The 57,671-nt window shown below is 48.0% G+C and carries 57 protein-coding genes and 1 pseudogene (2 of these 58 cut by a window edge); 29 read left to right on the top strand and 29 right to left on the bottom strand.

Annotated elements, in window-relative coordinates; genetic code table 11:
- Positions 1-954, bottom strand: the 5' portion of a protein-coding gene (locus CDA54_RS01610) for a glutamate-cysteine ligase family protein (protein WP_099033245.1). It extends 504 nt beyond the left edge of the window; 954 of the gene's 1,458 nt are visible here — the first part of the coding sequence; its start codon is at positions 952-954; its stop codon lies off the left edge, out of view.
- An 80-nt stretch (positions 955-1,034) separates the two neighbouring features.
- Here CDA54_RS01610 and CDA54_RS01605 point away from each other — a divergent pair, with 80 nt between their 5' ends.
- Entirely contained in the window at positions 1,035-1,373 is a 339-nt protein-coding gene (locus CDA54_RS01605; RefSeq protein WP_099033244.1) for a hypothetical protein, read from the top strand.
- A 268-nt stretch (positions 1,374-1,641) separates the two neighbouring features.
- Here CDA54_RS01605 and CDA54_RS01600 read toward each other — a convergent pair whose 3' ends face one another.
- The 4 genes and pseudogenes from CDA54_RS01600 to CDA54_RS19805 form a co-directional block, all read right to left on the bottom strand.
- The gene (locus CDA54_RS01600; protein WP_180237081.1) at positions 1,642-1,959 is read right to left on the bottom strand and encodes a GGDEF domain-containing protein; all 318 of its coding nucleotides are present in this window, start codon (positions 1,957-1,959) and stop codon (positions 1,642-1,644) included.
- Positions 1,960-2,078: 119 nt separating this feature from the next.
- Positions 2,079-2,708 carry a tetratricopeptide repeat protein gene (locus tag CDA54_RS01595; protein WP_099033242.1) on the bottom strand — a complete coding sequence of 210 codons (630 nt, stop codon included), beginning with the start codon at positions 2,706-2,708 and terminating at the stop codon, positions 2,079-2,081.
- Positions 2,709-2,819: 111 nt separating this feature from the next.
- On the bottom strand, positions 2,820-3,110 hold the full coding sequence (locus tag CDA54_RS01590; RefSeq protein ID WP_099033241.1) for a high-potential iron-sulfur protein: 291 nt from the start codon (positions 3,108-3,110) through the stop codon (positions 2,820-2,822).
- A 253-nt stretch (positions 3,111-3,363) separates the two neighbouring features.
- Positions 3,364-3,516, bottom strand: a pseudogene (locus CDA54_RS19805) (class II glutamine amidotransferase); the annotation flags it as partial.
- Positions 3,517-3,703: 187 nt separating this feature from the next.
- Between CDA54_RS19805 and CDA54_RS01580 the strand changes: the two are divergent.
- Positions 3,704-3,976 (top strand): Tll0287-like domain-containing protein, encoded by a 273-nt coding sequence (locus tag CDA54_RS01580; protein ID WP_099033239.1) that lies wholly within the window; start codon positions 3,704-3,706, stop codon positions 3,974-3,976.
- Here CDA54_RS01580 and CDA54_RS01575 read toward each other — a convergent pair.
- Positions 3,973-4,470 carry a DUF2165 family protein gene (locus tag CDA54_RS01575; RefSeq protein WP_099033238.1) on the bottom strand — a complete coding sequence of 166 codons (498 nt, stop codon included), beginning with the start codon at positions 4,468-4,470 and terminating at the stop codon, positions 3,973-3,975. The two genes, CDA54_RS01580 and CDA54_RS01575, sit on opposite strands and share 4 nt — an antisense overlap.
- 161 nt (positions 4,471-4,631) lie before the next feature.
- Here CDA54_RS01575 and CDA54_RS01570 point away from each other — a divergent pair, with 161 nt between their 5' ends.
- Positions 4,632-6,203: a cation:proton antiporter domain-containing protein gene (locus tag CDA54_RS01570; protein ID WP_099033237.1), complete on the top strand. Its 1,572-nt coding sequence runs from the start codon at positions 4,632-4,634 to the stop codon at positions 6,201-6,203.
- Between the two features lie 4 nt (positions 6,204-6,207).
- On the opposite strand, the gene CDA54_RS01565 is transcribed toward CDA54_RS01570, so the two are convergent.
- On the bottom strand, positions 6,208-6,663 hold the full coding sequence (locus tag CDA54_RS01565) for a hypothetical protein (protein WP_143452243.1): 456 nt from the start codon (positions 6,661-6,663) through the stop codon (positions 6,208-6,210).
- A 240-nt stretch (positions 6,664-6,903) separates the two neighbouring features.
- Between CDA54_RS01565 and ccoN the strand changes: the two genes are divergently transcribed.
- The 12 genes from ccoN to ttcA all read left to right on the top strand — a co-directional run bounded on the left by ccoN (position 6,904) and on the right by ttcA (position 17,117).
- Entirely contained in the window at positions 6,904-8,331 is a 1,428-nt protein-coding gene (ccoN, locus tag CDA54_RS01560; protein WP_099033235.1) for a cytochrome-c oxidase, cbb3-type subunit I, read from the top strand.
- A gap of 14 nt (positions 8,332-8,345) precedes the next feature.
- The gene (ccoO, locus tag CDA54_RS01555; RefSeq protein WP_099033234.1) at positions 8,346-8,951 is read left to right on the top strand and encodes a cytochrome-c oxidase, cbb3-type subunit II; all 606 of its coding nucleotides are present in this window, start codon (positions 8,346-8,348) and stop codon (positions 8,949-8,951) included.
- A 1-nt stretch (position 8,952) separates the two neighbouring features.
- Positions 8,953-9,144, top strand: a complete 192-nt coding sequence (locus CDA54_RS01550) for a cbb3-type cytochrome oxidase subunit 3 (protein WP_099033233.1) — start codon at positions 8,953-8,955, stop codon at positions 9,142-9,144.
- Positions 9,137-10,090, top strand: a complete 954-nt coding sequence (gene ccoP, locus CDA54_RS01545) for a cytochrome-c oxidase, cbb3-type subunit III (RefSeq protein ID WP_099033232.1) — start codon at positions 9,137-9,139, stop codon at positions 10,088-10,090. The genes CDA54_RS01550 and ccoP overlap by 8 nt, the downstream gene beginning before the upstream one ends.
- A 72-nt stretch (positions 10,091-10,162) precedes the next feature.
- Positions 10,163-10,651 (top strand): FixH family protein, encoded by a 489-nt coding sequence (locus tag CDA54_RS01540; RefSeq protein WP_099033231.1) that lies wholly within the window; start codon positions 10,163-10,165, stop codon positions 10,649-10,651.
- 18 nt (positions 10,652-10,669) lie between these two features.
- On the top strand, positions 10,670-13,051 hold the full coding sequence (locus CDA54_RS01535) for a heavy metal translocating P-type ATPase (RefSeq protein WP_229748046.1): 2,382 nt from the start codon (positions 10,670-10,672) through the stop codon (positions 13,049-13,051).
- A complete protein-coding gene (ccoS, locus tag CDA54_RS01530) occupies positions 13,048-13,239 on the top strand; it encodes a cbb3-type cytochrome oxidase assembly protein CcoS (RefSeq protein WP_099033230.1) in 192 nt (63 codons plus the stop codon). Before CDA54_RS01535 ends, ccoS begins: the two co-directional genes overlap by 4 nt.
- On the top strand, positions 13,229-13,888 hold the full coding sequence (locus CDA54_RS01525; RefSeq protein WP_099033229.1) for a sulfite exporter TauE/SafE family protein: 660 nt from the start codon (positions 13,229-13,231) through the stop codon (positions 13,886-13,888). Before ccoS ends, CDA54_RS01525 begins: the two co-directional genes overlap by 11 nt.
- Positions 13,889-14,000: 112 nt before the next feature.
- Positions 14,001-14,756: a fumarate/nitrate reduction transcriptional regulator Fnr gene (fnr, locus tag CDA54_RS01520; RefSeq protein ID WP_099033228.1), complete on the top strand. Its 756-nt coding sequence runs from the start codon at positions 14,001-14,003 to the stop codon at positions 14,754-14,756.
- A 103-nt stretch (positions 14,757-14,859) separates the two neighbouring features.
- Positions 14,860-15,792 carry a universal stress protein UspE gene (gene uspE / locus CDA54_RS01515; protein WP_099033227.1) on the top strand — a complete coding sequence of 311 codons (933 nt, stop codon included), beginning with the start codon at positions 14,860-14,862 and terminating at the stop codon, positions 15,790-15,792.
- Positions 15,793-15,803: 11 nt separating this feature from the next.
- The gene (locus CDA54_RS01510) at positions 15,804-16,148 is read left to right on the top strand and encodes a DUF4112 domain-containing protein (RefSeq protein WP_180237080.1); all 345 of its coding nucleotides are present in this window, start codon (positions 15,804-15,806) and stop codon (positions 16,146-16,148) included.
- Positions 16,149-16,205: 57 nt separating this feature from the next.
- The gene (gene ttcA / locus CDA54_RS01505) at positions 16,206-17,117 is read left to right on the top strand and encodes a tRNA 2-thiocytidine(32) synthetase TtcA (RefSeq protein WP_099033225.1); all 912 of its coding nucleotides are present in this window, start codon (positions 16,206-16,208) and stop codon (positions 17,115-17,117) included.
- An 11-nt stretch (positions 17,118-17,128) separates the two neighbouring features.
- Here ttcA and CDA54_RS01500 read toward each other — a convergent pair whose 3' ends face one another.
- From CDA54_RS01500 to CDA54_RS01480, 6 genes are all read right to left on the bottom strand, one after another.
- Positions 17,129-17,785 carry a DUF2987 domain-containing protein gene (locus tag CDA54_RS01500; protein ID WP_099033224.1) on the bottom strand — a complete coding sequence of 219 codons (657 nt, stop codon included), beginning with the start codon at positions 17,783-17,785 and terminating at the stop codon, positions 17,129-17,131.
- Positions 17,782-18,585: a glucosaminidase domain-containing protein gene (locus tag CDA54_RS01495; RefSeq protein WP_180237079.1), complete on the bottom strand. Its 804-nt coding sequence runs from the start codon at positions 18,583-18,585 to the stop codon at positions 17,782-17,784. Before CDA54_RS01495 ends, CDA54_RS01500 begins: the two co-directional genes overlap by 4 nt.
- Complete coding sequence (locus tag CDA54_RS19435; RefSeq protein ID WP_143452242.1) at positions 18,560-19,303, bottom strand: DUF2189 domain-containing protein; 744 nt, start codon at positions 19,301-19,303, stop codon at positions 18,560-18,562. Before CDA54_RS19435 ends, CDA54_RS01495 begins: the two co-directional genes overlap by 26 nt.
- Before the next feature lie 62 nt (positions 19,304-19,365).
- Positions 19,366-20,019 carry a LysE family translocator gene (locus CDA54_RS01490; RefSeq protein ID WP_099033222.1) on the bottom strand — a complete coding sequence of 218 codons (654 nt, stop codon included), beginning with the start codon at positions 20,017-20,019 and terminating at the stop codon, positions 19,366-19,368.
- Positions 20,009-20,731, bottom strand: coding sequence for an NAD-dependent deacylase (locus CDA54_RS01485; RefSeq protein WP_099033221.1), 723 nt, complete (start codon positions 20,729-20,731; stop codon positions 20,009-20,011). Before CDA54_RS01485 ends, CDA54_RS01490 begins: the two co-directional genes overlap by 11 nt.
- Positions 20,731-21,762, bottom strand: coding sequence for a LacI family DNA-binding transcriptional regulator (locus CDA54_RS01480; RefSeq protein WP_099033220.1), 1,032 nt, complete (start codon positions 21,760-21,762; stop codon positions 20,731-20,733). The genes CDA54_RS01485 and CDA54_RS01480 overlap by 1 nt, the downstream gene beginning before the upstream one ends.
- A 275-nt stretch (positions 21,763-22,037) precedes the next feature.
- On the opposite strand from CDA54_RS01480, the gene CDA54_RS01475 reads away from it, so the two are divergent.
- Positions 22,038-25,007: a TonB-dependent receptor gene (locus CDA54_RS01475; RefSeq protein ID WP_099033219.1), complete on the top strand. Its 2,970-nt coding sequence runs from the start codon at positions 22,038-22,040 to the stop codon at positions 25,005-25,007.
- Between the two features lie 126 nt (positions 25,008-25,133).
- Positions 25,134-26,654 carry a tryptophan halogenase family protein gene (locus CDA54_RS01470; RefSeq protein ID WP_099033218.1) on the top strand — a complete coding sequence of 507 codons (1,521 nt, stop codon included), beginning with the start codon at positions 25,134-25,136 and terminating at the stop codon, positions 26,652-26,654.
- Here CDA54_RS01470 and CDA54_RS01465 read toward each other — a convergent pair.
- Positions 26,646-28,136, bottom strand: coding sequence for a tryptophan halogenase family protein (locus CDA54_RS01465; RefSeq protein ID WP_099033217.1), 1,491 nt, complete (start codon positions 28,134-28,136; stop codon positions 26,646-26,648). The two genes, CDA54_RS01470 and CDA54_RS01465, sit on opposite strands and share 9 nt — an antisense overlap.
- 236 nt (positions 28,137-28,372) lie before the next feature.
- Here CDA54_RS01465 and CDA54_RS01460 point away from each other — a divergent pair, with 236 nt between their 5' ends.
- From CDA54_RS01460 to CDA54_RS01425, 8 genes are all read left to right on the top strand, one after another.
- A complete protein-coding gene (locus CDA54_RS01460; RefSeq protein ID WP_099033216.1) occupies positions 28,373-29,086 on the top strand; it encodes a SapC family protein in 714 nt (237 codons plus the stop codon).
- Between the two features lie 374 nt (positions 29,087-29,460).
- Positions 29,461-30,357: an N-acetylglucosamine kinase gene (gene nagK / locus CDA54_RS01455; protein WP_099033215.1), complete on the top strand. Its 897-nt coding sequence runs from the start codon at positions 29,461-29,463 to the stop codon at positions 30,355-30,357.
- The gene (nagB-II, locus tag CDA54_RS01450; RefSeq protein ID WP_099033214.1) at positions 30,357-31,355 is read left to right on the top strand and encodes a glucosamine-6-phosphate deaminase NagB-II; all 999 of its coding nucleotides are present in this window, start codon (positions 30,357-30,359) and stop codon (positions 31,353-31,355) included. Before nagK ends, nagB-II begins: the two co-directional genes overlap by 1 nt.
- Before the next feature lie 8 nt (positions 31,356-31,363).
- On the top strand, positions 31,364-32,491 hold the full coding sequence (gene nagA / locus CDA54_RS01445; protein ID WP_099033213.1) for an N-acetylglucosamine-6-phosphate deacetylase: 1,128 nt from the start codon (positions 31,364-31,366) through the stop codon (positions 32,489-32,491).
- Between the two features lie 48 nt (positions 32,492-32,539).
- Positions 32,540-33,838 (top strand): N-acetylglucosamine MFS transporter NagP, encoded by a 1,299-nt coding sequence (gene nagP / locus CDA54_RS01440; RefSeq protein WP_229748047.1) that lies wholly within the window; start codon positions 32,540-32,542, stop codon positions 33,836-33,838.
- A 12-nt stretch (positions 33,839-33,850) separates the two neighbouring features.
- Entirely contained in the window at positions 33,851-34,948 is a 1,098-nt protein-coding gene (locus CDA54_RS01435) for an acyltransferase family protein (protein ID WP_099033212.1), read from the top strand.
- Between the two features lie 207 nt (positions 34,949-35,155).
- On the top strand, positions 35,156-35,527 hold the full coding sequence (locus CDA54_RS01430; protein WP_099033211.1) for a VOC family protein: 372 nt from the start codon (positions 35,156-35,158) through the stop codon (positions 35,525-35,527).
- 102 nt (positions 35,528-35,629) lie between these two features.
- Positions 35,630-36,892 carry an MgtC/SapB family protein gene (locus CDA54_RS01425; RefSeq protein ID WP_099033210.1) on the top strand — a complete coding sequence of 421 codons (1,263 nt, stop codon included), beginning with the start codon at positions 35,630-35,632 and terminating at the stop codon, positions 36,890-36,892.
- On the opposite strand, the gene CDA54_RS01420 is transcribed toward CDA54_RS01425, so the two are convergent.
- The 6 genes from CDA54_RS01420 to ppsA all read right to left on the bottom strand — a co-directional run bounded on the left by CDA54_RS01420 (position 36,889) and on the right by ppsA (position 46,159).
- Positions 36,889-39,078, bottom strand: a complete 2,190-nt coding sequence (locus CDA54_RS01420) for a YgiQ family radical SAM protein (RefSeq protein WP_099033209.1) — start codon at positions 39,076-39,078, stop codon at positions 36,889-36,891. The two genes, CDA54_RS01425 and CDA54_RS01420, sit on opposite strands and share 4 nt — an antisense overlap.
- A gap of 93 nt (positions 39,079-39,171) precedes the next feature.
- The gene (locus CDA54_RS01415) at positions 39,172-40,188 is read right to left on the bottom strand and encodes an ABC transporter ATP-binding protein (protein ID WP_099033208.1); all 1,017 of its coding nucleotides are present in this window, start codon (positions 40,186-40,188) and stop codon (positions 39,172-39,174) included.
- Positions 40,189-41,712 (bottom strand): ABC transporter permease, encoded by a 1,524-nt coding sequence (locus CDA54_RS01410; protein ID WP_099033207.1) that lies wholly within the window; start codon positions 41,710-41,712, stop codon positions 40,189-40,191. It abuts the gene before it with no gap.
- On the bottom strand, positions 41,709-42,743 hold the full coding sequence (locus CDA54_RS01405; RefSeq protein WP_099033206.1) for a substrate-binding domain-containing protein: 1,035 nt from the start codon (positions 42,741-42,743) through the stop codon (positions 41,709-41,711). The genes CDA54_RS01410 and CDA54_RS01405 overlap by 4 nt, the downstream gene beginning before the upstream one ends.
- Positions 42,744-43,553, bottom strand: coding sequence for a hypothetical protein (locus tag CDA54_RS01400; protein WP_099033205.1), 810 nt, complete (start codon positions 43,551-43,553; stop codon positions 42,744-42,746).
- Positions 43,554-43,777: 224 nt separating this feature from the next.
- On the bottom strand, positions 43,778-46,159 hold the full coding sequence (gene ppsA, locus CDA54_RS01395; RefSeq protein WP_099033204.1) for a phosphoenolpyruvate synthase: 2,382 nt from the start codon (positions 46,157-46,159) through the stop codon (positions 43,778-43,780).
- A gap of 147 nt (positions 46,160-46,306) precedes the next feature.
- On the opposite strand from ppsA, the gene ppsR reads away from it, so the two are divergent.
- Positions 46,307-47,119: a posphoenolpyruvate synthetase regulatory kinase/phosphorylase PpsR gene (gene ppsR / locus CDA54_RS01390; RefSeq protein ID WP_099033203.1), complete on the top strand. Its 813-nt coding sequence runs from the start codon at positions 46,307-46,309 to the stop codon at positions 47,117-47,119.
- 101 nt (positions 47,120-47,220) lie between these two features.
- Here ppsR and CDA54_RS01385 read toward each other — a convergent pair whose 3' ends face one another.
- The 5 genes from CDA54_RS01385 to htpX all read right to left on the bottom strand — a co-directional run bounded on the left by CDA54_RS01385 (position 47,221) and on the right by htpX (position 51,743).
- Positions 47,221-48,561 (bottom strand): class II 3-deoxy-7-phosphoheptulonate synthase, encoded by a 1,341-nt coding sequence (locus CDA54_RS01385; RefSeq protein WP_099033202.1) that lies wholly within the window; start codon positions 48,559-48,561, stop codon positions 47,221-47,223.
- 84 nt (positions 48,562-48,645) lie between these two features.
- Positions 48,646-49,383 (bottom strand): ATP-binding cassette domain-containing protein, encoded by a 738-nt coding sequence (locus CDA54_RS01380; protein WP_099033201.1) that lies wholly within the window; start codon positions 49,381-49,383, stop codon positions 48,646-48,648.
- A 2-nt stretch (positions 49,384-49,385) separates the two neighbouring features.
- Complete coding sequence (locus CDA54_RS01375; protein ID WP_099033200.1) at positions 49,386-50,342, bottom strand: FecCD family ABC transporter permease; 957 nt, start codon at positions 50,340-50,342, stop codon at positions 49,386-49,388.
- A complete protein-coding gene (locus tag CDA54_RS01370) occupies positions 50,342-50,818 on the bottom strand; it encodes a low molecular weight protein-tyrosine-phosphatase (RefSeq protein ID WP_099033199.1) in 477 nt (158 codons plus the stop codon). Before CDA54_RS01370 ends, CDA54_RS01375 begins: the two co-directional genes overlap by 1 nt.
- 73 nt (positions 50,819-50,891) lie before the next feature.
- Positions 50,892-51,743, bottom strand: a complete 852-nt coding sequence (gene htpX, locus CDA54_RS01365; protein WP_099033334.1) for a protease HtpX — start codon at positions 51,741-51,743, stop codon at positions 50,892-50,894.
- Positions 51,744-51,943: 200 nt separating this feature from the next.
- Between htpX and pepE the strand changes: the two genes are divergently transcribed.
- Complete coding sequence (pepE, locus tag CDA54_RS01360; protein ID WP_099033198.1) at positions 51,944-52,639, top strand: dipeptidase PepE; 696 nt, start codon at positions 51,944-51,946, stop codon at positions 52,637-52,639.
- Between the two features lie 11 nt (positions 52,640-52,650).
- The gene (gene upp / locus CDA54_RS01355) at positions 52,651-53,277 is read left to right on the top strand and encodes a uracil phosphoribosyltransferase (protein WP_099033197.1); all 627 of its coding nucleotides are present in this window, start codon (positions 52,651-52,653) and stop codon (positions 53,275-53,277) included.
- A gap of 68 nt (positions 53,278-53,345) precedes the next feature.
- Here upp and bioD read toward each other — a convergent pair whose 3' ends face one another.
- The 4 genes from bioD to bioB all read right to left on the bottom strand — a co-directional run bounded on the left by bioD (position 53,346) and on the right by bioB (position 57,080).
- A complete protein-coding gene (gene bioD / locus CDA54_RS01350; RefSeq protein ID WP_099033196.1) occupies positions 53,346-54,017 on the bottom strand; it encodes a dethiobiotin synthase in 672 nt (223 codons plus the stop codon).
- A gap of 15 nt (positions 54,018-54,032) precedes the next feature.
- The gene (locus CDA54_RS01345) at positions 54,033-54,809 is read right to left on the bottom strand and encodes a methyltransferase domain-containing protein (protein WP_099033195.1); all 777 of its coding nucleotides are present in this window, start codon (positions 54,807-54,809) and stop codon (positions 54,033-54,035) included.
- On the bottom strand, positions 54,799-55,962 hold the full coding sequence (locus CDA54_RS01340; RefSeq protein WP_099033194.1) for an aminotransferase class I/II-fold pyridoxal phosphate-dependent enzyme: 1,164 nt from the start codon (positions 55,960-55,962) through the stop codon (positions 54,799-54,801). The genes CDA54_RS01345 and CDA54_RS01340 overlap by 11 nt, the downstream gene beginning before the upstream one ends.
- Positions 55,963-56,030: 68 nt before the next feature.
- Positions 56,031-57,080, bottom strand: coding sequence for a biotin synthase BioB (gene bioB / locus CDA54_RS01335; protein ID WP_099033193.1), 1,050 nt, complete (start codon positions 57,078-57,080; stop codon positions 56,031-56,033).
- A gap of 105 nt (positions 57,081-57,185) precedes the next feature.
- Between bioB and bioA the strand changes: the two genes are divergently transcribed.
- Positions 57,186-57,671 carry the 5' portion of an adenosylmethionine--8-amino-7-oxononanoate transaminase gene (gene bioA / locus CDA54_RS01330; protein ID WP_099033192.1) on the top strand. The gene runs 783 nt beyond the window's last position, so only the first 486 of its 1,269 coding nucleotides appear in the window; its start codon is at positions 57,186-57,188; its stop codon lies off the right edge, out of view.

Here is a 57,671-nt window from a genome sequence, read left to right as displayed (position 1 = left end):
GCCATTTTTGTATTCAAATACTGGCCGGTTCCAGGACCACACGGTTCCGTGGTGAAGAGATAACTCGAAGAAAGGGGAGTTGTCTGGTGAAAGATAAGGCATCAGCGGGCGGTAAAGTGCAACATTTTCCGCAAACAGCTCCCAGGCGCCTTTTCTGACCCAGCCACGACCAAAAGTGACCCGAGCGGGCTGGCGCCATTCGGTCAGCTGAGGGTTCCTTGAGTCAATAGACTGTTTAAACAAGGCTATGCGGGTTTCCTGCCACAGTCTCTGGCCGAGAAAAGTAGGAGAGTTACCGGACACCGCCAGTACCAGAGGCGTAACTAACTGGGCGGCATTATAGTAACGGGCGAAGGATTCACCAGGCACCTTCAGATGTACCTGAAATGAGGTATTGGCTCCCTCTAGGGTGACCTCATCACAACGCATTTTCAGTGAATCCTGGCCGTTTATATCTACCAGAAATGGCTCGCCTTTTAATGCCGTAAGCTCTTTGGTCAGTGCACGGTATCTGGGACGATCTGTCATATAGTCCCTCTGCAAATGGGTGCTGTTTAATGTAGGCAGAATGCCTATGCTTATAATATCGCCCTGGTGTGCTTTTGCATGTTGACGCAACTCTTTGATAATAGGCTGCAATTCAGCTTCCATTGCTTTAAATGGTTGCCCCCGTGCAGCGACCGGAGAGAGGTTAATCTCCAGGTTAAATCGATTCAGTTCTTCGGTAAGCAAGGGATGTTGCATGGCCTGCAACAGGGCTTCATTGAGGGGCGCCGGGAAGCCATTATTATCCGTGATATAGAGTTCAAGCTCCGCACCGATACTGGCCGGCCCATCTGAAAAACCGGGTTGTTCAAGGATTGGTTTCAGCTCTGTGAGTTGTTGTTGAATACGCTGACGGTACTCAGTGTGATCGGCCGGAGAAAAATGATCTTTACTGAGAGATTGTCCCATAGGCAAACCTTTGTTTTTGATTTAACTATGACTATAGACAAAGAAATCAGCTCAGGAGCAAGTAACAGGCACAAATTCTGTTGGAAAAGATCAACGCACTTTACCTGGGCGCTCACATATACAGTCCCAAACTACGTCCAGAATGGAGAGCACAGGCTGCAATAACCCAAGCGATGTTTAACGTTGAAGATGACCAACAGCTGGAAGACTACCTTTATGCTCAAGCTAGACGAATGATTTATATCGCCCATAATTATATTCAACCCATTGTTGTGTTTCTTGAACAGAGTCATGCGCAGTATGCTGATAGTAATAAGGATAAACTTTTCAGCAAATGGAAAGATACACTCATAGAGATACAAAATACGCAGCAACAGGGTAAATACACGGACACCAGTTTGTTAGCTCTTGATTGTTAGATGTAGAGCATTATCAGACATGATGCGCTACGCAAAATCTGACAGCGTAACGACAACACAATCACACACAGATTTCACGTAGCAACGTCAAAAACCGCCACATATCAATCAGCATAACTTGCCAGACTTTCATCTGATCATTTACCAGCACAACTTAGCTACTATAAATATACTATCTCTACTAATGTATATTATGTTAAATCAATAATCCATCGTATAAGGGATCTTACTGATTGTGTGTATTTACTGCATACCACCCTCTCCTCGCTTACAAAAGACAAAAATTATGAGTAATACGCCTTAAATCCCCGGCATTGTGCCCATGCTGGTCATTGATATGTTTAAAATGATCCAGGTCAATCATAAAGGTGACTATATCGGCATTCTCTGGCTTGGGTGCCTTACCGTTTTGCCAGTCAGTATATTTGCGGCGGCTTAATTCAAGATCATTGGTGACATGTTGTTCAAGGTAGAGGCGGTTATTAAGCCCGGTTAGTCTGTCTGTAAGACTTAGCGCCTCGACTTTCTGATAGGCCAGCTGCAGCTCCTGATTCTTGACATTAAGTTGCTCAGTTCTGCGCTTCACTAGTATGCTGAGTTTAGTGTTCAGGCGTTTACGCTGATAACCGCGGTAAACAACAAAAAGCAGAAAGAATCCGACGAAAAGACTACCAAAAAGAATATTGCGCTGTTGCTGCTGTTTGTCTAACTGCGCTTGCTGTAACGCTTTTTCTTTTTCGAGATGTCTCCTAAATTGTAGATAGCGCTGGCAACGCCCGGCTTGTCTTCCAACTGATAATTAAGTTCAAGGGCTTTTTGATGGGCTTGTATGGCTTCCTCATATTGCCCCATTTTTTCGGTCACTAAACCAATACTGTTATATGCAGAACTAATTGAGGAGGTATCGTCGAGTTGCCGATAAATTTGCATTGCCAGATAAATGTAGCGGAGTGCGTCGGGGTATTGAGTCTGGTATCGATAGGTTAAACCCAGTTGACGGTAGCTATCCGCAAGCCACTTCTCATTACCAGTACCCTGAAACAGCTCAATGGCTTGGTTCAGGTAGTTTTTTGCTTGTGGGTATTGGTTGCGCTCCATGTGGTTTCTTGCCAGGGCAAAAATTGCTTTGCCCTGTTGTACAGAACTTCCGGACTCTGCGGCTGCCTGCATTAAACGATGGGCCAGCTCGTCGGCTTCGTCGATCAGCCCCTGTTGGCGGGACTGACTGACTTGTTCATACAATTGATCCAGGCTTACTTGCTCTGATAAGGCTAAACAGTAAGCGCTCCAGGTGCTCAGATTGATTACAAGGAGGACCCGGATTATCCACTTCACTACTGCTTCCTGTTCTCAAACCACTAATCTGAGATAACTGTACCCTATTCGGTGTGCATCTCCCAGCCAATATTGCGGGTTACCGTACCCACAATATTGGTTACGCGTTACCTATTTTGCCTTTGCCCATGCAGCACACCAGCCATCATTGGCGACCAGGTTATTGGGAAATAATGCACATGGTCTCCAGTCTTTACTCGCGTCGCCTTGTATATGCATACAATTTGCGCAAGTTTGCCCGTCCTTTTCCGATTTGTGAACATATTGCAGTGCTTTAGCACTGGGGTTGTCCAGGCTTAGTTTTTCTTTAGCGCTGGCACTAAGGGTTATTCCGCCTGTTGTCAACCCAATCAGGGTAGCCCCTGAAATTTTCAGAAAGTTTCGTCTGTTAAGTTCTGACATGTTTTACCTCTGGCCTGTTGAGAAAGAGAATAATTGCTATTTGCCCCCACCTGAAACAACAAAGGCCCGTCTGAAAACGGGCCTAGCGGGGACAACTATTAATACTAGCAGAGCTGAGCTAAGGATCGGTCTTTATTACCATTTCGCCCGATTTAAACAGGATGCTCTCTCCGGGTTGCATCTTTTGTCATTGTTCATTGTTGGTCAGAGGCTCTGTAGCAACGACCGTTACCACATCGTTAATAGTGGTATGTTCTGAAAAATCGATGTTACCCTTTATGCTGTAAAAGGCGACTCCCCATCCGTCCTTATGCGGGCCTGTGCGCCCTCTCCGCTCTCTTAAGCCTTTGAAGCTAAAGCATATATCTGTTGGCACATTGGCGGACATTCCCATTAGTTCGCACATGATATTGTTTATTCTGCCTGTAAAGCCATTGATGGAGGGCGAAAGTGTACGCTTTTTTAATCCAGCACGTAAATGTGTGGTAATTAATAGATCCAAATCAAACGACTCTTCTTCAGAATTGCCATACTAAACAGGTATTTTTTCTAAGATTGCCAGGAGATGAAATCGTGAACTACCTGTTTAAAGTATCTTACAGCAGTTTCAGCACCGTTATGAGGATGGAGAGAACATACAGAGTTTGACTGCATCGGCAACAGTGTCTACTGGGGAAAACAATCATTTCCGCTATATGCAGGCCATTCCTGTTGATGGTGTTTGCCTTGCCTGTCATGGTGCTGATATTGCGTCCTCAACAAAACAAATGTTGGTAAAGTACTATCCACATGATCAGGCAACCGGCTATAAGGCAGGCGAATTAAGAGGCGCATTCAGCCTGATAAAAGAACTGAAGCAGCACTAATCTATCAGGTCTTCAGAGTCCTTTTGCAAAAGAATTAACAGTATTGCCGCCATCTGGATGGAATACCAAAAAGCCCCTTCTAATGCTGTGTTACCGCTTTGGGTTTGCCACATCTGAAAATAAGCACCACCTAGCGCTGAAAATAAGCCAAACCATAGCACTATAGCCAGGCTCAGTCCGATAGCGGCAAAGTGCTTGGCTTTATGAAACTCTGCGGCTGTGTCTCTAAGGGCCTTCAGCATGTCGTAAGCGCCACGCAAAATCAGAAAACCAGCTAGTAATTCAAGGATGATGATGACACTTAATACGACCCACACTAATGTCTCAGAGGTAATAGCAGGGCCGATACTTTGTGGATAAAGTTCATGCCCCTGCATAGATAGTGTCTGCTGAACAAAGCTGAACGATGCACCCAGGTTCATCAGGTTTTGTAAGCCATAGAGCAGGCAAAACATTGAAGCAAAAGCGATTAGCAGAGTTTTCAAAAACCGCATTGTTATATCCTTATTATTTACTATTCCAGCGTTGTACAATTTAGCAGCAAGATCAGTACTTTGCACCTTTGTGAATCAGAACATTTACGGATAAGGCTTTGATTTACCCCACTGGTCTCTATTATTGTATTGAGAATCACGCGCCTAAGAGAAACCTCAACATGGATTTTATCTGGATACTGTTCGCTTTTGTTTGTGGCCTGGGCGTAAAGTTGCTGCACTTCCCACCGCTGATCGGCTTTCTGGCGGCTGGATTTATACTTAACTTTGCCGGTGTACAGCCTGCAGATAGTCTGGAGACCCTGGCAAACCTGGGGATCACACTGTTACTTTTTACCATTGGTCTGAAGCTCAACATTCGTGATTTACTCAAGCGTGAAGTATGGCTTGGTACTGGCGGCCATATGTTGCTCTGGTCTGCACTGGTGAGTTTACTCTGCATCGCTCTGAGCACATCCGGTCTGGCCTACCTGGATATTCTTGACTGGCAATCCGCAGCATTGCTTGGATTTGCGCTGAGTTTTAGCAGCACAGTGTGTATCGTAAAAATGCTCGAAGAAGCGGGTGAAATGAAAACCCGTCATGGCAAGGTTGCCATTGGTGTACTGGTCATGCAGGACATACTGGCGGTGCTTTTTCTGGTTGGGGCAACAGGTAAGATACCCTCCATATATGCATTTGGCTTGTTTGCGCTGTTATTGATTAAACCTTTACTGAACAGGTTGGTTTCAATGGCAGGGCACGGTGAACTGCTTCCTCTTACCGGTTTCTTTCTTGCCCTTGGCGGATACGAATTGTTCAATCTCGTTGGAATCAAAGGGGACCTGGGAGCCCTGCTGATGGGAATATTGTTAAGCAGCCATGTCAAATCAGCCGAGTTAAATAAGGCCCTTTTGAGTTTCAAAGACCTTTTTCTGATTGGATTTTTCCTGTCTATCGGGTTTACCGCATTACCGGATATGCAAATGGTACTGGTTGCGCTGCTCCTGTGCCTGATATTGCCGATCAAATTTATGTTGTTTTTCTTCATGTTCACGGGGCTAAGGTTAAGAGGCAGGACGGCGTATCTCTCTGGGATGGCGTTGTCTAATTTCAGTGAATTTGGCCTGATAGTGGCGGCACTGTGTGTCGATCTATCGTTATTAAGTAAAGAATGGCTGGTCATCCTGGCGCTTGCTGTGTCGTTTTCCTTTGTGATCACCAGTATTATCTATCGTTATGCCCATACCGGTTACTCAAAATATCAGATTCAGATTAAACGTTTCGAGAAAGCACGCCGTTTACCCGAAGATATATACCATCAGCCAGTTAATGCGCAGCTATTGGTAGTTGGTATGGGACGTGTGGGCAAAGGTGCATTTCTTGCCTTAAGCGAGGTACTCGGTAAGCAGGTCTGGGGCATGGATGCAGACAGAGATCGCGTAGAGCGCCAGAAAAACCTGGGCATGCAGGTTATGCTCGGCGATGGTGAGGATGCGGACCTATGGGACAATATGGATATGAGCAATACCAACCTTATCCTGTTGGCACTGCCTTCGACGGAAGATATTCGTCATATTCATGATCAGTTGCGTAAAGCAGGTTACAAGGGGCAATTAGCCGCTATCGCCCGCTATGAAGACGAGCGTATAGAAATGATTCAGCATGGTATTGATCATGTGTTCAACTTTTATACCGAAGCCGGTACCGGCTTTGCCGAAGAAAGTCTGCAACTGCTAAAAAAATCAGCGTAAGCCCCTATTCAGGATAGTGGGTATTGAAGTAGAGCTCCCGGTAAAAGGAGTTATCATCACGACTGAATACCATGGATAATTTCCATTGCATAGCAGGTTCGCTGCAACTACCGAGAAAACTGATACCACTGAGCGGTAGCTGCTGACGATCAATAAACACCAGTGTTTGTCCCATATACATATTGACGCCTTCAATATGGGCTTTCTCGAGGCGATAGCCAGTGGGTATGTCAAAGGTAAACTGAATCTGCTCCTCAATGGGTACGGGTCTCGGAGACAGGCTCACTGAACCCGTTTTTCCACCTAATTCAAACTCACAATCTGAATGATCCAGAATACAGCTCTCTTCGTTGGTATGTTGCGGCACAGAGGAGGATGTTCTTAACCATTGCGCCAGGGACAATATGACCACTAGAATTATCAGACTAAACAACAGTGAAAGCGTTCGGGAAGGTGGCATATTGTTGCATTCGGGTTAACGATTTAGCGCATTAGTGTGAATTATTGACCAGGATCAATCAAGGGCCAGATAGTCTATCTTTTTAGGGGTAAAAACCTTATCATTTGCGCCCGAAGTACCAGTAGATTAAGACGGTTTTTCAAGCGCTTAAAATCGTTTCTGGCTGGCATAATATGTTTTATTCTCTATGGTTATCAGTGAATAAAACAAATCATTATTAGTAGCGGAAGATTCAAAACAATGAATGAAACCACTCAGGCACATCCGGAATATAATTATAAGGTAGTGCGACAGTTCTCCGTCATGACGGTGATATGGGGAATTGTCGGTATGTTGGTCGGCGTACTGCTTGCGGCTCAGTTAATCTGGCCTGAGCTTAACTTTGATACGCCATGGCTTACCTATTCAAGACTCAGACCCTTACATACCAATGCGGTGATATTCGCATTCGGTGGCTGCGCTTTATTTGCCACATCCTATTATATCGTGCAGAGAACTTGCCAGACTGCGCTTTTCAGCGACAAACTGGCGGCCTTCACGTTTTGGGGCTGGCAGGCGGTGATTGTTTTGGCCGCCATTACCTTGCCCTTGGGACTCACGTCTTCAAAGGAATACGCTGAGCTGGAGTGGCCCATTGATATTCTGATTACCCTGGTTTGGGTAGCCTATGCGATTAACTTTTTCGGTACCCTGGTGATTAGAAAAACCTCGCATATTTATGTAGCCAACTGGTTTCTCGGAGCTTTTATACTCACGGTTGCCGTGCTACATATCGCCAATTCTATGGTTGTGCCGGTTTCATTTTTTAAATCTTATTCCATTTATGCCGGCGCAGTAGATGCGATGATGCAGTGGTGGTACGGCCATAATGCTGTTGGCTTTTTCCTTACCGCGGGTTTTCTTGGCATGATGTACTACTTTGTGCCCAAACAGGCTGGCCGTCCGGTCTATTCCTACCGTCTTTCAGTGGTACATTTCTGGGCGCTGATTGCGCTGTATATATGGGCCGGTCCACACCACCTTCACTACACCGCCCTGCCCGACTGGACGCAGTCTTTAGGGATGGTGATGTCAGTGATTTTGTTTGTGCCATCCTGGGGAGGCATGATTAACGGCATCATGACATTATCAGGTGCCTGGCATAAATTACGCACTGACCCCATTCTGCGCTTTTTGATTGTGTCGCTTTCCTTCTATGGTATGTCAACCTTCGAAGGGCCGATGATGGCAATTAAAACCGTTAATGCGCTATCTCACTACACCGACTGGACTATAGGACATGTTCATTCCGGTGCCCTTGGGTGGGTAGCCATGATATCAATTGGCTCCATTTATCATCTTATTCCGGTGCTCTTTGCTCAGCCGCGAATGTACAGCACAAAGCTCATCAACATCCACTTCTGGCTGACCACTATCGGCGTGGTGCTGTATATCGTAGCAATGTGGATCTCTGGTGTGATGCAGGGACTTATGTGGCGAGCTGTCAATACCGACGGTACCCTTACTTACAGCTTTATAGAAAGCATTGAAGCGTCCAAACCTTTCTACTTCGTGCGTTTTATCGGTGGTTGTTTTGTGGTTACTGGCATGTTCCTTATGGCGTACAACTGTTATCGCACGATCCGTGCACCGAAGAACAGCCTACAGGCTGAAGCACAACCGGCATAAGTGAGCAGTCAGATATGAAAAATGTACATGAAATAATTGAAAAGAACACTGGACTGCTGGCAATCCTGATTCTGGTAGTGATCAGTTTCGGTGCCTTGGTGGAAATCGCTCCGTTAATGTTCCAGCGCCAGGTCACAGAGCCGGTTGAAGGGCTCAAGCCCTATACGGCACTGGAGCTGGAAGGAAGAGATATTTATATCCGTGAGGGTTGTGTGGGCTGTCACAGCCAGATGATCCGCCCCTTCCGGTCAGAAACTGAACGGTATGGGCACTATTCTGTTGCGGGTGAATCGGTTTGGGAACGCCCGTTTTTGTGGGGTTCTAAGCGTACCGGTCCCGATCTGGCCCGTGTCGGTGGCCGCTACAGTGATGAATGGCACCGGGTTCATCTGATGGATCCCAGAGCCGTCGTGCCTGAATCGAATATGCCTGGTTTTCCCTGGTTGGCCGAAAACACGCTTGATGGCGAGCTGACGGCTAAGAAAATGCAGGTGTTCAGAGACTTTGGTGTGCCTTACACCGATGAAGATATAGCCGGTGCAACAGAAGCCGTTAAGGGTAAAACTGAAATGCAGGCACTGATTGCTTATCTGCAGTCACTTGGCACGGCGTTAAACTAACATGGATGCAGTTACGATTAACGTCATCTGGACTGTAGCCATCTTTGTCATTTTTGTTGCCATAGTCTTGTGGGCATACAGCAAGCGCAATAAAAAAGGCTTTGAAGAAGCCGCTAACCTGGTTTTTGACGACGACAAGTCCGCCCAGGATAAGGCACAACAAAATAAGCGGGAGTCATCTAGCAATGAGTAGCTTTTGGAGTATTTTCATCTCTGTTATTACCCTGGGGACTATCCTGGGCTGCTTTCTTCTGTTGCGCTGGTGTTTAAAAAACATGACCGGCGTCGAAGAAGGCGACGATATGCATCATGAATTTGATGGTATAGTCGAAATCAATAATCCCCTGCCAAGGTGGTGGACGATCATGTTCTACGTCACCATTGTCTGGGGTATCATCTATCTTGCTCTGTATCCCGGCCTGGGTAACTTCGCGGGATTATTGGGCTGGAAAAGTTCAAATCAGGACGTTCAGAGCCTCGAAGAGTCTCGTGCGGCCACTAAACAAGCGCTGGAAAATGGTGAGCTAGTAGAATATGACCGCCAGATGCAGCAAGCTGAAGAGCGCTTTGGTCCCATTTTTGAAGCATACGCCAAGCGTGATGTGACCGATTTGGCCAATGATCCTGAAGCGCTTAAAGTCGGGCAACGGTTGTTTTTGCAAAACTGTGCCCAATGCCATGGCTCCGATGCTCGTGGTATGCGCGGATTTCCCAACCTGACTGATGACGCCTGGTTATATGGTGGCAACCCGGAGCAGATTCGGACTACGTTGTTGCAGGGGCGTCAGGGCGTTATGCCAGGCTGGATAGATTCCTATGGAGAGAAAGGAATTAAAGAAGTGGTGGCTTATACGCTTAGTCTGAGTGGCCGCAAGGTAGATCCTGAACTTGCTGAAGCCGGGAAATCCCGATTTGCAGCATGCACCGCTTGTCATGGGCAGGACGGTAAAGGCAATTATGCTATGGGTGCACCGAACCTGACCGATAATATCTGGCTTTATGGTGGCAGTGAAAAAGCAGTCACAGAAACACTTACCCACGGCCGTAATGGTGTGATGCCAGCATGGGAAAAAATACTGGGTGAAGACAAAATCCATTTGCTAACCGCTTATGTATATAGTTTGTCTCAGGAGCAGTGAGACATCATCTGAACCAGCAAAAAAGCCTCGTTCTGACGAGGCTTTTTATCATCTATAGCGAGTACAGGTAACATGACCCCAAAGCCCTCCCCCTGGTACAAACAATTCTGGCCCTGGTTTTTAATAGCGATCCCGGTGATATCTATTGCATTGAGTATTAATTTGCTGCGACTGGCTGTCAGTGGTCAGGATAGTATGGTGATTGAAGATTATTATAAAGAAGGCAAAGCCATTAACCGGCGTCTTGAAAAAGTCCATGAAGCACAAAAGCTGGGTATAAGAACCCAGCTAAGCATCAGGCAACAGGCGGTGACCCTTGAGTTTACAAAGTCGGCACCTGAACAAGGTACTGCTCTGAAACTTTATTTTCAGCACCCGACGCTTGAAGATAAGGATTTTCAGCTAATGCTCACCCGTGACAAGTTAGGCCGCTACAGTGCTAAGTTACCCCGCGAAATTTCGGGGAAATGGCATATTACTATGGAGCCTTTTGATAATCAGTGGCGTATATATCAGGTGATTAGTCTTCCGCGGCAAGATCCTATAGTGTTCATTCCTTAAAATTCAGGTTGTTAGTCAGTGTATTGTTATCATTGTCATCAGGACATTACTGAACCAGACAGGTATACCACCGACGTGCTTGGTGAGCCTCGTCAGATGTGCTGCCCGGGTTGTCAGGCGGTGGCAGAGGCTATTGTTGACAATGGGTTGGACGACTATTACAAGTTTCGTACCGAACCTGCGGCCAGGGCCGATGACAGCGCGTTGGAACAAACCTTAGCTAAACTTAAACTCTACGATCAACCCGAATTACAGGAAGAATTCGTTACTACTGACGACAAACTCAGTGTCATTCAGTTGAGCGTTGAGGGAATCAGTTGTGCAGCCTGCGCCTGGCTAATTGAAAAGAAGCTGGCAGGCGTACCCGGTATCGCTCAGGTAGGCGTTAATGTCAGTGCCAGGCGGGCTTTGGTGCGGTGGCAGGCGGATAGAATAAATCTCAGCGAGATTCTGGCGACGATAGAAAAAATTGGTTATCACGCCCTGCCATTTCAACCTCAGCAGCACGAAGAACAATTTAAACAAACCAGCCAGTCATTCCTCAAAAGACTGGGGCTGGCCGGACTGATGACCATGCAGGTGATGATGATCGCCTTTGCCCTCTATTTTGGTTTATTCGGTAATCTGGATGATGGTATCCGCCAGTTTTTGCATTGGGTGAGTTTGCTGCTTACTTTGCCGGTCGTATTGATCTCCGGAACCGGTTTTTATCAGGGGGCTTTCAGAGCTCTCAAAGCCCGCAGTGTGAATATGGATGTGCCTGTAACCATCGCCATATGGGCGCTGTTTATCGCCAGTGCCAAAGCTACCATAGTCGATCAGGGCGAAGTGTTTTTTGAGTCGGTATGCATGTTCATTTTTTTACTCCTGATCAGCCGCTACCTGGAACACCGCTCCCGTCATCAGGCGGCCCTGATTTCCGCCAATATGAATCAGTATGTTCCGGTTACCGCAAGGGTGATCAAAGATGGCAAGGTTAAAGACTGTCTGGCTAAGACGCTCATGGAGGGCCAGTTTGTATTGGTAAGAAGCGGAGAAACCATTCCGGTGGATGGTATTGTGACTGAAGGCAAAAGTTACGTGGATGAGTCCATGTTAACCGGCGAGTTTTCTCCTGTGGTCAAAAACAAGGGCGATACTGTTTTTGGTGGCACACTGAATCAACATAATAGTCTGACACTGGAAGTAATACGCCCACTCAAAGAGTCATTGGTAAATCAGATCCTGCGTCTGCAGGATCAGGCTATGCTAAATAAACCGGCGATCTCGCAATTGGCTGACAAGGTAGCCCGATATTTTGTGCTGGCTGTGCTGGCAATAGCTGTGCTGACCTACCTGTTCTGGAGCTGGGCTGGTAATCCTGATGCGTTCTGGATTACCGCGGCTGTATTGGTTGCTACCTGCCCTTGCGCTCTTGGGCTGGCAACACCTTCAGCCCTCACCTGCGCCATAGCCAGCCTGAATCGCGGCGGGTTATTGTTAAAACGGGCGGATTTACTTGAGGCCATTACCCAGATTAAGGTTTTAGCCTTTGATAAAACCGGCACCCTGACTCAGGGACGCTTTAGCCTTGGAGTTACACACAACCTTTCATCTCAGCCTCTACAACGTATATTGTCTGTGGCTTCTGCTATCGAGTGCTTTTCTGAACACCCTATCGCCAGAGCCTTTGAACATCTCCCGTCAGGTGCTCAGGCTACAGAGGTCCAGATACAACCTGGCTATGGACTCAGCGGTTGGGTTGATGGTGTTCATTACCGCCTGGGCAGTGGTAAATTGATGCGTCATAAGGTGCCGGAAATGCTACGGGGCTGTAATGTATTTATGGAAGATGACCATCAATTATTGGCTGGCTTTTGTGTATCAGATAGTCTGCGTCCGGAAGCGAGTAAGGCCCTAGGGGATCTCGCTGCCTTTGAACAGGTAATTATCAGTGGTGATGCCAAAGAGAACGTCCGGCAGATCGCGTCTGAATTAGGCATTGCAGATTATTTCGCTGAGTGCGACCCGGAACAGAAATTACAGAGACTAAAAGGATTTCAGCGCCAGGGGAAAGCGGTCATGATGGTTGGCGATGGTATCAATGATACCCCTGTAATGGCTGCAGCTGATGTCTCTGTAGCAGTAGGTGGTGCAACAGATTTAGCCAAAAATGCTGCCGATGTTATTCTTATATCGCCAAGTCTGACTCTGCTCCCGGAGCTTTTTTCTATGGCCAGACGCACCCGCCGTAAGATTATTCAGAATATGTGCTGGGCTCTGGGTTACAATCTGGCGGTTTTACCACTTGCCGTCACCGGTTTTCTTACTCCCTGGATGGGGGTAATTGGTATGTCCTTGAGTTCAATATTGGTGGTCGGTAATTCTGTACGGCTATTAAACAGGAGACCTCAGGTTTGAGTATTCTTTACTTTCTGATTCCCATCGCGATTTTTCTGGTGATTATTGCCGTGGTAGTATTTTTCTGGGCGGTAAAGTCAGGGCAGTTTGAAGATCTTGAACGTCATGGCACCAGTATTCTGTTCGAAGAGGACGATTTAAAAAAACACCATCAAAAGGATAAGGATAAGGATAAACATGAGCAGTGATCCGCTCTGGCTTGCAGCATTGCTTATCGGTCTGGCCGGCAGCGTACACTGCGTTGCCATGTGCGGTGGTATCGTCGGGGCACTGACTATGTCCATTCCAAGGAAGACCTCTGCCTTTCCTTATATGGCAAGTTACCATGCAGGAAGAATATTAAGCTACAGTGTTGCCGGTGCGCTGACTGGCAGCCTGGGTGCGATTTTTTCAAATCAGGTAAGTAATGGGATGATGCTTCTGAATTTGTTCAGTGGCTTGTTTCTGATTGCACTGGGTCTGTACATAGGTGATTGGTGGCGGGGCCTGGCTGCACTGGAAAAGCTTGGTGGCCGTATCTGGAAGCCTCTTGTACCGTTTTCGAAAAAGTTCCTGCCTTTCAGACACCCATTAGCGGCTCTTCCGTACGGAATCATCTGGGGGTGGTTGCCCTGCGGACTGGTTTATTCAACCTTGTCATGGAGTCTGGCCAGCGGTAGTGCTTTAAAAGGGGCTATGGTTATGGCGATGTTTGGCCTTGGCACCCTCCCCGCTCTGCTCAGCCTGGGAGCATTCAGCCATCAGCTTAAACCTGTTCTGAGACACCCCATGAGCAAAAAAGTTATTGCATTATGCCTTTTGGGGTTTGGCTTTTATGTTTTACTCGCACAGTACTGAGGCTACGACAATAAAAGGCTGTGCTACGACCTTTGTCTGCTGGAGATTAGCGGTCAATCAATGCTAAGCTGAATTTGGAATTAGTCTACTTACAAAAATAATTGGTCACCCTATGAATCAGCATCGAGAATGTGCAATTAGTTGTCAGAACTGCAGTATCAGTCAGCTCTGTCTGCCCTTTACGCTTAACAGTAATGAACTGGATAAACTGGATAATATTATTCAGCGTAAACGACCCTTTCAGAAAAATGACAAACTGTTTCAGTCCGGTGATTCGTTGGTCAGTCTGTTTGCTGTGCGTTCGGGGTCTTTTAAAAGCTATGCACTGGCCAGCGATGGCGAGGAGCAGATTACCGCCTTTCATTTGCCCGGAGACATCATTGGCTTTGATTCTATCAATAATAAAATCCATAAAACCTCTGCTCAGGCCCTGGAAACCTCAATGGTGTGTGAAATCCCTTTTCATACACTGGAGCAGTTATCAGGCGACTTGCCACGTTTACGCCAACAGGTGATGAGAATGATGAGCAACGAGATCCAGTCCGATCAGGAAATGTTGCTTCTGCTTAACAAACGTACAGCGCACCAACGTCTGGCACACTTCATGACTCAATTGGCTAACAGATATCATCAACGGGGCTTCTCGGCCACCCAGTTCCGGCTCAGTATGACCCGGGCAGAGATTGGGAACTATCTTGGGCTGACGGTGGAAACCATTAGCCGGTTACTCACCCGCTTTCAGAAGTTCGGCATAATCCAGGTAGACGGTAAATTTATCACCCTGTTAGAGCCTGAATTGCTTAAGCAGGCACTTGAGAATCCGGTACTGGCAGTACCACAAAACAAAACCGGTGAGGAGTTGACCTGAATCTTTGATTTGAAACAATAAAGCACCACTTTAGTCGCGATAAATTGGCAAAAAAGTTCTACTGTACATAGAGTTATAACATCTTTATGAAAAAGGAAATAAGATGGTCAATTACAAAAAGCTCCTTGTTGTTATCGATCCTACAGCCGAAAAGCAAAAAGCCCTGAACCGGGCGCTGTTGATTGCCGGGAAAACCGGTGCCAGTATTACGGCGTTTTTATCCATCTATGATTTTTCCTACGAAATGACCACGATGTTATCGGTTGATGAGCGCGAGACTATGCGCCAGGCCGTCGTCGACGACAGAACCGAGTGGCTGACTGAACTGGTCAACAATCAGGTAAAAGACAAACAAATCGCTATTGATGCCAAAGTGGTTTGGCACAATCGCCCCTACGAAAGCATTATCTATGAAGTCATTGACAACCATTACGATCTGATTGTTAAAGGGACACATGAACACAGTGGTCTGAAATCTGTGATTTTTACACCCACTGACTGGCATCTGATGCGCAAAGCCCCTGCCCCGGTGCTGCTGGTCAAAGAACATGACTGGCCAGAGCATGGCAATATTCTTGCTGCAGTAAATGTAGGCACGGAGGATAAAGAGCATCAATCACTGAATCAACAAGTCACCCATACAGCCCTGGCATTTGCCAGGACGCTTAAAGGACAAGTTAATCTGGTCAATTCTTACCCAGGCACACCAGTTAATATTGCCATTGAAATTCCCGAATTTGATCCATCTGATTTTAATGAGTCAGTGAAAAATCACCATATCCAGTCCATGCAAACATTTGCCGGAACACATGGTGTGGCCGATGAACATTGTTTTGTGAAAGAAGGTCTGCCGGAAGATGTGATTCCTTCTATTGCCAGGAAGATTGATGCTGAACTGGTGGTATTGGGTACCGTTGGTCGACATGGTATATCCGCGGCACTGATTGGCAATACCGCAGAGCATGTCATCGATGCACTGGATTGTGATGTACTGACGCTCAAACCTGAAGGCTTTGTCAGTCCAATGCAGAAATAGGCGCCCTGTCGTTGGCACAAGAGGTCTATCCGAGAGAGCTCAAGGCAGCACGCTATTGGGCACAACTGACCGATACCCGATTTTGCGTATTGGGTATCCGGTTTGGACTGGATTCATTAATAGGGTTATTACCGGTGGCGGGAGATATCCTGATGTTGCTGCCGGCCTTACGTATCTTCTGGTTGAGCAGAAAGCTTGGGGTACCGGCAGGGCTGCAGTGGCGTATGTTGTTTAATCTCTTTGTCGATTTCGTTGTGGGGGCGGTACCTGTTATTGGGGATCTGTTCGATCTTCTTTTTAAAGCTAATCAGGCGAACTTCCGGCTGCTCGAAAACTGGTATTACCGCTCTGCATAGCTCCCTGGCTTTTATTTCGCTATAATCCTCGCCTGATTTTTTACGGGCAGGTTTTTCATGCATTTATCCGAGCTGACAGCCAAACAGAAATACAGTTTTAATAAGCTGCAAAAGCGGCTTCGCCGGCATGTTGGAAAAGCGATTGAAGACTTTAATATGGTCGAAGAAGGCGACCGGATTATGGTGTGTCTGTCCGGAGGGAAGGACAGCTATACTTTGCTGGATATCCTTTTATATCTGCAACGTATTGCGCCGGTTAAGTTTGATTTGATTGCGGTGAACCTTGACCAGAAACAACCGGGTTTTCCAGCCCATGTTTTACCTGAATACCTCAGCCAGCTAGGTGTCAACTTTCAGATTGTTACGGAAGACACCTATTCGATTGTTAAACAGAAGATACCCGAAGGAAAAACCACCTGCTCATTATGTTCAAGACTGAGACGAGGAATACTGTATCGCACCGCTACCGAACTGAGTGCCACTAAAATTGCGTTGGGCCATCACCGGGACGATATGCTGGAAACACTGCTTCTGAACATGTTTTATGGTGGTAAGCTCAAATCTATGCCACCCAAACTGGTCAGTGATGATGGTAAACAAATGGTGATCCGACCGCTGGCTTATTGTGCCGAAAAAGACATCAGCCAGTATGCTGAAAAAATGGACTTTCCTATTATTCCCTGCAACCTGTGTGGCTCTCAGGAAAACTTACAGCGTAAAGTGATAAAACAAATGTTACAGCAGTGGGATTCTCAATACCCCGGGCGCATTGAAAATATGGCCAGAGCACTACAAAGCGTAGTGCCTTCACATCTGGCAGACAAAACACTGTTTGATTTTGCCCAGCTGCAAACGCAGGACGGCCCCTTCGCCGAAGGTGATATTGCATTTGACCAACCGGAGCCGACATTGCCGGACGCCGCTGATTCCCATGCAACTGCCACAGTACAGGTAGTTAATCTAAGTTAACTACAGCCTGACTATTCCACCCAGGCGACAATGCGCCTGGGCTTATCCTGCAGATTCAATACGTTCGATTCCTGTTGTTGTGCTAACCAATCCCGACTAATCTGGAGCTGACTGTCCCTTATACCGGGTTCAGGATGTTGCCCATCAGCCATTACTGCCTGTTTCAGTGGCTGTTCAAAGTGCATGATGAGTCCCTGTACAGAGGGCATCAGAAAAGACATAAAGCCGCCCATCTGATCGAAAAAGGCGGTGTATTGTCGCTGCAACATCTTTAACTCATCCAGACTGTAGTCTGCTCTGAGATAATCTTCCCTGGTCTCCAGTTGTACAGACATATCGCAGCGCTGTGCCATCTCATCCAGTTCCACGTTAACCACCGCCTCAGCCAGCTTAAGAGCACGCTCCGAGGGCACGGTAAAACGCTGTTCAGCTGTCACCTTCAAGGGAATATCCTGTTTTTGCGTGCGGATAAAAGCACGCTTAATCCCGCACAAATGGGATTGGTCCTTGTGGGCAAAGCCAAACGCAAATTGCAATGCAGGCATCGTTTCTTTATCCAGTTTACGGGTATGGCTGTATAAGCTGGCGTAATCAAGTTTCAGTGTGTCGGCCTGTAAAGACATAATCGCTAACACAGAGATTACAGCCGCAAAACCTGATCTAATCATGCGTCAATGTACTTCCTGTTAAATCTAATCATCTCAAGTAACTCGTCGATATAATCCTGGCCACGTTCCGAATAACTCATCAATCCCTGAGCAAGAGGCTCTGCGGCAATCTCTTTTTGGTTACTGCGCAATCTGGCACGAATATCCCGCAGATCGCTGTAGGCGTAGTGGGTATTGATGTTTCTCAGATAGGCTCTGACTGCATGAGAAAGGTCCCTGAATTTTGCCACTTCGTGGACGGCATCATCATCCCGTGACTTTGGCACAAAGCCGCACCCTTTACGGAAACACCACATACCAAAAAAATTATACCCTTTTCGTGCAAAGCGTGACGTTCCCCATGCTGATTCGTTGGCTGCCTGAGCCAGCACCAGTTCCAACGGAACAATATCAACCTGACGCAGCAGATTGCTAATGCTATTGACGTCGGACGGCGTCTCTTCAAGTCGATACTTCCCGGAGATTTTGGCCAGCTTGTCCTGCTGAACCTGACTCAGTTTCTGCCCACTTTCCATTTTCTGAGCTATCGCTTGCAGCAATGCCCGCTCAGCAAGAATGATCTGATTATGATATTTCACGGCCGGACGTAAATAGTCAAAAAAAGCTTGTTTTTTTGTCGGTATATCAGTGAACTCTGCAAAGTCAGGAATGGAATCAGACATCTCTTCAGGCACGGGAATACCGTATTCTGGTTCGCTGGGTACAACAAAGTAGATCAGTACAGCGACCAGGCAAGCAACTAAAAAGATCCCCAATCTGAATTGAAGTGGATTTTCACGCATAAAAGACAGTTTCTGCATTTTTTTCTCCCTTGTCAGGTTTAAATCGCACTGCAATACCGAAAATATCCCGGTACAAGACCCCCTTAACATTGTAATACAGTGGGCCAACCCAAATCAGAGCGATGCCAAGGGTGGCAATCACCAACATAAAAAGCATTGCAAACAACAGGTACAGAATGACAAATTGTGGCCACTTGTGGCTCACCGCCCGCACAGAAGTATAAATGGCACGCCAGGGTGTCAGACCTTTTTCCGCCACCAGAGGAAGTGTGAAGCTACAGGCAATCATCAGATACAGTCCCGGAATCACCAGCAACATCAATCCGAGATTGACCAATAAACTGGTCATCAGAGTGGCCAGCACCAATATCAGGGTCCTGGGCACAAAATGAAACAGATGAGCCGGTCTGGAGACACCCCCTACACTATGGTTGATACCCATCATCAGCAGGCCTGTGAGCAATGGTGCGGTTAACAATGTAATGAGTAATTCCAGATAAAATTGTACCTGTGGGTCAAGTATGTCCATTCCCTGACTTTGGATCAGATTGAAGCTGATCACCACAACCAACAGTACCAATGAAAATACCATTAATAACGCTTGCAACAATGACCATTTAGTGACCTGCGTTATACTCCAGGCTTCTTTCAGCACAGCCTGCAAATCAAAGTTATAGTCGCCCGCAAGGGCTTTGCTCATATTACCGCCAAGCTCGAGCTTATTTTTATCCTGCACGTTTAGCTTCCAACGCCTGTAAATGCCTTTGTCAGCATTTTATCAGTTTTATCTCAGACATATCAGCTTTCGCCCGGGAAAACTAAACGCAAGGCCAGTGCAATAAGCAATAGTCCCATCAATCTGTCAAACCAGTAGCCTTGTTGAGTGAGAAACTCCCTTATTCTGGGGGTGCTAAGTAAACATGACAGGCTGACAAACCATAAGGTCGTAGCCAGTGCCAGGTATGCTCCGTAGAAGAGTTTAACTTCAAAGGGGGTTTGCGCAGAGATAGCAACGGCGAACAAAGACAAAAAAAACAGCGTGGCTTTAGGGTTCAGGCCATTTGTTACGAAGCCGATAATGAAGGCTTTTCTATCTGACAACTCCCTTACTGTTTCATTTTTCTGATCCCGGGGTAAATCGGGGGGATTTGGGCGACTTTTCAGTGCCATAATACCCAGGTAACCAAGATAAATAGCCGCCAGATAACTGAGCACATTAAATAACCATGGCGTGGTCTGAATCAGCAGACCTATACCTAACATGGAATAGGCTACATGCAATAGTATTGCGATTCCGATCCCCAGACTGGTAATAATTGCTATTCTTCTGCCGAAGCTCACACTGTGACGCACCACAACAGCAAAATCAGGCCCCGGGCTGGCCACTGCCAGCAGGTGCACACTGGCAATGGTCAAAAATTCCAGCCAGTAGGTGTGAAACTCATTCCACATCTTTGTCTCCCAGTAATCTGGCTACAAATTCAGGCACTATGTCAGAGGCGGGGCCATAAAACCCCTGATGAAAACTGCCAGAGGTCTGTTCCAGGTTCAGTTCTACGGTATGGGCACCCTTTTCACTGGCCAGTGCCGCAAAACCCGCCGCAGGATAAACCTGGCCGGATGTACCAATAGAAACAAAAATATCAGCCTGAGATAATGCTTGCTCTATCCTGCCCATTTGCTGTGGTATCTCACCAAACCAGACGATATCGGGGCGCATGGCAGACTGAGGATTACAACACGAGCAAAGCGTTCTGGCATCAATAACACCCACACCACTGATATCCGAAACGTTGCCGGAATTCAGGCATCTGGCCTGATTCAGCTGGCCGTGCATGGGCACAACATTAACACTACCCGAACGCTGGTGGAGATCATCAACATTCTGCGTTACCAGCAAAAAACTTCCTTTCCAGGCCTTTTCCAGGTCCGCAAGGGCCAGATGAGCGGGGTTTGGTGTTATCGCAGAGTCTTTTAATTGCGCGCGTCTTTGATTATAAAACTGATACACCAGTGTGGGGTTAGCTTCGAAGGCCTCTGGTGTTGCCACCTCCTCTACCCTGTGTTTCTCCCACAGGCCATTGTTGTCACGGAAGGTTTTCAGTCCGGATTCAGCTGATATGCCAGCTCCGGTTAACACCACAATATTCCGGTATTCCCCCATTACTGCTGAATTCTCTGTGTCGATTCTCTGACTACCAAATCGGGTTCAAAGTGCTGATGCAAAACGCCTTTTCCTTTCCCGGTACGCTGTGCAACTATCTGACTGACTAATAACTCCGCCGCTTTTCTGGCAATAATGTTGGTGGGCTGTGCGGCCGTGGTTAGTTTGGGCCAGGTTTGGCGGGAAAAGGGACTGTCCTCAAACCCAGCAATCGACAATTGTTCTGGTACGGCTACATTCATCAATCGGGAAGCGAACAGCGCCCCGGCAGCAATCTCATCGTTACAGGCAAAAATAGCCGTAGGAGGTGAACTCAGATTAAGCAATTGTTTGGCGCCTTTGACTCCGGTCTCAAACGAGTACTGGCCTTCGTAGAGATAATCGCTATTGGCTTCGATGCCTGCGTTTTTCAAGGCTTCCTGGTAACCATTGTACCGTTCATCGGTAGAACGGTGGCCCTTATCACCGCTAATAAAGGCAATTTTTCTATGCCCTAGACCAATCAAATGTTCGGTGATATGTAATGCCGCCTCATGATCATGCACAAAAATGCAGGGCGTGGACTCGGGGCGATGGCCTGAACCGGAAATAATGCGCACAAACTGCAGATCCATAGCCGCCAGAGCCTCCAGTACTTCGGGCATTTCAGACAAAGGGGGCGAGATAACCAAACCGGCTAACTGGGATTTGGCCACCATGCTTTCTAACTCTTCACAAATGCTTGGTGAGTTAGAATTACAGGGGTGAATCACCAGTTCGTACCCGCGCTCTTTGCACTCCGCTAAGATACCGTTTTGCATATCAATCACATAATAGGCATTGGGGTTATCGTATACGTAACCTATGGTGTATGAGCGGGTGCCTGCCAGGTTCCTTGCTGCCAGGTTAGGTTCATAGTTAAGCCTGAGGATAGCCTGATTCACTTTTTCAATAGTATCAGAACGTACCGAGGCTTCCTTGTTTATGACTCTGGAAACGGTCTTAATGGACACGCCGGCCAGTTGCGCAACATCCTTAATTGTTGATTTCATTTAAATTCCCGGCTGAAGCTAAATCTGTGGTAGTAAACATGATGAGTGGTTTAATTGCCAGCCCTTTGTATCGTGCAAGCCCCCAAAAACGTCATCATAACCCGAAGTTGTAAGTTTTTTGTAACCTACAGGTTGCTGTGATGAAAATTATGTTGTAAGTTTAACGGTAATGACAACGCTGTCATCCAAAAGATGAAGCTTGTCATTTTAAATATAAGCGAATGACAACGCTGTCATCACACAACATACAATAAACAGCTTCATGAGAGGGCATCATGACATCAACCAAACTCAATAAAATTACCCAGGGCTTAAGCCTGGCAATGATGGTAACTGCCGGCATAAGCGCACAAAATGCCATTGCGCAGGAGAGCGACGAAAACAGCGCACAGGACAATGGCGTAGAAGTGATTCAGGTACGTGGCTTACGTGCATCAACTAAAGCAGATCTGAACAATAAACGTTTTGCCGATGGCATACTCGATAGTATAACAGCTGAAGACATTGGTAAGTTGCCGGACATTACCATTGCAGATACCTTGCAACGAGTGCCAGGCATCCAGATTAACCGCTCAGCAGGTGAAGGTTCAGGTGTCAACATTCGCGGTGTTGGCTCGGTTGGCACCTTACTCAATGGTGAGCAGTTCCTCAGCGCAGGCTCTATAACAACCGTTCAGCCTAACTTCTCTGATATCCCCTCCTCTTTGGTAAGTGGTATTGATGTCTATAAATCTCCAACGTCTAAAATTCTTGCTGGTGGTATCTCCGGTACGCTGGATTTAAAAACCATCAGACCCTTTAGCCTGGAAGAAGGGTTTACCTATGTGGGGTCAGCAGAGCTGTCTCGGGGTAACTACACCGGTGAAAATGATAAGAAAATTACTTCATTTTTCGGTTACAACACCGACAGATTTGGAATCTCAACCTCGGTGTCCTGGGATAAAATCAATCTTGCCAACTACCGTTTAGGAACACCGAACATTGGTTGGTCCGGAGCGCAAACCGAAGGTAACGCCTGGGACGGTATCGGTGAGGACAGAACCGGTGATGGGGACCAGGATGATGCTCTGGTAACCTTTATCGGTTACGGAAATATGAACCGTAAAACTGAACGTGAGCGTTTAGGGATCTCCACCACGATTCAGGCGCAACTTACCGATTCCTTAGAAATGGTCGGTGATGTGTTCTACACAGAAATGGACGATGCTGACCGCTCTATCGGCCTGGTGGCGGATAACGCCTGGGGTGATTTTGGCTGGGAACAACACGGTGACGACCTGGTTAAGCGTGGTGTAATCAGCGATGGTGGGCTTGCGGGGTCTGACCTGTATACCGCGAATACCGGTGTGCTCAATGCGCCGCGTATTGCATCCACATCAGAGAGCCGCACCAATGACCGGGATTCATTAAACACGAACCTGGAGTTTAATTTTGATAACGGCGGCGCTTTTGTTGGCTCTGTGCGCTACATCCACGGTGAAGGTCAGCGGGATACAACCCATAACATCGCTCAGTCATTTTTAACCGACGGAGCCAGCCAGAGTCTGTTCCGTAACGACGGCACCGGTGAAATACCTGTTCACCCTGAGGGTGTTTCAGGACGTGTGCCTGTTATCCGTGATTTCAGTGGTGAACATCCACAACTGACTTACCCGTCAGATCTGGGTCAGAGTATGGAAGATTATGCGATTATTTCTACCTACTCTGAAGAAAACTACTATGAAGAGGCAACATTAGATGTGTTGCGTGCTGATGGTACCTATCGCTTTGAATCTTCAGACCTGACAACGGTCGAGTTCGGTATTCGTAAAGGTCGTCGTCATGTGAATCGTGAGACCTATGTTCTGCTGGCCCCCATCACTCAGGATGGGCTGACCACAGATGTAATGTGGAAAGATCAGGGTGAAGTGGCGAATGATACTAATGGTGACGGTGAATTCAGCCGTGCAGGCGGTGATAAAACCATCGGTTACGACAACTATCTGAACTTTACTAACCTGCCCTCTTCCTGGATTATTCAATCAGATGACTTTGGTCCTGCAGACATTGGTAATTACTTCTTTATCAACCCTGAGATAATGGACGACCATATCGGCTTCCAGAACGCATTGTATCCGGGCAACTTCAAACATGATGACCCGAATCAGTCGTATAATGTGCTGGAAACCAGTAAGTCGGCTTACGTTAATTTCAAGCTGGACGGCGAGTTAGGCAGTATGCCTTATAAAGCCAATTTAGGTGTGCAGTACATCAAAACGGACCTGAAGGTTACCCAGAACCTGTTGGGAGATGTAGTATGTCGTGCTTGTCCTGCCAGTGTTGTTGAGGATGCAGGAGACGTAGTAACCGAACAGTCCTACACCGACACACTGCCGGCACTGAATTTCAAACTGAACCTGACAGATGAGCTGATTGCCAGGGCCAGTTACGGTAAAACCATGAACCGTCTGGATACCCGCAACCTTGGTGGTGGTATGACTGTAGGTACCGCCATTAACCAGGGCGAAGTCAGTGATGTACCGGTTGGTGAACGCTATGCGGTAGAAGCCACCCGAACCGGTAACCCTAACCTGAAGCCGACCCGTGCAACAAACCACGATCTGACCCTGGAATGGTATTTCTCAGATACCGGTTTGCTGAGCGTAGCCTGGTTTAAAATGGACATTGAGTCTAACCTGACCACCGATGTGACCACTGAGTTTGTGCCTGATGCTGATGGCGTTGAACGACGCCAGGTACAGGTTACCGGACCGGTAAACGGTGATGGCGGTACCATTAAAGGTTATGAGTTCTCCTATCAGCAGGGCTTTGACTTTCTGCCCGGTTTCTGGAGTGGCTTTGGTGCGGGTCTGAACTATACCTATGCACCGAGCACCTCTGATACCAGGGATTTCGAGAGCAACAAACTGCCCCTGAACGACAACTCTGAGAACTCCGGTAATGCGGTACTGTGGTATGAAAAAGGGCCTTTGCAGGTTCGTCTGGCAGCCAACTACCGTTCTGAGCGCTTTGTTGGACAAAGCGGCCGTAATTTCGGTGGTGGTGGTCTGGCCCTGTATGCTGAGGGAACAACTTACGTAGACATGTCGGCCAGCTATGATATCAACGAAAATATCAGTGTCTATTTCTCCGGTAGTAACCTGACCGAAGAATTTGAAAACATGTACTATCAGTGGGAAGACTTCACCATCGCTCAGGACATCTATGAACGTCGCCTGACAATGGGAGTTCGTGGTCGCTGGTAATACAGTGAGCACGGTTATTTAATATAACCAGTTAAATCCCCGCTCATTGTAGCGGGGATTTTTTGTTTTAAAGCCATAGCTGTCTGTGTAGCATAGCGATGTATATGAGGTTTAAGGATACGAAAAATGTCTGACAAAAGTCATAAAATAGTCATTCTGGGCGGTGGTACAGCAGGCTGGATGACAGCCATGATCATGGCCAGACACTGGCAGGACAAAGCCGTGGAAATTACCCTGCTCGAATCCAGCGATATTGGCATTATTGGTGTGGGCGAAGGCTCTACACCAGCGCTACGACAATTTTTTGAACGAATGGGCATCAGCGAGAAAGAATGGATGCCACAGTGTAACGCCACCTACAAAGTCGGTATTACCTTCAGTCAGTGGTCTACCAGAGAAGGTTATAAGGAGTATTTTCACCCCTTTAAGTTCCGGCTCGACGAGCAGTTTGCTCCGGCTTTTTTTCACAGCGCTCACATGCGTCGTCAGGGCGTTGATGTACCGGCACACCCCAATGATTTTTTTCTCTCTCCCCGGCTGGCGGAGAAACACCTTGCACCGGTTCCCCATTACAATTTCCCCTTCGAGCCGAATTATGGTTATCACTTTGACTCATCCCTATTGGGGCGTTTTTTACGTGATAAGGCTAAAAAACTGGGAGTAAGACATAAAGAGGGAAAGGTCAGTGAGGTCGTCCAATCGAAAAGTGGGCATATTACCTGTCTCAAAACAGAACAAGGGGAGCAGATTGACGCTGATTTCTTTGTTGATTGCTCAGGGTTTTCCGGGGTGCTGATGCAAAAAGCGCTGAAGGTACCTTTTACGTCTTTTGATTCAAACCTGTTTAACAATGCAGCGGTCGCGATTCCCAGTAATAGCACCTCTGAGATACCATCACAAACCCTGTCTACCGCCATGAAGTGTGGCTGGCGTTGGCAGATTCCGCTGACTAACCGCCATGGCAATGGCTATGTCTACAGCAGCCAGTATTGCAGTGCTGAAGAGGCAGAGGTCGAACTCAGAACGGCGTTAGGTCTGTTGGATGAAGATGTTCCGGCAAGGCACCTGAAAATGAAAGTGGGCAGACTGGAAAAGCACTGGCATAAGAATTGTCTTGCCATCGGGTTGTCTCAGGGCTTTATCGAACCGTTGGAGGCTACCGCCCTGTTTCTGGTACAACAAGCGGCAGCACTTTTTGTTGATGCCTATGAAAAAGGTCAGTTTTCTGAGCAGAATCAAAGCGCCTATAACGCCACTATCAACGGATACTTCGAAGGTATCAGAGATTACATTGTTGGCCACTATATCACCAGCAGCCGTACAGATACCCAGTACTGGCTTGACTGCCAGAACAATCAAAAGAATATGTCTGATTCGCTGAGTCATATTCTGGATGTCTGGAATCAGGGTGGAAACCTGGAGGAAGAGTTAACACGTCAGCGCATTACAGGGTATTACTCCCCTATCTCCTGGCACTGTTTACTCGCCGGGAGTGGCTATTTTCCAAAATCGCAAAAACTTCGCCGCCCTTCTGCCACTGACAAGCAGGTCAATCTGAAAAAAATAAGTGAGTTTTTGCATAGATGTAGTCTCAATTTTGATCCACAGGCTAAGTACCTGCACCAGCAAGCTGTGGAGTCAGTCTAGACAGCGCCGCAGGAAATCACTATGGGTCGGGCTGCGCTCTACAGCCTGACTTATGCTCTCACGCATCCTGGTTAAACCTTGCCTGATGTGGTGTACAGGGAAACGTTCAATGCTGGGGTCGTACTGCTCTGGATAATAATGACAACCATCAAACAGTGCCAGCCAGCTGTTGGGTTGAAAAATTTCATGACGCTGACGCGGTAGCAAGCCATTTGCCCTGAACAGTTGCATGCGATGGGTCAGCGTATCAGGCAGAGGGATTTTTCGGTAATCCTGCCAGAATGGTTCATCACGCTGATTCAGACAGTAGTGCAATAGTACAAAGTCGCGGACACTTTCATACTCTTTTTCTATTCGGAAATTGAACTCATCCACTAATGATGACGGCATGCTGCAATCAGGAAACAGTAGTTTAATTTTCTCAATAGCCGTTTCAATCAGAGCGATATTGGTGCTCTCTACGGGTTCAAAAAAACCCGCGGCCAGACCCACAGCGATACAGTTCTTGCTCCAGGCTTTATTGCGACGCCCTGGTGTAAAACGCAATACTCTGGGAGGATGTAGCAATTCTGAGTCAATATTTGCCTTTAATTCTGTTTCGGCCTGTTCATCACTTTGGTGTTGTGAACTATATACCAGTCCATTCCCCTGGCGATGTTGTAATGGAATTTTCCATTGCCAGCCAGCGGTTCTGGCATTAGCCTGAGTATAGGGAGCGGGTTCCCCATCATGATGACTCTGAGCGACCACTGCCGAATCACACAGTAACCACTGGCTCCAGTCCTGATATCCTGTTTTCAGAGTCTGTTCAATGAGTACGCCATTAAAGCCGCTGCAGTCAAGGAATAACTCTCCTTCAACCTGTTGCCCATCGGATAATCGAAGGGTACGAATAAAGCCGTTTTCAGGATCGGTATCCACCTGCTGCACTTTAGCATCGATACAATGTATTCCTTGTGTCTGCCCATGTTGTTTTAACATTGTTGCAAACAAGCCTGCATCAAGGTGCAGGGCCCAGTCAAAAACGGATAATGCCGACTGCGGCCGGGTTGGTGGTAAACTGAAACGATTCTGTTTTGCCAGCTGGACTGCAACGCAATACTGTTCAAGATCGCCCGCAGATTCGCAGAGCTGATGTTTTAACCAGTAATGATGAAATGGCACGCCATTTAGCGCTTCCCCGTAACTGCCAAAAGGATGAATAAAGCTACTTTTCGGATCACGCCAACCATTAAACTGAATGCCTAGCTTGCAGGTTCCCTGAGTGGCTTTGATAACCTGCTCATCGGTAAAGCCGAGCTGAGCATAAAAACGACGGATAGTGGGAATAGTCGCTTCCCCTACACCAATAGTACCGATTTCTGAAGATTCAATAACGGTTACGTTTAACTGAGGGAAACAGTTCTTCAGGCTGGTAGCAGCCATCCAACCGGCGGTTCCACCGCCTACTACTACTAAATTCTGAATGGGATTATTTGTCATCGCCGTCTCATCTTATTTGACTTGTAGTCGCGTAACTTTTTTTGTCAAAGTCCAGTTTTAACCATAATGACAGCGTTATCATTTTACAACCAATTTAAACACTGAGACCTGTGATTTGTTGCCTGATGGCGGGATTCGGTGAATAAACGTGCTAAAAGCTACTCGTCATGATCCTGTTTCTGTGTCAAAGTACTGCGCAAAATTTTAACGGCTAATATAGAAGTAGAAGGTAATTTATGAGTGAAAAGATTGTTCCCGTTGACTACAGTGTTCACGGCAAGCTTAAAGTAGATAACAAAGCACTCCACAAAACATATGCCGGTGACCATGTCATTCCGGTACTGGTGCGTGAGTTTGTCGGTGTGGCGGCGGAGTTTCCCATTGTGTTTGTGCGTAATGAAAATACGCAGCAACTTCATGCGGTTGCAATGATGGGACTGACGCGAGGCGAAAACCTGTATTGTCAGAATGACACCTGGAGCGGTCTTTACCTGCCACAATCTATGCGTAATGCGCCCTTCTCTATCGGTCGCAAAGATGAGCAATCTGAGGAGCTGGCCGTATGTATTGACGAAAAGCATCCTTTAGTAGGTAAAGATAAAGAGCATGCATTGTTTGATGAAAAGGGCGAGCAAACCGAATTTTTACAGGCCAGAGCAAAGTCAATAGCCTCTTACATCAACGATACACAGCAAACCATTAAGTTCGTTCAGTTACTGGAACAAAAGTCACTATTTATGCCAAGGGATATGCAGGTCAAAATGAAGAACGGCAAAGAGTTCAATATCAATGGTATTTATGGCATTGATGAAGAGAAACTCAATCAGCTGAGCAATGAGGAATTCAATGAAATGCGCGAGCAGGGACTGCTGGCGCCAATATACGCACAACTTTTTTCGATGCAACAAATACACCGGCTGACAGCCCGATATATGCAGGTGCATGGGTGATACGTAGTGTAAAGTACAGAGACTAAAATGGGGAGCGCTGCTCCCTTTTTTATTTTTCTGTCACAACATTAATATATTGGGCTACAAAACCTTTGCATTCCTGATAACCTTTGTTAACATAAATGACAGCGCTGTCATTTATGTTAATGATATCGACCAGGACCAGACTGATAGTCGCTTTGTAAAGCGCGATCAATCAGCTCTATCTATCGATATGTCAGCGCGCTAACCCAAGTGACAGGACGCAAAGATTATGCAAGGTGATAATGGGATTGCAAAACGAAATGACAACGCTGTCATTGTTCTGCTATTCTCATCCAGAATAATGAGCCTTTGTGACCTATCCTTTCGGCTTCGCATGTAAAAGGTAATGTATGACTAGCCAGCAACAATATTTTCTGGGCGTAGATGGCGGCGGCAGTAAGTGCCGCGTGTTACTGACAAATGAACACGGAGATGCTCTTGGTGAAGGGATATCAGGCCCGGCTAATCCTAATCAGGGGCTTGACCTGGCGATCAACTCCATTCTCAGTGCCACAGAGCTGGCTCTGAAAGAAGCAGGGCTGTCATCACAATGCATTGACCAGATACATGCCGGTGTCGGTCTTGCCGGTGTTAACTTGCCCAAATACCGACGGATGCTGGAGCAATGGGACCACCCTTTTGCACAAATGTATATTACCACGGATCTGGAAATTGCCTGCCTTGGCGCTCATGATGGTGAAGACGGTGGCGTTATTATCTCTGGTACCGGCTCAGTAGGGATGGTTCGGGTCAACGGTGAACAACACTCTTTCGGCGGGTATGGTTTCGGCGTTGGCGATCAGGGCAGCGGCGCCTGGATTGGACATCAGGCTGTAGTTAACAGCCTGTTAGCCCTTGACGGTTTAATTCCCCGGTCCGAGTTGGTAGATAAACTGCTTAATTTCACCCAGTGTACCGACGCACAGCAACTGGCAGAAAAAATGTCTAACCTTCCCCCTTCTGCTTATGCCAGACTTGCACCTCTGGTAATCGAGCAAGCCGAAACACAAAAAGATGCGATTGCGCTGGATATTGTTATGTCAGCTGCTGATTATATTAATAAGTTATTCAGAAAATTGTTAGCTTACCACCCTCCCCGCCTGGCAATGATTGGAGGCCTGTCGGCCCCACTTAATAACTGGCTGGCAGAGGACGTAAGGCCGCACATTCAGACCGCTATTCATAGTCCGGAAGTCGGAGCGGTACTCTTTGTTCAACATAAATATGCCATAAGTGAGACCCTTTAATGTCGACCAGTCTGATGGCTCAGGAAGCCACCCAAACTCCACAACGTATTCAAACTCAGTTAGAACAAAACCGGCAGGCCTGTCTGGAACTCGGAGAGAAGATCAGAGGTTTTAATCCTGCGTTTGTACTGATGGTAGGACGAGGCTCTTCAGATCATGCCGGTGTATTTGCCAAGTATCTGATTGAAGTAGAAACCGGCACAGTTGTTACCGCTTCAGCACCTTCCGTGGCCAGTGTGTATGGTAAGTCACTGAACCTTAGTCAGGCGTTAGTGATTGTTATTTCTCAATCCGGACGCAGTCCTGACATTCTGGCTCAGGCTGAATCTGCCAAGAAAGCCGGAGCGCTGGTCGTCGCACTGGTGAACGATATCAGTTCACCATTAGCAGAAATGGTGGATATGGTTCTGCCTCTCAATGCCGGTGAAGAAAAAGCTGTAGCCGCAACGAAGAGCTACCTGTGTACATTAAGTGCACTACTGCAAATGGTTGCTTACTGGAAGCAGGATGATACGCTGATTGAAGCGCTTGAAAGCCTGCCGCAGAAACTACAACAGAGCATTGATTCGCCGGTTCAGCTGGATGTGAGCTTTGTCAGTGAGTTACGCCATTGTGTGGTCCTTGGACGCGGCTTTGGTTATGCTATAGGGCGCGAAATCGCACTTAAACTCAAAGAAGTGTGCAGTGTTCACGCCGAGGCGTTTTCCAGCGCAGAGTTTTTGCATGGCCCGGTCACGCTGGTGGAGAAAAAACTGGCAGTGATCGATCTGACCATAGAAGATGAATCTTTTAACAGTCATCGTGAACAGATCATCGAAGTGGGCCGTCGTGGTGCCAAACTGTGCCATATGGCCCAACCGGTTAAAGATATTCATCCCAGGCTTGCTCCTCTGACGCTGTTGCAGCGTTTTTATCTGGATGTGGAAAAGGTTGCTCAGGAAATGGGATACAACCCCGATGCCCCGGCAGGCCTGAACAAAGTTACTCAGACGCTGTAGGTCTTTTTATGTCAACAACCTATCAGGCAAAATATTTCTTCGATGGTGAGAAGATGCATGAAAATGCCACGATTACCATCGAAGGAAATCATGTGCTCTCCCTGGCACCGCAACCCGGGGCGCAGGCCATCCAGCTGGATGGCTTGCTCACCCCCGGATTTGTGGATGTTCAGGTCAACGGTGGCGGTGGTGCTTTGTTTAATACTGACACCAGTATAGATGGACTAGGCAGGATCCGGGAGGCGCACAGCCGCTTCGGTACTACTGCGATGACCCCAACCCTGATTACCGACGATATCAGGCGTATCGAAATGGCTGCCGACACCATGGCACAGGCCATCGAAGAACAGCTGCCTGGTATTCTTGGTATTCATTTCGAAGGGCCTCACCTGAGCAAACCTAAAAAAGGTATTCACCGGGAGCACTTTATTCGCCCGATCAGCGATGCCGAACTGATACAGTTTTGTCGTCAGGATCTGGGTAAAGTGATTGTAACGCTGGCCCCGGAAAACGTGCCGGCTGATATTATTCGTGAACTGGTTAGTAAAGGTGTACAGGTCTGTCTGGGCCATTCAAATGCCGATGCTCAGACAGTAACAGAGGCACTGGAAGCCGGTGCCAGCGGTTTTACGCATTTGTTTAACGCCATGTCGCCGCTCACCAGTCGTGCGCCTGGTATGGTAGGTGCTGCAATGGCTGATGAGAACAGTTATGCAGGGCTTATTGTTGATCTTTACCATGTTCACCCGTTGAGTGCTCTGGCGGCGATTCGTGCCAAAGGTTCAGACAAGATAATGTTAGTTACCGACGCCATGGCTCATGTGGGTTCGGACGCCAGCGAGTTGCCCTTTTTTGATACGCGCATCAGGCGTGAGGGAGATAAGTTGACGATTCCTGAAGGCAACCTGGCAGGTTCAGCTCTGGATATGGCCAGCGCTGTGCGTAATTGTCATCAGAATCTGCAATTGCCTTTACAGGATTGTCTGAAGATGGCATCTCTCACCCCCGCAAATTATCTGGGGCTGGCGCAAAATATTGGCAAATTACAGCCCGGTTTTAATGCAGATATGGTGTTACTCAACGATGAACAGAAAGTAGAGCAATGCTGGATTGGCGGACAGCCTGTGTTGAGCTGAAAATAACAAAAGCATGCCACTGAGAAGGCATCAGATAAGGTGTAAAAAATGCAAACAGCAAGTACCAGACAACTTACCCAAAGCAATTTTGTGCCAATGGCCATTGTTGCTGCCATGTTTTTTATTCTTGGCTTTGCGACCTGGCTGAATGGCTCTTTAATGCCGTACCTCAAACAGGTCCTGCAACTAACGCCATTTGAAGCTTCATTGATCCTGTTTTCTTTCTATATTGCCGTCACATTTACCGCTATTCCCTCAGCCTGGGTCATTCGCAAAGTGGGGTACAAAACCGGTATGGCTATGGCAATCGGTTGTATGATGGTGGCCGGACTTTTATATATTCCGGCAGCCAAGACGCAATTGTTTGGCCTGTTTCTGTTTGCTCAGTTAGTCATGGGCATCGGCCAGACACTGTTACAAACAGCGGTGAATCCTTATGTGGTCAGACTTGGTCCAGAGGAATCGGCCGCGGTCAGAGTCAGCATCATGGGGATCCTCAATAAAGGGGCTGGCATCGTTGCTCCTATTGTCTTTACAGCGCTAATTGCCAGTAGTTTTTCAGGGCTGGTAGGCAAAGAACTGACTAAGGAAGAAATTGATCTGATGGCTGATGGGCTTATTCTTCCCTATCTTGGTCTTGCGGCTTTTCTCGGATTATTTGCCGTGGGGGTTAAGTTTTGTCCACTGCCTGAAATCATAGAAAAAGAAGAACAGGACGCCGGCGGAACCGTGAAAGAAGCACTGGCTCATCCCAGCCTGGTATTGGGTGTGATCACTATTTTCTTCTATGTGGCTGCAGAGGTCATCGCCGGAGACACTATTGGTGCTTTTGCCCTCTCACTTGGTGTCGCCAATTACAGTGTGATGACCTCCTATACCATGGGCTTTATGGTGACCGGCTATATACTCGGTATCATTCTTATTCCAAGAGTACTTTCTCAGCAAACAGCACTAACAGGTTCCGCCATACTGGGAATATTGTTGTCGCTGTTAATTGTTTTTGGTAACAGTGAATCCACTGTTCTGGCTGATACATTCCTGGCTCCATTTGGTGGTGTTGTGCTGCCTGACACTTTACTGTTGATAGCCGTCCTCGGCCTGGCCAATGCCATTGTCTGGCCTGCAGTCTGGCCGTTAGCCCTGTCAGGACTTGGAAGACTTACCAGTACTGCTTCTGGATTGCTGGTAATGGGTATTGCTGGCGGTGCAATTGGCCCGGTTTTATGGGGTCTGGCAAGCGGCATAGGAGATGCGAAGAGTCAGCAATTTGGCTATATCGTGTTGCTACCCTGCTATTTATTTATTCTGTATTTTGCTCTCATCGGGCATAAAAAGCGCAGCTGGTAAGGGAGATTCATAATGCAACGTGAACTCAGCCTTGATATTTTTCGTGGACTGACGCTGGCTGCAATGATTCTGGTCAACACACCTGGCTCCTGGAGCTCCGTTTACTGGCCGTTATTACATGCCAAGTGGAGTGGATTGACACCTACCGATCTGGTGTTTCCGTTCTTTTTGTTTATTGTCGGTGCGGCCATGTTTCACTCTATGAGCCGCCTTCAAAAAGGTGAAATCCCCTGGCTGAAGATCATTAAACGCACTGCCCTGCTGTTTTTAATTGGGCTTATGCTAAATATTTATCCCTTTAATGAGTCCGCTGAAAACTGGCGAATCATGGGTGTGCTGCAACGCATCGCGTTGTGTTATTTCCTGGCGGCAATATTGATACTCACCATTGCCAACAAAAAAGGCTTGTGGATATGTTCGGGTCTGATGTTGTTGGGTTATTTTGCACTGATGCTGACAGAAGCTTCTCCCTGGGCACTGGAGTCTAACCTGGCCAGGCAGGTCGATCTCTATTTGCTTGGTGCAAGCCATCTGTATAAAGGCTTTGGTGTTGCCTTTGATCCTGAAGGGCTGCTTTCTACCCTGCCAGCAACCGTAACGGTCATCATTGGCTATCTTACCAGCGCCATGCTGGCGGAATGTCACAGCAGCAGTGATAAAATCAAACGCTTGTTAGGCTATGGCGTATTGGCGTTGCTTGCTGGTGTTATCTGGCACCAATGGATGCCCATTAACAAGCCACTCTGGACATCAAGCTATGTACTGGTCACGGCCGGTTTTGCGTGGTTATTGCTGGCCCTGATTGTGTTTGCCCACGATATGCGGGGCTGGCACAAATCACTGGAATGGGCACAAATCTATGGCAGCAATCCCTTGTTCATCTATGTATTGTCTTCACTGTTTGCGACGACCATGGGACAGGTCTTGATATTTGACGTTGAGGGAGACAATGGTGAAAAAGTTATCAGTGCGCATCGCCTGGGTTATGAGTTTCTTAATCAGTTTCTGTCGGCGCACAACGCTTCGCTGGTCTTTGCCCTGCTGGTTGTAGGCATGTTTTACCTGCTCAGCCTGTGGCTGTTTAAACGTAAAATATTTATTAAGCTCTGATCTCTCGCGCATGCCACTGCTGGCATGCGCTTTACTTACTCCTTCAGAGTGCTATAACAGCCAGGAAAGGGATTTCCCAAACAACACGTCCCTCCACACACCCTTTCGGTCCCCTTACATACCGCTCTCAACACCAGTAACTGGCATTGCTACACCTCCTCTGCTTTACTGATTCTGCACCCCTAAACATATTTCAGGAGAACTGTAATGAATGGTAATCCCGTAGGTTGGTTTGAAATTCCCGTAACCGATATGGACAGAGCCAAAGCGTTCTATACCAAAGCATTTAATGTTGAATTGGAAGTGCTCGAAATGGGCCCCTGTCTGATGGCGATGTTTCCTTTTAATCACGAGAATCCGGGTTGCAGTGGCGCGCTGGTAAAAGGACCGCAATATACACCTGCTCAGGCTGGACTGATGATCTACTTTATGTGTGACGAAGTCACTGCCTGTCTGAATAACATACAAACTGCAGGTGGTAAGTTGCTACAGGAAAAAATGAGTATAGGTGAGCATGGTTTTATTGGGTTGTTTAGCGATAGCGAAGGCAATAAACTGGGTCTGCATTCCAGACAATAAAGTTACTTAGTAAGGTTTCAGGATACAAAACACAATTCTTTTCCTCATGCCGTGTTTTTCCTATATTCTTGATAAATAAACTTCTTTTTAGCCAAAATTATTTTGCCTGAATACATCTACAATTCTTCTTTTGTGTTACTCGGCATTTCACTGGCTATCGGCCTGCTTATAGGTATAGAGCGGGGCTGGAAGCAGCGCAGTGCAGGAGATGGAAAGCGTATTGCCGGTCTGCGAACCTATGGTCTGGCGGGTCTTGCCGGTGGCTGTTCGGCAATCATGTTGCCCTTTATTGGTGAACCGGCTACCGGATTGCTGTTTCTTGGTTTCGCTCTTGCAATCAGCATGGCTTACATAAACCGTAAGCAAGACTCTGAAGATGCCGGTATCACCGGGCTGGTAAGTCTCCTTCTGACCTATATGCTTGGCATGCTGGCCGCACTTGAACAGGTTGAACTGGCGGCCTCTGCGGCCATCGTTACCGCCTTATTACTGCGTTATAAAGAGATGCTGCATAGCTGGCTGCACCAACTTGAAGATCAGGAACTCAAGGCTGGCTTACAGCTATTGTTGATTTCGATTGTATTATTACCGGTCCTGCCTGATCAGGGATATGGCCCCTGGCAGGTTCTTAATCCATATGAAATATGGTGGATGGTTGTCCTGATTGCCGGCATATCTTTCATCGGTTATTTTGCGATGAAATTTGCCGGTACCGATAAAGGTATCATGCTTACAGCTCTGAGCGCCGGACTGGCCTCCTCTACTGCACTGACATTACATTTTTCCAGGTTGGCCAGAGATCAGGCATCGCTGCAACGTCAGCTTAGCGCAGGCATTCTTATCGCCTGTGGTACGATGTTCCCGCGGGTATTATTAGTAGCAACCCTGATAAACCCTGCCATTTTGTCATTGCTGTGGCTACCCATGACAGTGATGACATTGGTGATCTTTATCATTGCAGCTTTACTGTGGCGAACCAGGAAGCTGGATCAGCCTACATCTCTCACCCGCCTGTTGAACCCGCTAGAGCTTAAATCTGCGGTGTTTTTCGGCGCTTTACTGGTTGTGATACTACTGCTGGGGGAGTTGATGCAGGAGTTGTTTGGTGATGCGGGTATTTATGCTCTGGCATTGGTATCGGGGATTGCTGATGTGGATCCCATCAATCTGACCTTGTCACGGATGAGTCTGGGGGAAACGCAAGCCAGTGTGGCTGTAACCGGTATCGTGCTGGCCGCCTGCAGCAACTCATTAGTAAAATCACTGATGGCAGTATCCATTGCCGGTAAAGCTATGCTGATTAATGTTTTAGGACCGCTGGCACTGGCTGTAGTCTGTGGCCTGGCCAGCATATCTGTTATTTAACCTGCATTTCTGGCGGAAGGTTTCTTTGCTTTGGCCCTTTTCTGCCATTTGGGTTGAGGGGGTAAACCAGTATGTTTGGTTAACGCACGTTCTCCGCGCCCCCCTTTTTTCGCCTTCTGCCGCTTTTCATCGGCAGACTCCGGAGGCACGAGATGCTGAGGGCCCCTGCCAATCAGATCTTCACGGCCCATTTTTACCAGTGCATTGCGGATCTGTGCGAAATTTTGGGGGTCGTGATATCTGAGCATCGCTTTATGTAGACGGCGATGGATCTCACCTTTAGCGGATGGAACTTCTTCACTGTCTTTTGTGACTTTCCTGAGCGCATTGACTCCGGTGTGATACATGGTCGTCGCACTGGCCATAGGTGATGGATAAAAATTTTGTACCTGATCCAGCCTGAATCGATTTTCTTTCAGCCAAATCGCCAGTGCCAGCATATCTTCGTCGGTAGTGCCAGGATGCGAGGCAATAAAATAAGGAATCAGATACTGTTTCTTACCGGCTTCTGCTGAGTATTTATCAAAAAGCTCTTTAAAGCGGTAATAGCTTCCCATACCTGGTTTCAACATTTTTGACAGCGGACCGTCCTCTGTATGTTCAGGAGCGATTTTCAGGTAGCCGCCGACATGATGTCGCGCCAGCTCCTCAATGTAACGGGGATCTTCTACCGCCAGATCGTACCGTACGCCGGATGCGATGAGAATCTTCTTCACACCTTTTAACTCACGTGCCCGACGGTACAGGTTTATTGTGGGTGTATGATCGGTGTCCATGTGGGCACAGATTGACGGATACACACAGGAGGGCCGCCTGCAGGTGGCTTCGGCTTTTGGACTGCGACATTTCAACCGGTACATGTTCGCAGTCGGGCCACCAAGATCGGAAATTACGCCGGTAAAACCGGGAACTTTATCCCGAATGTCTTCTATCTCGCGGATGATTGAATCTTCTGATCGGCTCTGAATAATACGCCCTTCATGTTCGGTGATTGAACAAAAGGAGCAGCCACCGTAGCAACCGCGCATAATATTCACTGAGAAGCGGATCATCTCATAGGCAGGGATTTTGGCGTCACCGTAAACGGGGTGAGGGACGCGCTGATAGGGTAAATCAAATACCGCATCCATTTCAGGGGTTTCCAGCGGCATTGCCGGTGGATTGATCCAGATATGCCGGTCGCCATGGCGCTGCATTAGTGCTCTGGCACAACCAGGATTGGTTTCCTGATGCAAAATCCTTGATGTATGCGCATACAGAGGCTTATTTTCTGACACTGTCTCAAAGGCCGGTAATTTCACGTAAACCTTTTCCCAGGGCTTACGGCGATTGTCAGCCTGAACCACAACGGGTTTAGCACCGTCTGAGTTTTGTGATTCGCTTGCAGATGCCTTTTTATCGTCACAGTCAGAGACCGTCTGATAAGGACTGGGGATGGCATCGATTTTTCCGGGTCTGTCTAGCTGTGTGGAATCCACCCCCTGCCAATCTTCCAGCGCTTGTTTAACGATAATAGCGGTACCACGTACATCGCGGATATCGGCGATGGCTTCTCCTGCCGCTAAACGGTGCGTTACCTCCACCAGAGGTCGTTCGGCATTACCGAACATCAGCATATCGGCCTTGGCATCGAACAGCACCGAACGGCGTACTTTTTCAGACCAGTAATCATAATGGGCAATACGGCGCAAACTGGCTTCGATACCACCAATAATCAGGGGCACATCCTTAAACGCCTCACGACAACGCTGCGCATAAACCGTTACTGCCCTGTCCGGGCGCTTACCACCTTCATTGCCTGGCGTATAAGCATCGTCATGACGCAGTTTCTTATCGGCTGTGTAGCGGTTAATCATCGAGTCCATATTACCGGCAGTGACCCCGAAATACAGATTGGGCTTACCCAATGCCATAAAGGCTTCTTTGCTACGCCAGTCAGGCTGAGCAATAATCCCTACACGGAATCCATGGGACTCCAGCACACGGCCTATGACTGCCATGCCAAAACTGGGATGATCTACATAAGCATCGCCGGTCACCAGAATAATGTCACAGCTGTCCCAACCTAATTCATCCATTTCTGCCCGGCTCATAGGCAGGAAAGGTGCTGTTCCATAGCAATGAGCCCAGTATTTTGGATAGGAAAAGAGCGAGCGCTCAGCTTTAATGGTTGCGGTGACATTCATATAACGGACAGGACCTGACGGAGTTGATGCAAAAACGCTGCGCAGTATACCTGATTTAGCGACCCGTTTTGTAGATTAATTAATCAACCCTGATCATCTTTTTGCGTAGGCCGCTAAAGGATGGGTAGTAATGATGCTCAGGCTGACGCGTTCGCCGGGCTCAAGGCGATGTTCATGACTTACCCGTACTTTGACTTCAGTGTCATCGTCCAGTTGTACGGCATAGAATCTTGCCCCTCCCTCATAACGAACCCAGCTAATATGGCCATGGCCAGTGCTATCCTGCTGCAAACTCAGATCATCCGGTCGAATCAATAAATCCACTTGGTCACTGGCATCATTGATGGGAATCGCTGGCGCTTCACCAAGAGTGGTGTGTACTGTCTTTTGGTCGTCAGATAAGCGCCCAGGCAAGAAACTGGCTTCTCCGAGAAAGCGGGCAACAAAACGGCTGGCTGGCTCAGAAAAACAGTTCTCCGGCGTATCCAGCTGGCAAAGCACCCCGTTGTTTAGCACCCCGATTCGGTCTCCCACCGAGAGCGCCTCCTCCTGATCATGGGTCACCCAGATCGCGGGAACTCCGGCCTCTTTCAGGGCATTGCGGATTTCCCACCTGAGACTGTCTTTGAGCGCCGCATCGAGGTTAGAAAGGGGCTCATCCAACAATACACATGCGGGGTTATGTGCCAGGGTGCGTGCCAGGGCGACACGTTGTTTCTGGCCCCCTGATAGTGTTGCTGGTCTGGCATGACGAAGTTCTTCCAGTCCCAAAACCTGTATCCAGCGCTCAGCGAGTTCTTTGTTTTTTAGCCTGAAATAGATATTTTGTTCCGTGCTGAGGTGTGGAAATAACGCAAAATCCTGGAATACCATGCCCACATTTCGTTTCTCGGGTTGCACAAAACGATCTGGTGTTGCCCGCCAGTTATCAAGGCAGATTTGGCCTTCACTAATGGGAATAAGCCCCGCCAAAGCTTGCAGGATAGTCGTTTTACCACATCCGGTGGGACCCACCAGCATCAGGATTTCATCCTCACCCAGGCTAAAGTTGAGATTACGGATTATTCTCGTATTACCGTAGCTGACAGACAAGTTACTTACTTTCAACATCTACCGTTTGTCCTCGGTGTCAGATAATTCAATTTCAGATCGGCGTTCCCCTGTAAGCATCAGCATCAGAACCAATACCGACATCAGGATCAATAATAAACCAGGTACTGCAGCACGTCCGAAATAGCCGGCTTCATAAACGCGCCACAGGTACGTTGCCAACGTTTCAAACCCTGTAGGGCCAAGCATCAGTGTCGCGGGCAACTCTCGCATTGCCTCCAGAAATACCAATGCAGCGCCTGCCACAATACCACGCATGGTAAGGGGTAAGGTAATGCGTCGAAAGGCCTCTTTGGGCGTGGCACCCAACAATCTTGCCGCATTGACTAAACTCGGATCAAGACGCTCCGAAGCGGTTCGTACTGATCCTACTGCCAGTGGCAAAAACCGGAATACATAGGCTATGACCAAAAGGCCAAGGGTCTGATACAAAAAGGGCAGTTGCAGACCAATATAGACAAGAGCGGTACCCATAACGATACCAGGCACGCCAAAACCCAGATAGGTTATTCGTTCCATTATCCGGCCAATTTTGCCACGAATTGCGGCATGAGCCACAGGTAATGCAAGCACTACTGCCACTATTGCTGCCAGAACCGAAGCATAAGTGGAATTAAGGGCATAACTGAATTCAAAACCAGCGCTACCCTCACGAAATAGCCAGATGCTGAACACCAGTAGCGGTAAAAAGATGGCCAGCAATAAAACCGGAAGAATCGCGAACATCATCATCCCGGTTTGCCAGCGTGTTGGCCATAAGCTAAGAGGTCGACCGGGCGTTTCATGGCTGCCCTTCACTCTGGACTCAAGAAATAATAACAGTGCCACAATACATAACAGCTGTAATGACAGCATTGCTGCCTGGCTCAGGCCAAAAGCATTGTATTCCACATAAATCACACGGGTAAAAGTATCTACCTGCATTATTGCGGGGGTACCAAAATCTGACAAAGCATACAATGCCGCCAGCAGCCCACCAGCAGCAATACCAGTCACTGCCCGCGGCAATACTACCTTCAGCAGGCAAACTGAAAATGACATCCCCAGTGTGCGCGCTGCATTTACCTGATTGGTATCCAGGCTGCGCAGTGCAGACCGGGTTGTCAGAAGAACAAAAGGATAGGTGTAAAGGGTCATCACCAGCACAGCACCGGGCATATCCCTGACGGCCGGAAACGAGAAGCCCAGCCAGGTTTCGAGCTCGCCCCCCTGGCCAAAAGCCGCATATAACGTAAACGCGCCTATATAGCTTGGCATTGCCAGAGGAGCGGCCAGCAACACTAACCAGACCCGACGAAATGGCAGCTCGACATAAGCGGTCAGCAGAGCCAGGGGTACGCCAACTAGTATTGCTCCAATGGCGGTAAAGATCACCAGAACAAGGGTATTGAGTAATACCCTGATATTATGAGGATCGAATATTTGAGGTGTATCCGCTGCCAGTATGGCCAGCACAACAACCGGCACCAATGCCAGTATGGCGACAAGTGCAGTTGGCAGATAAGATAAGGGGATTGCCCTCATAGCACCCCGACATCGCGCATCAGGTCAAGCGTTGGGCGCAACTCTGCCAGCCGGGTGAGATCAATATCAGGCGGTGACACACTGGCCAGAGATGGCAAACCTGTTGGTGGCTCTACCCCTCTCACCAATGGGATCTCATAGGCTTCTGATGCGAGAAAAGACTGCACTTCACGGGTATGCAGGTAACGAATAAAATTTATCGCGGTTTCATTCTGACTTAATGCCAGTATGCCTGAAGCATTAACCAGACAACCGGCGTCATTCTCAGTAAACGCCAGCTCGACATTGGCATCGGGCTTCCCGGATTTCAGCCTTAAGGTGTAATAATGATTGGCAAAACCTATATCGACTTCACCTCTTTCTACCGCCATCACGACGCCGAGTTCACCGGCATAACTGGTCGCCCGTTTACTGACACCGCGTAACCAGCTCGCTGTTTGCAGATCACCTTTGAGTAGACGCATTGCCGTAACAAAAGACTGAAAAGAAGCATAAGCCGGTGCCCAGCCAATTGATAACTTGCTATCCGCAATTGCCATAATATTTTTGGGGATCTGCTCTGCACGAACACGCTGCGGATTATACGGTATGGTACGAATCCGACCTGTAACCGGTGCCCACTGAGGATACCTAAATCCAGCTTTAAGGTGTTGGGTCAGGTCTTTAGGAAGGGGCTGAGCCAGACCTTGCTCACTAACCAGACCAATAGCACCGGAGTCTACCGCCCAGAACAGATCGGCCCGGCGAACACCGGCTCTGGCTTCAGCCACTATGGTATTGGCCAGCGCCGCTGTTGCTCCTCGCCTGATGCGCAAATCAAGTGCGGGGTTACGCTCCCGAATCGCATCTAATACCTTTTCATACAAGCCGCCTTCGCCGCGTCCGAGGTATAAGGTTAACTGACCTTTGAGCAGTGGTAACTGCTCAACAGATACAGCACTGACCCGGGACTCAGCAAACGCCCTTGTCAGAGGAATACTACTAAGTGCACTGGCGGCAACCAGGCCCTGAATAAAGGTTCGGCGCTGCACTTAAAACACGTCCCTGCTCTGACTTTGAGCCTGTTGCAGCAGTGTGCTTGCCTTATCCAGCTTAACCTGCATGGTGCTCACCACCTTGCGAATTTCCTCTACATCAGACTGGTTTTTCAATGCAAGGGGCAGTGTCACATTAAAGTCTTTTTCAAGTGATTCCACCAGTTCCGCATCCTCTGCAATCAGGCGCCCTTCCAGACCTTCGAACAGATTGAGGTATGTGTTGTGTACGATGTCGGTGGCTTGCTGCGGAAGTTTCTCTGCCGCTTTAGCCACAACCCGATCAAGACGATGCTTTATTTCGGCAAGGATCTGATTGGGCTCGGTGAGCTGGTTATCGTTTCCCCGCTTTGCAAGTTTACCTTGCTGTTGATACTGCGCGGCCAGTTTTACGGCACCAAGGGCCTGCCATAAACTCTGCTCCAGTTTTTGTTGTTCCTGTCTTATTACTGCAACAGGTTTTTCTTTCGCTATGCCATCCTTTACGCCAAACAGACTTTGCCAGATAAGGGCATATACAGGAACATAATTGGTTTCAATGGCCGCGTGAAAATCAACGGCTTCCCAGTGCTCAATCAGTTCCTCTGAGTTTACTCCGCCTTTTCCTTTTGCTTCATAGGTGCCAACCATCCCGTCAACTTTGCCGATCAACCAGTCCACCTCTTGCGCATACGTTGGCAAATGCGTTTGAAGTTGATTGACATGGTCACCAATAGGACCGTTAGCTGTTACAGGCGAACTGGCCAATAACATGCTGATTCCCATACTCAGCGCAAGACGTTGAACGGCCGAATGTTTTAGCAGCATAATTTGTTACTCCGAAAATACGTGGTTTCGCAAATGATACTTATTATCAGCAAACAGTTAAAGTACTTCCGGAGTAGTATTTGTAATCAAATGTGGGTAGCGACCAAAACAGAGCTGTGCTTAAACCAATCTTGACATATAAAAACAGGACATAATCGCCACCAACGACTATATCCTGTGCTTTTCTTTACCAGTGACAAAAGGGGCTTTGTCAGGCTGTCATACTAGTTAATTTGCTTGTGTTGTTCCGCAAGGTACAACCATGTATCAATTACGGTATCCGGGTTCAGGGAAACACTGTCAATGCCCTGCTCTACCAGCCAGGCGGCCAGATCTTCGTGATCTGAGGGGCCCTGACCACAGATGCCGACATATTTACCTCTTGCTTTAGCAGCTTTAATCGCCATGGATAACAGTATTTTCACCGCTTCATCACGCTCATCAAACAAATGGGCGATCACGCCGGAGTCCCTGTCGAGTCCCAGTGTTAGCTGAGTTAAATCATTTGAGCCAATAGAGAAGCCGTCGAAGATATCCAGAAATTGATCTGCCAACAGCGCATTGGATGGCAGTTCGCACATCATGATAACACGCAGACCATTTTCACCTTGTTTCAGGCCTTGCTCTGCAAGCAACTCAATAACTTTGCGGCCCTCTTCAAGCGTTCTGACAAAGGGGATCATTATCTCAACATTGGTCAGTCCCATATCGTTGCGCACCCGCTTGATGGCTTCACATTCCAATGCGAAACAATCACGGAAATCTTCCGATATATAACGGCTTGCACCACGAAAACCCAGCATGGGATTCTCTTCATGAGGTTCATACTGAAAACCACCCACCAGATTAAAATACTCATTAGATTTAAAATCTGACATGCGCACAATAACCTTCTGGGGCGAGAATGCAGCACCAATTGTGGCAATACCTTCAACCAGTTTGTTGATATAAAACTCAACCGGGGAGTCATAACCCGCCATCAGGTCATCAATTTCAGCTTTTACATCTTCGGGCTGTTCATTGTAATTAAGCAGTGCCTTGGGGTGTACACCAATCATGCGATTGATAATAAATTCAAGTCTGGCCAGGCCCACGCCTGAATGGGGCAGACGGGCAAAATCAAACGCCCTGTCGGGATTGCCCACATTCATCATGACTTTAAGATCCATATCCGGCATCGCGTCAATTCTGGATGTGACCACATCAAAGTCCAGCACATCGCCGTAGATATAACCCGTATCTCCTTCGGCACAGGAAACCGTAACTTTGTCGCCATTGTGAATGCTGAGGGTGGCGTCACCGCACCCCACTGCAGCAGGGATGCCAAGTTCCCGAGCAATAATAGCTGCATGACAGGTGCGCCCGCCCCGGTTTGTGACAATAGCGGAAGCCTTTTTCATAATTGGCTCCCAATCCGGATCTGTCATATCGGTGACCAGTACATCGCCTGGCTGGATCTTGTTCATCTCATCAATAGACCCCAGTACTTTGGCCTCACCGCTGCCAATCTTATGGCCTATTGCACGGCCTTCACAGACGATATTGGCTTCGCCTTTTAACTGAAAGCGTTCGATGCTTTGTGCATCATCACGGCTGCGAACAGTTTCCGGGCGTGCCTGAACGATGTAGAGTTTGCCATCGGTACCATCTTTAGCCCATTCGATGTCCATCGCGCGCTGATAGTGCTTTTCAATAATCTGAGCCTGTTTGGCCAGTTCCATCACTTCAGCATCGCTAAGAGAGAATCGATGGCTGTCAGTAGCTTCTACATCAACAATATCAACCTGCTTACCATGACTGGCATCAGCAGAGTAAATCATCTTCTTCAGCTTGCTGCCAAGGTTACGACGCACTACGGCAGGCTTACCCTTATCCAGAGTCGGTTTGTGTACGTAAAATTCGTCCGGGTTTACGGCACCCTGTACAACCATTTCACCGAGGCCGAAAGAAGAGGTAATAAATACTACATCCTCAAAGCCTGATTCTGTATCAATGGTAAACATGACTCCTGATGAAGCGCAATCTGAGCGCACCATGCGCTGGATACCTGCTGACAACGCCACGCCTTTGTGGTCATAACCCTGATGTACCCGGTAGGAAATCGCGCGGTCATTAAATAAAGAGGCATAAACGTGTTTGATGGCGATCAGCACATTCTCATAGCCTTTTACATTCAGGAAGGTTTCCTGCTGACCGGCAAATGACGCATCGGGCATATCTTCGGCTGTGGCCGAAGAACGCACTGCGAAAGATGCTTCACCTCCGGCTTCCTGTTGCAGTTGATCAAAGGCGCTTTTGATCGCAGCTTCCAGTTCAGGCTGAAAAGGCGTATCGATAATCGACTGGCGGATTTCGGCACCGGCTCTGGATAATGCATCCACATCGTCTACATCCAGCGCATCCAGTGTTTCATGAATACGTTTATCCAGACCGCTTTGCTCAAGAAACTCGTTAAACACCTCAGCAGTCGTAGCAAAGCCTCCTGGTACCATGACACCGGCATTGGCCAGATTGGAAATCATTTCACCCAGGGACGCGTTCTTGCCCCCCACCTTATCCACATCATGCATGCCTAATTGCTGATACCACAAGACGTATTTCTGCACTTCGAGCTCTCCTGACTAAATCCGTGAATTCAAAGCCATTGAGATAACAACTGACTTTTATCGCTGGGGATTTTAGAATGCCGGTAATAACAAAGTAAAATTTTATTTATTTTCGTAATAAATTTACAACATTGTTAAGGAATTGTTTTGCGTACTGCTTACTATATTTCAGACGGAACGGCCATTACTTCGGAAGTTTTCGGGCATGCTTTATTGTCGCTATTCCCCACAGAATTCAACCATATCACGATTCCGTTTGTAGAAACTTCAGAGCATGCAGAACGCGTAAACAAGAAAATTGCAGAGACATTCAGTGAAAGTGGTGAACGCCCTTTGGTGTTTTATACCATCGTTAATTCACAAGTGCGGGAAATCGTCTCAAACTCAGTAGGGATCAATTATAACTTTCTCGACCAGTTTGTTGCGCCATTAGAGAAAATAATAGGTATTCCGGCTAAACCGGAAAAACACCGCACTCACAGTATTCATGAAAAAACCTATGATATTCGTATTGAGGCGGTTAACTATGCTTTAGCCAATGATGATGGTGCCAATACGGATAATTATCATGATGCAGACATTATTCTGGTGGGCGTGTCCCGCTCAGGTAAAACACCCACCAGCCTCTATCTGGCGTTACAGTACGGCATTAAAGCTGCCAATTACCCTTTTACCGAAGAAGATATGGGCGATATGCTTAAACTGCCGCCCAAATTGCGACGTTTCAAGCAGAAGCTGTTTGGTCTGACGATTAACCCTGAGCGACTGCATCAGATCCGTTCAGAGCGCCGCGCCAACAGCAAATATGCATCAATGCGACAGTGTCGTATGGAACTGCGTGAAGTCGATAACCTTTACCGCAGGGAGAGTATCCCTTTTCTGAACAGCACCCGTTATTCCATAGAGGAAATCTCTGCCAAGATCCTGGCTGAAACAGGGCTGCAGCGTAAAAAGTACTGATTTCTGGCGATATGTTTCGGGAGCTTAGCAGGATAATGAAATGATTGAGGGCGATACTGTCATGTATCGCCCTCAATTGTTCCGAGAAGATGATAGCTGTCTTACGCCTTTAAATGGTCGGCGACCAGAAAAGCCAGCTCCAGTACCTGATCAGCGTTTAATCGCGGGTCACACTGCGTCTGGTAACATTCCGCCAGGTCTGCTTCGCTGATTTTATATGCACCGCCTGTGCACTCGGTAACATGCTGGCCTGTCATCTCCAGGTGAATACCTCCGGCATGAGTACCTTCACTCTTGTGTGCCTGGAAGAACTGCTGGATTTCGCGCAATATCGCGTCAAAGTTCCGGGTTTTATAGCCACTGGACGCTTTGACCGTGTTGCCATGCATGGGATCTGAACTCCACACCACTTTACGGCCTTCCTGTTTAACCCTGCGCAGCAATTGGGGTAGCTTATCTGCAAGATTATCGGCCCCCATTCGGGTTATTAAGGTCAGACGGCCAGCCTCATTGTGAGGATTCAGCGCATCAATAAGACGGATCAGTTCATCTTCCTGCATACCAGGACCGACTTTCACACCAACAGGATTATGGATCCCCCGGAAAAACTCCACATGAGCATGATCAAGTTGACGGGTGCGCTCTCCAATCCAGAGCATGTGCGCAGAACAATTATACCATTTCCCGGTCAGGGTATCGTTACGGGTCAGAGCCTGCTCATAATTTAGCAGCAATGCCTCATGAGAAGTAAACAAGCTGGTTTCGTGTAAGGCTGAATTATTCGCGGAGTTTATCCCCACCACTTCCATAAAGGACAACGCATCCTGGATCCTCTGGGCGACATCCTGATAGCGATCTTTAAGTGGATTATTTTCTACAAAGGCCATATTCCAGCGGTTCACCTGATGTAAATCAGCCAGGCCTCCCTGAGCAAAAGCTCTGAGCAGGTTAAGAGTGGCTGCCGAACGATGATAAGCCTCTATCATCCGTTGTGGATCCGGTTGGCGTGACGCATCGGTAAAATCAAAATTATTAATAATGTCGCCCCGGTAACTGGGTAATGAGACACCATCAATGGTTTCGAGATCACTGGAACGGGGCTTTGCATACTGCCCGGCCATGCGTGCGACCTTGGTGACCGGACAGCGCCCGGCAAAGGTCAGCACAATAGCCATCTGTAGGATCACCTTAAAGGTATCGCGGATCTTCGGGGCATTAAACTCATCAAAGGATTCAGCGCAATCACCTCCCTGTAACAAAAAGCCCTTACCCTCAGCCACATCACCGAGTTGACGGTAAAGCTCGCGAGCCTCAGCCGCAAAAACCAGGGGGGGATATTTCGCCAGGCGCTGCTCTGCATCCTTGAGGTGTGTTTGATCTTGATAGGTTGGTTGTTGTTGAATAGGCAGCTTACGCCAGCTATCGGGTTGCCACTGAGTCACGTATATTCCTTAAGTATCTGGGTGAAATCCACTATATTCAAATATCGGACACTGGAATTTACGAGTTCTGAAAGAAAACTTCAATCAAAGATACGTCTGAATTAGGCGATTTTGTTCTGTATCGGTCACAATCCGAACATTACAGGAAAATACCTGTGTCAGAAGCGGTTCAGTAAGCACCTGTTCAGGAACGTCATCGGCCACGAGTTGACCTTGATGCATAAGCCATATCCGGCTGGCATAACGTTCAGCCAGATTCAGTTGATGGTGACTCATTACCAGCATATTACCCATTTGGGTGAGCCTATTCAGTAGTGCACAAAGCCTGTGTTGATGAGAAAAGTCCAGCCCCTGCACAGGCTCGTCGAGTAATAGTAGCGCCCTTCCCTGCTCTATTGCCGGCCATACCTGCATCAGACAACGGGCAATCTGTACACGACGCTGTTCGCCGCCGGAAAGCTGATTGAGTGGGCGCTGCATAAAATCTGCGATATTCAGTGCCTGTTCAAGACTCTCTGGTACGGCTCGTTCAGCACAGAAAAAGTTCAGGCTTTCCTTTACGGTCAGGGCAAACACGCTTTGTTGACTTTGCTCCATCAAACAGCGCTGACTGGCCAGCTCTGCAGGCGCGTAATGAGTGAGATCGCGACCATCGAGCCATAAATTCCCCTTATCTGGCGCGATCAGACCGGCTAAGAGGTTTAACAGACTGGACTTACCAGAGCCGTTCGGCCCCAACAAATGCACCGCATCGGAAGATATCAGATCAATACTCAGGTCGCTGACCCGATTCGCAAGAGAAATTCCTTCGGCTCTTAGCATGGTTAGCGCTCCGCCAGCTTGACAACAGAGTACAAAAATACCGGCCCACCCAGAGTGGCAGTAAGCATTGACACCGGCACGGCGACGCCACCAAAGAGATCGGAGACCAGAATGACCAGCAATAGCAGTATGGCGCCCAATAAGGCAGAAGCCGGTAAGATAAAGCGATTGTCATAGCCAAAGAAATTGCGCAATAAGTGAGGCACCAACAGGCCCACAAAAGCGATGGAGCCAGCCAAAGATACTGCAACCCCCACCAAAAAGGCGCTGGCCAACAGCATTCTGGGGTAGAAGCGGCGAATATCCAGGCCGGCAAGATGTGCAGAACGCTGCCCCAGATAGAGCCAGTTAAGTGCACGGCCCTGAACAACCAGATACAGGAGTAACACACACACCGGTGCCGTCGCCATTAACACTAATTTCAGACTGGCCTGGTGCAAACTGCCAAGCAGCCAGAAGGTCAGGTTACGCAACGATTGTGCATCCGTAAAAAAATACAGCCAGGCGATCACACCACCACTCAGCGTTGAGATGGCAATGCCTGCGAGAATCACACCGCTGCCGGATACCAGACTCAGGCGCCTGGCAATCAGATAGATCAACAAGGTAGACAGTAAAGCACCGATAAAACTGAACAGGGGAAGGCCATATTGGAGCAATGCTGCACTCAGACTGCCGCCCATCAACAGATAAATAGCGGCGAAAAGACTGGCACCGCTGGTAATACCTATAATGCCAGGGTCAGCGAGTGGGTTTCGCAACATGACCTGCAACAGCGCAGAACTCGCTGCCAGACTCGCGCCCACCAGTATGGCACAGAGCACCAATGGTAAACGAAGGTGCAACAGAATTTGCCGGTCTACAGCATCGGTCAATTGCAGATCACGCAACAGCACAAAAAGCGCCAGGGTAATCAGGATAACGAACAACAGGCTCAATAGCCTGGTGCGATAAAACATCAGTCTTTGCGAGCCCTGAGTTGTTGTATCAGTTTGTCACAGCCCTGCTCAACCAGATCCAGAACCAGATCAAACCCCCGACGTCCACCATAATAGGGGTCAGGCACTTCTTTTTGCTCGTGGCCGGTGTACTCAAGGAAAAGGTGTACTTTATGCTGAAATTCTTCAGGACAGCGCGCCAGCAAATCCGCATGGTTGGACTGATCCATTGCCAGAATCAAATCGAAGCGTTCAAAATCATCCGCAGCCACAGCACGCGAACGCTGACTGGTGAAATCGTAACCACGTTTAATACCGGCTTCACAGGTGCGCTTATCCGGCAGGCTGCCCACATGGAAACCTGAGGTGCCGGCAGAGTCAATATGTACCTTTAGTTTTGAATGGGCCGCTTTTTGCTGGAAAATGGCATGGGCTGTAGGTGAACGGCAAAGATTCCCGAGACAGACAAAAAGTACTGAATAGTCACCCTGAGACATGCAAAATTACCACCGTGAAAAAAAGGGGCCCTACTATGTCAGAATTCCTCTGTCAGTCAAGTTACCCGGCAGCCTACCCTTGCTGCAGGACGTGAATCCGCTTTTCAAGGGGGGGGTGACTGCGGAACCATTCCGCTACAGCTGTCTTACCACGAATGCCAAAAGCCATTAATGATCCGTCAAGTCGCGACTCCTGACTGTATTTGAGTCGCTGCAACGCAGCGATCATCTTGTTTCGGCCCACTAATGAAGCTGATCCTGCATCGGCACGATATTCTCTATGGCGGCTTAACGCCATAACGATAACACTGGCCAATATGCCAAAGACCATTTCCAGCACAAATACCGTTGCCATATATGCAAGGAATCCGCCCTGATTGTTACTCCCCCGCATGGCATTGGCGATAATACGGGCGAAGAAAATCACAAAGGTATTGACCACGCCCTGCAGTAAGGTCATGGTCACCATATCACCATTGGCGATATGGCTGATTTCATGGGCCAGTACACCTTCTATTTCATCTTCACGCATATTTTCCAGCAATCCTGAGGAGACTGCGACCAGGGCGTTATTGCGACTCGCCCCCGTAGCAAATGCGTTCATATCGGCAGAACGATAAATAGCCACTTCCGGCAGGCCGATACCAGCTTGTCTGGCCAGCCTTGCTACGACTGAAACCAACCATTGTTCAGTGTCATTATCAGGTTTTTCTATAACCCATGCACCAGTGGATCGTTTGGCAATCCATTTAGACATCAGCAGGGAAATAAATGCGCCACCAAAGCCGAATATACTGGCGAATACAAGTAAACCGGCATTGCCCCGCATATCCAGGCCAAACAGTGGCATCACGATATTCAGTACGATACCCAGCACCAATACAACAGCCAGGTTGGTGGCGATAAACAATAAAATACGTTTCATCATCTTACTCCAATGACAGCAACTGAATATCTGCTGGTGCAATGCAGCAGGGCATCTGTTAACAACAGTATATTGGGCTGAAGTGGCTATTTTTCAAACTTAAACTGTCAGCAAATATTTCCTGGCCAGGGCCGTGTGCCTGACTTGTTTTGGTGTGGTGGGTATACTGCATCATTGCCGAAGTCGATCAGGAAATATCTATGCGGTTACTAATGTTAAGCAGCTCTAAAGATGGAGATAACGGGTATCTTGAAACTGCACGTCCGATTATAAAACAGTACCTCAACAACATCGATGAATTGTTATTTATTCCCTATGCAGGCGTCACCCTGGGCTGGGATGAGTATACCGCTAAGGTTCAGCACGCCCTTGCGGATATTAAAGTTTCCGGTATACACCAACACAGCGATCCGAACACTGCAATTACACAAGCCAGAGCCATCGCAACTGGCGGAGGAAACACCTTTAATCTGCTTAATGAACTTTACAAGCAGAAGCTGATTGCCCCTATACAACAGCAGGTAAAAAACAACACGCCTTATATTGGCTGGAGCGCCGGTGCCAATATTTGTGGTAATAGTATTCGCACCACCAATGATATGCCCATCATCGCCCCCCCTTCGTTTGATGCTCTTAACCTGGTTCCTTTGCAGATAAACCCTCATTACAGTGATTATCAGCCGCCGGGTCATAACGGAGAAACCCGCGCACAACGACTGGCGGAATTTATGGTTTTAGAGCCAGCCATGCCCATCATCGCGATCCGTGAAGGCGGAGCATTGCTACGCGACGGCAACCGGTTAACGCTTATTGGGCCTCATACCGGTGTACTGTTTAAAGCCGGAGAACAACAAGAGATTGAATCCGGTGAAGACCTTTCCTGGCTTTTAGAGTAAGAGGCATTGTTATGAAAATTGTTGAAATCAATCATCCGCTGGTCAAGCACAAGGTAGGCCTGCTACGCAAAGATGGCATCAGTACCCGCGAGTTCCGTCAACTGGCAAGTGAAATCGGCAGCTTGCTCACCTATGAAGCCACTGCGGATCTGGCGCTTGAAAAAACGCCCATCCAGTGTTGGAGCGGTGAAATTATGGTGGACCAGATTCAGGGTAAAAAAGTTACCATCGTACCCATTTTACGTGCAGGACTGGGAATGCTCGATGGTGTGCTGGAACTGATCCCCAATGCGCGTATCAGCGTTGTAGGCATGTACCGGGATGAACAAAGTCTGAAACCGGTGTCCTACTTCCAGAAACTCAGTGCGGACCTGGATCAGCGCCTGGCGATCATAGTCGACCCGATGCTGGCTACCGGTGGCTCAATGATTGCGACCATTGATTTGCTCAAACAGCATGGCAGCAATCACATTAAAGCGCTGGTATTGGTGGCCGCACCGGAAGGTATAGCCGCGCTGGAAAAAGCACATCCTGATGTGGAGTTGTATACCGCCGCCATTGATGAGCGTCTGAATGAGCACGGCTACATATTGCCCGGCCTGGGCGATGCGGGTGACAAACTCTTTGGCACCAAGTAACGGGAATTACACTCATAAACAAATTCACAACATGAAGCATTTATTCTTTCGTTGTATTTGATTAAAACTCAGAGCAAAGGCGTCAGGTCAAGGTACTGCTGAGAGGATTCAGGATCATTGAGACGCGGGATATAACCCAGAAACGGTGCAGTGAGCCTGTGTTTAAGGCTTTCCAGATTGCTTTTTATATCGGGCATATCCAGTTCGATCTGGTTGGCAACCCAACCTGCCAGTTTGAGACCATCTCTTTCTATGGTCTCTGCACTAAGCACAGCATGATTGAGACAGCCCAGACGCATTCCAACAACCAGAATCACTTCCATTTTTTCCTGCCGGGCGAAATCTGACAGATAACAATTCTGATCCAGTGGCAAGCGCCAGCCCCCGGCCCCTTCAGTAAGTATAAAATCAGGGTTAAGCTTCTCTAGTTCTGCGTAGTGCTGATGCAATGCTGACAATTCTATAACCCGGCCCGACTGCTGAGCAGCAATATGTGGCGCGATAGCCGGTTCAAAGGCATAGGGATTGACCTGTTGATAGCTCAGCTCAATGGTAGAAGCAGCCTGCAATGCAAGTGCATCTGCGTTTCGCAGTTCTTGTGAAGACCCTGAACAACCGGAGGCCACAGGTTTAAACCCAACAACCTTAAAGCGACGACTGGCGAGCTGCTGCAGCATACTGACAGTCACAAAGGTTTTACCCACTTCGGTATCGGTGCCGGTGATGAACAAGCCTTTCATGGAATGCATTTATCCTTATTGTTTCTCTAGTCTTAAAAAGCCAACCTCATAACTAAGTGGCAAGCCTTTGTGCTGAGCGTGTTTCTCTGCGTAAATTTTATCGAGCTGTCGTAACTGCTTACGGGATAAGTGAGAAGCGTTTTGCTCCAGTAGTACGCCGGCGCCAATATCTTTAATTGAATGCAGTACATCAAAAACATCTTTATGCCAGCTGGTAAAGCGTTGTTGAAGCGGGTTGCAGATAAAACCTGCACTGATTGCAGCGGTACACATGGTATTTAATGATTCAAACGTATTGATATGGGCCGATTCGCCTAACACCTGCCAACTCTGATTCAGTTCCGTTAATGACCCCTGCACCATAATAGCCAGGGTTCCCCGGCCTCCGGTTTTCATTACCCTGAACAGCTCTGACAACACCTTGTCCAGTGGTTGACACCATTGTAACGCCATCGATGAGAATACGCTGTCGATACACGCCTCACCGAGGGGCAAATATTCCGCATCGGCGACAGTAAAATGGGTGTTCTGTAATGGGCAGCGCTGGCGTGCCAGCTCAACCATTCCTCCGGCAATATCCAACCCCAGTACCTGATCGGCGGTTTTTGCCAACTGTGAGCTAGCCCTGCCAGTACCGCATCCCAGATCCATAACGATTCCGCCGGTATTTGTATGCATCAGCAGCGCCGATTGGGCAATCTGCCACTGCACCCTGGCCAGTTCATCATAACGACTGGCGGCTTTGCTGAACTGTTGAGCGATTCTGGCTTTAACATCAGATTCAGCAAACATCTTTCAGGCCTTTTGCCAGAGCACGTATCAGTTGCCTGATTTCATCTTGTTCGTGTATAGAAGACAAGGTAACGCGTAACCTCGCGCTACCTTCAGGAACCGTTGGTGCACGCATGGCACCAACCCAGAAGCCTTGTGAACGTGCGTATTCTGCAACCTTAAGAGTCTTATCCGAGCGACCAATAGCCACTGGCTGAATAGCCGTATCAGAGAAGCTGACAGGAAGCCCTTCTGATATAGCCTGTTCACGGAATAGCTGAATATTCTCAGTTAGCTTATCCCGGCGCCACTGGTCCTTATGAACAAGTTTAAGACTGGCCAGTGTCACCTCTGCCATCAAAGGTGACATAGATGTGCTGTAAATATAATGGCGGGCGAAATTAATCAGATATTCATAAAGCTGAGTGCTCAGGGCTACAAATGCGCCGCTTGTTGCCACGGCCTTGCCAAAGGTTCCCATCAGCAACGGCAAAGCCAGTTGACTCAGTTTCCCGGCTTCAATGGTGCCCGCTCCTGACTGACCCAAAACACCAAATCCATGTGCATCATCCAGTAACAGCAGCGCATTTGCCTCAGAAGCCAGTTCAACAATGTCCTGAACCGGCGCTTTGTCGCCATCCATACTGAAAACGCCCTCTGTCATAATAAGGGTATCTTCAGCATCTTTTTGTATAAGCCTGCTTAGATGGGCTACATCGTTATGGGCAAAGCGCTTTAATCGGGCCTGACTGGCAAGAGCGCCATCGAGCATTGAAGCATGGCTGAGTTTATCTGCCAGAATCTGGCCACCATGGCGCATCAAAGTCTGAATCACAGCCTGATTAGCACTAAACCCTGAATTGAACAGCAATACCCTGTCACGTCCAAGGCGTTGACATAAATAATCTTCCAGCCGTTGATGGCTGACGGTATAACCTGTTACCAGGGGTGAAGCTGTACTACCTGAATGAGTATGTTGTGCCGCATCACAAGCAGCCTGTCTGAGGGCTTGTGATTGGGCAAGGCCAAGATAATCGTTGGAGGAGAAATTGTAATACCAGTGGCCATCAATCTTTACCCTCCCCGCCTCACTCTGCTCAATCAGGTGCTGTCGGCGATACAGGTGCCGCGCAGTTCTGGCCGCCAAATCGGCGGCAATAAATTGAAAACTCATGTTTTATCCGGCAATAATCCCTCTAACTAAAGGGGGATTGAATAAACTATGGCCGAGACCAAAAGAACTCAGGCGCTGGCATCATAAAAGAGCGCATCGGTTTGCTGACTATTCAGTGTGTCCATTAATACCGCCTCATGAGCTTCATCGGAATACTCCCGGCTGCGTTCGGTATTGATTCCCAGCTTTTTAAACAGCTGCACATCTGAGTCCTCCTCAGGATTTGAGGTAGTGAGGAGTTTACAGCCATAGAATATTGAATTGGCGCCGGCAAAGAAGCATAGTGCCTGCATCTGTTCATTCATCGCTTCGCGCCCGGCGGAGAGTCGTACATGGCTTTTAGGCATCATGATGCGGGCCACAGCGATGGTGCGGATAAATTCAAACTCATCCAGATCTTCTACCTGATCCAGAGGTGTCCCTTCTACTTTAACCAGCATGTTGATCGGTACACTCTCCGGTTGCTGCTCCAGATTCGCCAGCTGCACCAACAAACCAGCACGGTCATTCGCACTCTCACCCATACCGACAATGCCGCCGGAACATACATTCATTCCCGCCGAGCGTACATTTTCCAGCGTATCCAGACGATCCTGATAAGTGCGGGTACTGATGATTTCGCCATAAAACTCCGGCGAGGTATCCAGATTGTGATTGTAGTAATCCAGCCCCGCATCTTTTAGCATCATCGCCTGTTCCCGGCTTAACATGCCCAGAGTCATACAGGTCTCCAGCCCCAGTGATTTAACGCCTTTAATCATTTCCATCACATAAGGCATGTCTCTGTCTTTGGGGTTACGCCAGGCAGCCCCCATACAAAAACGGGTAGAGCCAGCCTGCCGGGCCTCTTTAGCCCGTTCCAACACCTTTTCAACTTCCATCAGCCGCTCTTTCTCAAGCCCGGTATCATAACGGGCGCTCTGCGGACAATATTTACAGTCTTCCGGGCAGGCACCTGTTTTAATCGACAGCAAAGTACTGACCTGCACTTCATTAGGACTAAAATGCTGACGATGAACCAACTGCGCCTGAAACAACAAATCATTAAAGGGTAGCGAGAAAAGTTCACGTACCTGTGCTGTGGTCCAGTCGTGACGGATTTGAGCGGATGCCTGCATTGGGGATTCCTTTACTTCATTATTTAGCTCCAGTAGTCTAAGCGCGAGCACCGACTTGTCAACTTGTTTCCTTTTTATAACTTTACAACTGGTTAAATAATAATCATGGATTTATCCTTCGATCAACGTCATATCTGGCATCCTTACACCTCGGCAATCAATCCACTCCCCTGTTATCCGGTAGCCCGGGCCGAAGGTGTACATATTGAATTAGACAGCGGAGAAAAGTTGATTGACGGCATGGCCTCCTGGTGGGCGGCGATTCATGGTTATAATCACCCCCGGCTAAACCAGGCTGCACATCAGCAAATCGACAACATGGCCCATGTTATGTTTGGCGGCCTGACCCATACGCCTGCCATTGACTTATGTAAAAAGCTGATTGAAATGACCCCGAATGGTCTGGAAAGAGTTTTCCTGGCTGACTCAGGATCGGTTTCGGTTGAAGTGGCGATGAAAATGGCGCTGCAGTTCTGGGCCTGTCAGGGCAATCAGCATAAAACTCGGTTTCTGAGCCCGCGTAATGGCTACCACGGCGATACTTTCGCTGCCATGTCGGTGTGTGATCCAATCAATGGCATGCACAGTTTG

It is taken from the genome of Lacimicrobium alkaliphilum (assembly GCF_002591895.1).
GTDB classification, from domain to species: domain Bacteria; phylum Pseudomonadota; class Gammaproteobacteria; order Enterobacterales; family Alteromonadaceae; genus Lacimicrobium; species Lacimicrobium alkaliphilum.
Note: the sequence above shows the minus strand (reverse complement) of the source record. Positions and strands in the feature narration are given on the sequence as shown.

Excerpts from the sequence above, each read along its gene's own strand:
- CDA54_RS01590 (WP_099033241.1), bottom strand. The coding sequence starts at position 3,110 with ATGTCAGAACTTAACAGACGAAACTTTCTGAAAATTTCAGGGGCTACC.
- CDA54_RS01575 (WP_099033238.1), bottom strand. The coding sequence starts at position 4,470 with ATGCGGTTTTTGAAAACTCTGCTAATCGCTTTTGCTTCAATGTTTTGC.
- CDA54_RS01570 (WP_099033237.1), top strand. The coding sequence starts at position 4,632 with ATGGATTTTATCTGGATACTGTTCGCTTTTGTTTGTGGCCTGGGCGTA.
- CDA54_RS01565 (WP_143452243.1), bottom strand. The coding sequence starts at position 6,663 with ATGCCACCTTCCCGAACGCTTTCACTGTTGTTTAGTCTGATAATTCTA.
- ccoN (WP_099033235.1), top strand. The coding sequence starts at position 6,904 with ATGAATGAAACCACTCAGGCACATCCGGAATATAATTATAAGGTAGTG.
- ccoO (WP_099033234.1), top strand. The coding sequence starts at position 8,346 with ATGAAAAATGTACATGAAATAATTGAAAAGAACACTGGACTGCTGGCA.
- CDA54_RS01550 (WP_099033233.1), top strand. The coding sequence starts at position 8,953 with ATGGATGCAGTTACGATTAACGTCATCTGGACTGTAGCCATCTTTGTC.
- ccoP (WP_099033232.1), top strand. The coding sequence starts at position 9,137 with ATGAGTAGCTTTTGGAGTATTTTCATCTCTGTTATTACCCTGGGGACT.
- CDA54_RS01540 (WP_099033231.1), top strand. The coding sequence starts at position 10,163 with ATGACCCCAAAGCCCTCCCCCTGGTACAAACAATTCTGGCCCTGGTTT.
- CDA54_RS01525 (WP_099033229.1), top strand. The coding sequence starts at position 13,229 with ATGAGCAGTGATCCGCTCTGGCTTGCAGCATTGCTTATCGGTCTGGCC.
- fnr (WP_099033228.1), top strand. The coding sequence starts at position 14,001 with ATGAATCAGCATCGAGAATGTGCAATTAGTTGTCAGAACTGCAGTATC.
- uspE (WP_099033227.1), top strand. The coding sequence starts at position 14,860 with ATGGTCAATTACAAAAAGCTCCTTGTTGTTATCGATCCTACAGCCGAA.
- ttcA (WP_099033225.1), top strand. The coding sequence starts at position 16,206 with ATGCATTTATCCGAGCTGACAGCCAAACAGAAATACAGTTTTAATAAG.
- CDA54_RS01500 (WP_099033224.1), bottom strand. The coding sequence starts at position 17,785 with ATGATTAGATCAGGTTTTGCGGCTGTAATCTCTGTGTTAGCGATTATG.
- CDA54_RS01495 (WP_180237079.1), bottom strand. The coding sequence starts at position 18,585 with ATGCAGAAACTGTCTTTTATGCGTGAAAATCCACTTCAATTCAGATTG.
- CDA54_RS01490 (WP_099033222.1), bottom strand. The coding sequence starts at position 20,019 with ATGTGGAATGAGTTTCACACCTACTGGCTGGAATTTTTGACCATTGCC.
- CDA54_RS01485 (WP_099033221.1), bottom strand. The coding sequence starts at position 20,731 with ATGGGGGAATACCGGAATATTGTGGTGTTAACCGGAGCTGGCATATCA.
- CDA54_RS01480 (WP_099033220.1), bottom strand. The coding sequence starts at position 21,762 with ATGAAATCAACAATTAAGGATGTTGCGCAACTGGCCGGCGTGTCCATT.
- CDA54_RS01475 (WP_099033219.1), top strand. The coding sequence starts at position 22,038 with ATGACATCAACCAAACTCAATAAAATTACCCAGGGCTTAAGCCTGGCA.
- CDA54_RS01470 (WP_099033218.1), top strand. The coding sequence starts at position 25,134 with ATGTCTGACAAAAGTCATAAAATAGTCATTCTGGGCGGTGGTACAGCA.
- CDA54_RS01465 (WP_099033217.1), bottom strand. The coding sequence starts at position 28,136 with ATGACAAATAATCCCATTCAGAATTTAGTAGTAGTAGGCGGTGGAACC.
- CDA54_RS01460 (WP_099033216.1), top strand. The coding sequence starts at position 28,373 with ATGAGTGAAAAGATTGTTCCCGTTGACTACAGTGTTCACGGCAAGCTT.
- nagK (WP_099033215.1), top strand. The coding sequence starts at position 29,461 with ATGACTAGCCAGCAACAATATTTTCTGGGCGTAGATGGCGGCGGCAGT.
- nagB-II (WP_099033214.1), top strand. The coding sequence starts at position 30,357 with ATGTCGACCAGTCTGATGGCTCAGGAAGCCACCCAAACTCCACAACGT.
- nagA (WP_099033213.1), top strand. The coding sequence starts at position 31,364 with ATGTCAACAACCTATCAGGCAAAATATTTCTTCGATGGTGAGAAGATG.
- nagP (WP_229748047.1), top strand. The coding sequence starts at position 32,540 with ATGCAAACAGCAAGTACCAGACAACTTACCCAAAGCAATTTTGTGCCA.
- CDA54_RS01435 (WP_099033212.1), top strand. The coding sequence starts at position 33,851 with ATGCAACGTGAACTCAGCCTTGATATTTTTCGTGGACTGACGCTGGCT.
- CDA54_RS01430 (WP_099033211.1), top strand. The coding sequence starts at position 35,156 with ATGAATGGTAATCCCGTAGGTTGGTTTGAAATTCCCGTAACCGATATG.
- CDA54_RS01420 (WP_099033209.1), bottom strand. The coding sequence starts at position 39,078 with ATGAATGTCACCGCAACCATTAAAGCTGAGCGCTCGCTCTTTTCCTAT.
- CDA54_RS01415 (WP_099033208.1), bottom strand. The coding sequence starts at position 40,188 with ATGTTGAAAGTAAGTAACTTGTCTGTCAGCTACGGTAATACGAGAATA.
- CDA54_RS01410 (WP_099033207.1), bottom strand. The coding sequence starts at position 41,712 with ATGAGGGCAATCCCCTTATCTTATCTGCCAACTGCACTTGTCGCCATA.
- CDA54_RS01400 (WP_099033205.1), bottom strand. The coding sequence starts at position 43,553 with ATGCTGCTAAAACATTCGGCCGTTCAACGTCTTGCGCTGAGTATGGGA.
- CDA54_RS01380 (WP_099033201.1), bottom strand. The coding sequence starts at position 49,383 with ATGCTAAGAGCCGAAGGAATTTCTCTTGCGAATCGGGTCAGCGACCTG.
- CDA54_RS01375 (WP_099033200.1), bottom strand. The coding sequence starts at position 50,342 with ATGTTTTATCGCACCAGGCTATTGAGCCTGTTGTTCGTTATCCTGATT.
- CDA54_RS01370 (WP_099033199.1), bottom strand. The coding sequence starts at position 50,818 with ATGTCTCAGGGTGACTATTCAGTACTTTTTGTCTGTCTCGGGAATCTT.
- htpX (WP_099033334.1), bottom strand. The coding sequence starts at position 51,743 with ATGAAACGTATTTTATTGTTTATCGCCACCAACCTGGCTGTTGTATTG.
- pepE (WP_099033198.1), top strand. The coding sequence starts at position 51,944 with ATGCGGTTACTAATGTTAAGCAGCTCTAAAGATGGAGATAACGGGTAT.
- upp (WP_099033197.1), top strand. The coding sequence starts at position 52,651 with ATGAAAATTGTTGAAATCAATCATCCGCTGGTCAAGCACAAGGTAGGC.
- bioD (WP_099033196.1), bottom strand. The coding sequence starts at position 54,017 with ATGAAAGGCTTGTTCATCACCGGCACCGATACCGAAGTGGGTAAAACC.
- CDA54_RS01345 (WP_099033195.1), bottom strand. The coding sequence starts at position 54,809 with ATGTTTGCTGAATCTGATGTTAAAGCCAGAATCGCTCAACAGTTCAGC.
- CDA54_RS01340 (WP_099033194.1), bottom strand. The coding sequence starts at position 55,962 with ATGAGTTTTCAATTTATTGCCGCCGATTTGGCGGCCAGAACTGCGCGG.
- bioB (WP_099033193.1), bottom strand. The coding sequence starts at position 57,080 with ATGCAGGCATCCGCTCAAATCCGTCACGACTGGACCACAGCACAGGTA.